This is a genomic window from Clostridium algidicarnis DSM 15099 (assembly GCF_002934235.1).
Classification (GTDB): domain Bacteria; phylum Bacillota; class Clostridia; order Clostridiales; family Clostridiaceae; genus Clostridium_L; species Clostridium_L algidicarnis.
On record NZ_PTIS01000020.1, the window covers coordinates 1 to 47,614 of the forward strand.

At 31.2% G+C, this 47,614-nt stretch carries 41 protein-coding genes, 1 pseudogene and 1 riboswitch; of the genes and pseudogenes, 32 read left to right on the forward strand and 10 right to left on the reverse strand.

Going from position 1 to position 47,614, the window contains the following annotated elements; translation table 11 throughout:
* The first annotated feature begins 228 nt into the window (after positions 1–228).
* The 32 genes and pseudogenes from BD821_RS11530 to BD821_RS11685 all read left to right on the forward strand — a co-directional run bounded on the left by BD821_RS11530 (position 229) and on the right by BD821_RS11685 (position 37,092).
* Positions 229–843 carry an REP-associated tyrosine transposase gene (locus BD821_RS11530; protein ID WP_242971499.1) on the forward strand — a complete coding sequence of 205 codons (615 nt, stop codon included), beginning with the start codon at positions 229–231 and terminating at the stop codon, positions 841–843.
* Between the two features lie 150 nt (positions 844–993).
* Entirely contained in the window at positions 994–2,532 is a 1,539-nt protein-coding gene (locus BD821_RS11535; protein WP_104410605.1) for a YifB family Mg chelatase-like AAA ATPase, read from the forward strand.
* Position 2,533: 1 nt separating this feature from the next.
* Entirely contained in the window at positions 2,534–3,658 is a 1,125-nt protein-coding gene (gene dprA, locus BD821_RS11540) for a DNA-processing protein DprA (RefSeq protein ID WP_242971500.1), read from the forward strand.
* A gap of 167 nt (positions 3,659–3,825) precedes the next feature.
* Entirely contained in the window at positions 3,826–4,872 is a 1,047-nt protein-coding gene (locus BD821_RS11545) for a hypothetical protein (RefSeq protein ID WP_104410606.1), read from the forward strand.
* Positions 4,873–5,317: 445 nt separating this feature from the next.
* Positions 5,318–5,530, forward strand: a complete 213-nt coding sequence (locus tag BD821_RS11550; RefSeq protein WP_104410607.1) for a carbon storage regulator — start codon at positions 5,318–5,320, stop codon at positions 5,528–5,530.
* Between the two features lie 96 nt (positions 5,531–5,626).
* Positions 5,627–7,108 carry a flagellin N-terminal helical domain-containing protein gene (locus BD821_RS13785; RefSeq protein ID WP_104410608.1) on the forward strand — a complete coding sequence of 494 codons (1,482 nt, stop codon included), beginning with the start codon at positions 5,627–5,629 and terminating at the stop codon, positions 7,106–7,108.
* 154 nt (positions 7,109–7,262) lie between these two features.
* Entirely contained in the window at positions 7,263–7,559 is a 297-nt protein-coding gene (locus BD821_RS11560; protein ID WP_104410609.1) for a hypothetical protein, read from the forward strand.
* A 272-nt stretch (positions 7,560–7,831) separates the two neighbouring features.
* The gene (locus BD821_RS11565; protein WP_169994156.1) at positions 7,832–8,341 is read left to right on the forward strand and encodes a helix-turn-helix domain-containing protein; all 510 of its coding nucleotides are present in this window, start codon (positions 7,832–7,834) and stop codon (positions 8,339–8,341) included.
* A gap of 557 nt (positions 8,342–8,898) precedes the next feature.
* On the forward strand, positions 8,899–9,291 hold the full coding sequence (locus tag BD821_RS11570; RefSeq protein ID WP_104410611.1) for a hypothetical protein: 393 nt from the start codon (positions 8,899–8,901) through the stop codon (positions 9,289–9,291).
* Positions 9,292–9,321: 30 nt separating this feature from the next.
* Positions 9,322–10,017, forward strand: a complete 696-nt coding sequence (locus BD821_RS11575) for a nuclease-related domain-containing protein (protein ID WP_242971501.1) — start codon at positions 9,322–9,324, stop codon at positions 10,015–10,017.
* 218 nt (positions 10,018–10,235) lie between these two features.
* The gene (locus tag BD821_RS11580; protein ID WP_104410613.1) at positions 10,236–12,248 is read left to right on the forward strand and encodes a leucine-rich repeat domain-containing protein; all 2,013 of its coding nucleotides are present in this window, start codon (positions 10,236–10,238) and stop codon (positions 12,246–12,248) included.
* Between the two features lie 315 nt (positions 12,249–12,563).
* Positions 12,564–14,318: an NTP transferase domain-containing protein gene (locus tag BD821_RS11585; protein ID WP_104410614.1), complete on the forward strand. Its 1,755-nt coding sequence runs from the start codon at positions 12,564–12,566 to the stop codon at positions 14,316–14,318.
* Between the two features lie 172 nt (positions 14,319–14,490).
* Complete coding sequence (locus tag BD821_RS11590; protein WP_104410615.1) at positions 14,491–15,501, forward strand: DUF4878 domain-containing protein; 1,011 nt, start codon at positions 14,491–14,493, stop codon at positions 15,499–15,501.
* A gap of 150 nt (positions 15,502–15,651) precedes the next feature.
* Positions 15,652–15,849: a (2Fe-2S)-binding protein gene (locus BD821_RS11595; protein WP_169994159.1), complete on the forward strand. Its 198-nt coding sequence runs from the start codon at positions 15,652–15,654 to the stop codon at positions 15,847–15,849.
* Positions 15,850–15,953: 104 nt separating this feature from the next.
* Complete coding sequence (gene galU / locus BD821_RS11600; RefSeq protein ID WP_104410617.1) at positions 15,954–16,829, forward strand: UTP--glucose-1-phosphate uridylyltransferase GalU; 876 nt, start codon at positions 15,954–15,956, stop codon at positions 16,827–16,829.
* A 324-nt stretch (positions 16,830–17,153) separates the two neighbouring features.
* Positions 17,154–19,040 (forward strand): polysaccharide biosynthesis protein, encoded by a 1,887-nt coding sequence (locus BD821_RS11605; protein WP_104410618.1) that lies wholly within the window; start codon positions 17,154–17,156, stop codon positions 19,038–19,040.
* 28 nt (positions 19,041–19,068) lie between these two features.
* Entirely contained in the window at positions 19,069–20,262 is a 1,194-nt protein-coding gene (locus BD821_RS11610) for a DegT/DnrJ/EryC1/StrS family aminotransferase (RefSeq protein ID WP_104410619.1), read from the forward strand.
* Positions 20,263–20,302: 40 nt separating this feature from the next.
* Positions 20,303–20,953 (forward strand): sugar transferase, encoded by a 651-nt coding sequence (locus BD821_RS11615; protein ID WP_278335172.1) that lies wholly within the window; start codon positions 20,303–20,305, stop codon positions 20,951–20,953.
* A 10-nt stretch (positions 20,954–20,963) separates the two neighbouring features.
* Positions 20,964–22,079, forward strand: coding sequence for a PLP-dependent aminotransferase family protein (locus BD821_RS11620; protein WP_104410621.1), 1,116 nt, complete (start codon positions 20,964–20,966; stop codon positions 22,077–22,079).
* Positions 22,045–23,232: an ATP-grasp domain-containing protein gene (locus BD821_RS11625; RefSeq protein ID WP_207655283.1), complete on the forward strand. Its 1,188-nt coding sequence runs from the start codon at positions 22,045–22,047 to the stop codon at positions 23,230–23,232. Before BD821_RS11620 ends, BD821_RS11625 begins: the two co-directional genes overlap by 35 nt.
* Before the next feature lie 19 nt (positions 23,233–23,251).
* Positions 23,252–24,490, forward strand: a complete 1,239-nt coding sequence (locus BD821_RS11630; RefSeq protein WP_104410622.1) for a glycosyltransferase family 4 protein — start codon at positions 23,252–23,254, stop codon at positions 24,488–24,490.
* A 21-nt stretch (positions 24,491–24,511) separates the two neighbouring features.
* Positions 24,512–25,699 carry a DegT/DnrJ/EryC1/StrS family aminotransferase gene (locus BD821_RS11635; RefSeq protein ID WP_104410623.1) on the forward strand — a complete coding sequence of 396 codons (1,188 nt, stop codon included), beginning with the start codon at positions 24,512–24,514 and terminating at the stop codon, positions 25,697–25,699.
* A gap of 11 nt (positions 25,700–25,710) precedes the next feature.
* A complete protein-coding gene (locus BD821_RS11640) occupies positions 25,711–26,616 on the forward strand; it encodes a UDP-3-O-(3-hydroxymyristoyl)glucosamine N-acyltransferase (protein ID WP_104410624.1) in 906 nt (301 codons plus the stop codon).
* Between the two features lie 68 nt (positions 26,617–26,684).
* On the forward strand, positions 26,685–28,007 hold the full coding sequence (locus BD821_RS11645; RefSeq protein ID WP_104410625.1) for a nucleotide sugar dehydrogenase: 1,323 nt from the start codon (positions 26,685–26,687) through the stop codon (positions 28,005–28,007).
* 12 nt (positions 28,008–28,019) lie between these two features.
* Positions 28,020–29,021: pseudogene (locus BD821_RS11650) on the forward strand (Gfo/Idh/MocA family protein); the annotation flags it as partial.
* A gap of 10 nt (positions 29,022–29,031) precedes the next feature.
* On the forward strand, positions 29,032–30,171 hold the full coding sequence (locus tag BD821_RS11655; protein WP_169994162.1) for a glycosyltransferase family 4 protein: 1,140 nt from the start codon (positions 29,032–29,034) through the stop codon (positions 30,169–30,171).
* Positions 30,172–30,263: 92 nt separating this feature from the next.
* Entirely contained in the window at positions 30,264–31,166 is a 903-nt protein-coding gene (locus BD821_RS11660) for a glycosyltransferase (RefSeq protein WP_169994165.1), read from the forward strand.
* Between the two features lie 40 nt (positions 31,167–31,206).
* Positions 31,207–32,421 (forward strand): O-antigen ligase family protein, encoded by a 1,215-nt coding sequence (locus BD821_RS11665; protein ID WP_104410629.1) that lies wholly within the window; start codon positions 31,207–31,209, stop codon positions 32,419–32,421.
* Between the two features lie 161 nt (positions 32,422–32,582).
* The gene (gene murJ, locus BD821_RS11670; RefSeq protein ID WP_104410630.1) at positions 32,583–34,127 is read left to right on the forward strand and encodes a murein biosynthesis integral membrane protein MurJ; all 1,545 of its coding nucleotides are present in this window, start codon (positions 32,583–32,585) and stop codon (positions 34,125–34,127) included.
* A 54-nt stretch (positions 34,128–34,181) separates the two neighbouring features.
* A complete protein-coding gene (galE, locus tag BD821_RS11675) occupies positions 34,182–35,189 on the forward strand; it encodes a UDP-glucose 4-epimerase GalE (protein ID WP_104410631.1) in 1,008 nt (335 codons plus the stop codon).
* Between the two features lie 124 nt (positions 35,190–35,313).
* A complete protein-coding gene (locus BD821_RS11680) occupies positions 35,314–36,216 on the forward strand; it encodes an LCP family protein (RefSeq protein ID WP_104410632.1) in 903 nt (300 codons plus the stop codon).
* A gap of 159 nt (positions 36,217–36,375) precedes the next feature.
* Positions 36,376–37,092 carry an REP-associated tyrosine transposase gene (locus BD821_RS11685; protein ID WP_242971503.1) on the forward strand — a complete coding sequence of 239 codons (717 nt, stop codon included), beginning with the start codon at positions 36,376–36,378 and terminating at the stop codon, positions 37,090–37,092.
* A gap of 162 nt (positions 37,093–37,254) precedes the next feature.
* On the opposite strand, the gene BD821_RS11690 is transcribed toward BD821_RS11685, so the two are convergent.
* From BD821_RS11690 to BD821_RS11730, 10 genes are all read right to left on the reverse strand, one after another.
* Positions 37,255–38,088 carry a PHP domain-containing protein gene (locus BD821_RS11690; RefSeq protein WP_104410633.1) on the reverse strand — a complete coding sequence of 278 codons (834 nt, stop codon included), beginning with the start codon at positions 38,086–38,088 and terminating at the stop codon, positions 37,255–37,257.
* 18 nt (positions 38,089–38,106) lie between these two features.
* Complete coding sequence (locus tag BD821_RS11695) at positions 38,107–39,504, reverse strand: PTS transporter subunit EIIC (RefSeq protein ID WP_104410634.1); 1,398 nt, start codon at positions 39,502–39,504, stop codon at positions 38,107–38,109.
* A 202-nt stretch (positions 39,505–39,706) separates the two neighbouring features.
* Positions 39,707–39,853 (reverse strand): hypothetical protein, encoded by a 147-nt coding sequence (locus BD821_RS13500; protein ID WP_169994168.1) that lies wholly within the window; start codon positions 39,851–39,853, stop codon positions 39,707–39,709.
* Between the two features lie 62 nt (positions 39,854–39,915).
* Positions 39,916–40,536 carry a hydroxyethylthiazole kinase gene (gene thiM / locus BD821_RS11700; RefSeq protein WP_104410635.1) on the reverse strand — a complete coding sequence of 207 codons (621 nt, stop codon included), beginning with the start codon at positions 40,534–40,536 and terminating at the stop codon, positions 39,916–39,918.
* Between the two features lie 243 nt (positions 40,537–40,779).
* Positions 40,780–41,607 (reverse strand): hydroxyethylthiazole kinase, encoded by an 828-nt coding sequence (gene thiM / locus BD821_RS11705; protein WP_104410636.1) that lies wholly within the window; start codon positions 41,605–41,607, stop codon positions 40,780–40,782.
* A gap of 292 nt (positions 41,608–41,899) precedes the next feature.
* Positions 41,900–42,937, reverse strand: a complete 1,038-nt coding sequence (locus BD821_RS11710; protein WP_104410637.1) for an ABC transporter substrate-binding protein — start codon at positions 42,935–42,937, stop codon at positions 41,900–41,902.
* Positions 42,934–43,677 (reverse strand): ABC transporter permease, encoded by a 744-nt coding sequence (locus tag BD821_RS11715; protein WP_104410638.1) that lies wholly within the window; start codon positions 43,675–43,677, stop codon positions 42,934–42,936. The genes BD821_RS11710 and BD821_RS11715 overlap by 4 nt, the downstream gene beginning before the upstream one ends.
* Positions 43,674–44,414 carry an ABC transporter ATP-binding protein gene (locus tag BD821_RS11720; RefSeq protein ID WP_104410639.1) on the reverse strand — a complete coding sequence of 247 codons (741 nt, stop codon included), beginning with the start codon at positions 44,412–44,414 and terminating at the stop codon, positions 43,674–43,676. The genes BD821_RS11715 and BD821_RS11720 overlap by 4 nt, the downstream gene beginning before the upstream one ends.
* 90 nt (positions 44,415–44,504) lie before the next feature.
* Entirely contained in the window at positions 44,505–45,164 is a 660-nt protein-coding gene (gene tenA, locus BD821_RS11725) for a thiaminase II (RefSeq protein WP_104410640.1), read from the reverse strand.
* Between the two features lie 101 nt (positions 45,165–45,265).
* Positions 45,266–45,376, reverse strand: a riboswitch (TPP riboswitch).
* A 148-nt stretch (positions 45,377–45,524) separates the two neighbouring features.
* A complete protein-coding gene (locus BD821_RS11730; protein ID WP_169994174.1) occupies positions 45,525–47,402 on the reverse strand; it encodes a C40 family peptidase in 1,878 nt (625 codons plus the stop codon).
* Positions 47,403–47,614: the final 212 nt, after the last annotated feature.

Below are 47,614 nucleotides of genomic sequence, written 5' to 3' on the forward strand. Positions count from 1 at the left end.
TGGGGAGCCGTATGCGGGAAATCCGCACGTACGGTTCTATGAGGGGCTAGGGAAGTGATTCCCTAGCCTACTTACCGGTAGAATAAAATGGAAAATTGTACTTAAGCAGAAATATTAGAAGTGGCAAAGAATTGGATGTAGAATTTGTTTCTAAACGTAAGTGATATGAGATTAAAAACTTCACTTCTTGTTAATAATTAGTAAGAAAGATTATCAAGAGGAGGAGTTATGACACGGAAAAGAGAATGGTATAAAGGATCAACATATCACATTACAGTTAGAGGGAATAGACGAAATGATATATTTAGAGATAAAGAAGATTTCGAATATTACTTAAATGTAATAGAAGAAGCGTTATTTTATTATATACAGTATAACTATAAGGTTATTTGTTATTGCTTAATGGATAATCATGTTCATTTAATGATTAAAACAGATACAGAATCATTAGGAAAGTTAATGGGAAGAATAAGTGCATCATATACAAGATATTTTAATAAAAAGTATAATTATATAGGTCATTTATTTCAAGATAGGTATTTTGGTGAATTAATTGAAAGTGATAAACAAATGTTAGAAGCAAGCAGATACATACATTTAAATCCTGTAAAGGCAAATATGGTTGAAAAGCCAGGGGAATATGAATGGTCTAGTTATAATATGATCATAGGAAATAAGAAAGAAAAGATTATCGATTCTAGATTTATATTAAATTATTTTAAATATAATGATACAGTGCAGTTATATATAAACTTCGTAGAGAATGATTTGCAAGTTGAGACTCACAAGGAACCCAGGGTAGAAGAAAATGGAAAACAGCGCTTAAGCAGAAATAATAAGTGAGTCCAGAAAATTACAAGGTATAAGCATTTCATTAGAGTAAAATTTAATGAAATGCTTTTTTGATGTTTAGGTAAGAAAGTTTATGTCTATACTTAAAATACAAATATATATTAAAAATAAAGGCTGATGAGGTGTTGGGAGGCAGTATAAATGGCATCAGTAGTTAATAGTTTTGCTATAAGTGGGATAGATGGATATGTTGTAAAAATCGAAACAGATACTATATATGGGCAGCCTTCTGTATCAATCATTGGACTTGGTGATGCATCAATTAAAGAGGCTAAGGAAAGACTAGAGGCTTCTATTATAAATATTAAATATGAATTTCCCAAAATGAAGATCGTTATAAATCTCTCACCGGGAGATATCAAAAAGAGTGGCTCTCATTTTGATTTAGCCATGGCTATAGGACTTTTAATACAGTCAAAGCAATTAACTTTTGAAGATAGTGAAAGCTTTGGATTTATAGGAGAACTCTCTTTGAATGCTGACATAAGGGCATGCTCTGGGATTTTACCTATGGCAATTGAAGCTAAGAATAGGGGAATTACTAATTTAATTGTTCCAAGGGAAAATATAAGGGAAGCATCTTTAGTAAAAGGTATAAACATTTTTGGGTTTGAAAAGCTTACGGAAGTTATTTCTTTTTTAGAGGGTGTAAACCCTTATAGTAATTTAGAAGATTTAAAATGCGATAATGTAATACAAAGGCCATATTTATATGATTTTGAAGATGTTCAAGGTCAAGATGCTATTATAGAATTTATTGTAGCAACTGCTGCAGGTGGTCATAATTTAATTATGTCTGGAGCACCCGGATGTGGTAAGTCAATGATAGCCAAAAGGATACCATCAATACTTACATCTATGACTGAAAAGGAAGCTTTAGAAGTAACAAAAATATATAGCGTATCAGGTGGTTTAAAAAATAGGGGTAGTTTGATAACCGAAAGGCCTTTTAGAGCCCCTCATCACAATGCATCTATAAATTCCCTTGTAGGTGGAGGAAATAATGCCATGCCAGGAGAGATTTCTCTAGCTCATAATGGTATATTATTTTTAGATGAAATTGCAGAATTCAATAAAAAGACTTTAGATGCTTTAAGGCAGCCTATGGAAGATAATAAAGTTACTATTTCTAGAGTTAAATGTACCCACATTTACCCTTCAAGCTTTATGCTTATAGCTGCTATGAATCCATGTCCCTGTGGTTATTACGGAGAACAAAGATGCCATTGTACAGATTATGAAGTTTTGAAATATAGGCAGAAAATATCAGGGCCAATGCTAGATAGAATTGATATACAAAAATATGTTTTACCAGTAGATTTTATAAAACTTTCTGATAGTTCCAAAGGTATTAGTTCAAGTGAGCTTAGGGAAAGGGTTGAGTTTGCTAGAAGTATACAAAGAGAAAGATATAAAGATATGGAAAATATAAGTTCAAACTCTGAAATGACACCTGCTTTAATTAAAGAGTTTTGTATACTAGATGATGAAAGTAAAAAGCTTTTACAAATGGCTTTTGATAGATTTAAGTATAGTGCTAGAACTTTTCATAAGTTTTTAAAAGTTTCAAGAACCTTTGCAGATATGGATGGTGTACAAAATATAAGGAAGCAGCACATTGCAAAAGCCTTAATGTGCAGGGATTTAGATAAAGAGCAAGTGAATATGGTGGTGATATAGCTTGATTACATATGATAGTGATTTAGTATATTGGATATGGTTATCTGAAATTAATGGCGTAGGTCCAGTAACAGCAAAAGTACTGCTAGATGTATTTAAAACCCCATATAACATTTATAAAGCTATAAAATCCGAAATTATAAATATAAAAGGTATAGGAAATACGACTGCAGAGGCTATTTTTAATTCTAAATCTTTATTAAAGTCAGAGGAAATTTTAAAAAGGTGTAAAAAACTTGATATAGGAATATTAACCTATGCAGATGCGTTATATCCAGTTGAGGTAAAGAGTATTAAGAAGACTCCCACTATATTATATTATAAAGGCAATATTATTGAAGATAGTATGGGTGTAGCTATTGTTGGTAGTAGAAGATGTACTGAATATGGTAAAAGGTTAACAGTAGAAGCAGCGGAATTTTTAGCTCAAAATAACATACCAATTATTAGTGGAATGGCAAAAGGTGTAGATGGATATGCGCATACGGCTTGTCTAAGGAAAGGCGGATATACTTTAGCTATCTTAGGCTGTGGCCTAGATATATGTTATCCAAAAGAACATATAGAAATTATGAAAGTGATTATAGAAAAGGGTGCGGTTATTTCAGAATACCCACCAGGAGTAAAGTCAGATGCTAAACATTTTCCTATGAGAAATAGGTTAATAAGTGCTTGGTGTAAAAAACTTTTAGTTGTGGAGGCAGGAGAAAAAAGTGGTTCTCTTATTACAGCAGCATTTGCAAAAGAACAAAATAGACAAGTGCTTGTAGCACCAAATAGTATTTATAGTAGAGAGAGTATAGGTACAAATAAGCTAATAGAAGAAGGGGCCAAGATATATTTAAGTCCTTCCAAATTGTTACCAGATCATATGGAAAACATAAGAGTAAATAATAAGAAAGAAGATATACAATTAACAATAAGCGAAGATTTAACACCTTTAGAAAAAGAGATACTTAACAAAATAAAAGATAACCCCATTACCTTAGGTGAATTATTAATTATTTTAAAAGAGTATAAGTCAGATGTTTTAGAAACCATATCAATAATGGAGCTAAAAGGTCAGATAATAAACGTAGGTGGCATATTGAAAGAATGCCCTCATAAGGAACCCAGGGTAGAATAAAATGGAAAACTGCGCTTAAACAGAAATATTAGCAATCCCAAACAGCAAGAGGGTAGCTTCGTTCCGCTCCAGCACCCCTTAGGCACAGTAAATTATAAACTTAATTTGCATTATTTTAAAATAGATTTAATATAATGTTATATAATACTTATTTAAAGGTGAAAACTATGCCTATATTCTTTTTAATGAGACAACATAGTAATATAAGTCATTCATTAAAGGCTCTAAATAATATAATAAGAGCTGATGGAAATGAATTAATATTATCAACAGGTTATGTAAACTTAGATTTGCTCTCTAATCCCAAAAATGGGTTTAGAGATTCATTTGAATATTGGTTTAATAAGGCAGAAAGCACTAACGAACTTAATTTAACTATAGTTGGAGGAATGATAAAACATAAATCACCAAACAACGTTACACCAAGGGACTCCTATTATGTATGCAATGCAATAAATAATGGTAACTGTGTTAAGTGTAATATAAATTATCCAAATGATCCATGTAAACAATATTGTTTTAAGAAGTTTATCGAATTAATAGAGAGTTGGATACCGGCATCTAAAAGTCAGTACATTAAAGTAGTATTTGCTAGAAGTAAAAATAATCAATATCATGCAAAAGTGGCATTAAAGTATATGAATAGTGAACCAGTTATGGCTTTGTGTGGTAGCAGTAACCTTACTAAAGCCGCACTACAAGAGTCTTATACTTATTATAACTGTGAAGCAGACATGCTTATTTATACAAAGCAAAGTCAATTTTTTAAATTTACAGTAGATAAGAAGAATCTTGACAATGAAGATATAAGGGAAGATGTAAGGGAATTGATAGAAGAGTTGTATTATAACATTAAAGGAATTTCAGGGATATTATTATTGCTGCCAAATGAGAAAGAAAATAAAAATAGGAAATGGGAAGAGTTGTTAAATGGTTTCCTTAATGATAGTGAGGGAGATAGTTTAGTATTAAATTGTGAAAATGAAAGTAAAATCAAAGGCTTTTTGGATCAAGCAATTGAGATAAAGAAAAAGATAAAGATTGTTGAAACCAAATCAAAATATAACATTGAAATAATAAGCTATAAGGCGAGAAAAAAGGTATGCGAAAAAGCTTTGATAAATATTAATAATGTTATGAAAACTCACATTTTATTAAACACACAAATTATGAATAAAGATGGATCATCAGAGTATTCAAGTGGTTGGGAATAAGAGGAACCCAGGGTAGAATAAAATGGAAAACTGCTAGCAAGAGGGAAAGTTCGTCCCCCTCTAACACCTCAAGGACTAGCAAATTACCAGAGATAAGCATTTCGTTAAAGTAAAATTTAATGAAATGCTTTTTTGATGTTTAGGTAAAGAACAAGTGAAATTGAAGAAGTTTTTATTTATGAGAAGAACGAAAAATAGAAAAGCACCTTCATTTGGTATTATTGTATATGTGAGATATTCAAATAATGTAGGAGTAGTATTTGTAATATTTATTTTATAGCTATTAAGTTTTTATAATTAGTGGCGATAATGAAGTATAAGAAAGTAGGTTTTATAGAAAGTTTTTAATTAAAAAAACTACAAAATTTTTTAAATACCTATAAAGTTTATAAAATAAATCTCGAAATATAAAGTGTAAGATAAAAACCTATACAAGGAGGAATGTATGTTAGCTTTAAGTATAAATGTAGGAGATTATGTGGTATTACAAACATCAGATGGTCTTGTAAAAGTTCAAGTAGTTGAAGGTAATGTAAGTGGTAAATACAGGTTAGCTATAGAAGCTCCTCAAAGTATAGGTATAGTCAGAAGAAGTCTATGGGAAGAACAACATGAGGGTGTTACTTTTAAAAAGTATGAGCCTAAATTAAAAAAATGATAGTTTTACAAAATTAAGTTAGTAAAGCTCAAAGAGCTTAGCTATAAATAAGCAGGCAAGGGATGCCTGACTAAAATCGCCAAGGAGGCAAATATTATGATAATTAATCACAACATGGGAGCAATGAACGCAAACAGGATGATGGGTATAAACCAAGCAAATGCTGGTAAATCAATGGAGAAACTTTCTTCAGGTCTTAGAATCAACAGAGCTGGGGACGATGCAGCAGGGCTTGCTATATCAGAAAAGATGAGAGGACAAATCAGAGGACTTGATCAAGCAGCAGCTAATGCTCAAGATGCTATTTCATTGACACAAACCGCAGAAGGTGCTTTAAGTGAAACTCATTCAATTCTTCAAAGGATGAGAGAACTGGCAGTTCAATCTTCTACAGATACAAATACTTCTGATGATAGAAATAAAATACAATCAGAAGTTGATCAATTAGCAAAAGAAATCACAAGAATTTCAAATACTACAGAATTCAATACTCAAAACCTGCTTGCCGGTGGCTTGTCAGATAAGTTCCAAATAGGCTCGAATGCAAGTCAAAATATAAGTTTATCTGTAAATGCTATGGATGCTCAATCTTTGGGCGTTGCTGATAGTACTAAATCTACAGATACATTTGTGAATACTAATACTAAATTAGCTACAGTAGGTAATGCTGGAAGAGGTTTAGATAAAGGTACAGCATATAAAGTGGTTACTACTGTAAATGCGGCAGCTGCTGGAGCAGTATCTACTGATTCAGAGGCAGCAACTAATGGAGGTGCACTAGCTGTAACTACTGATACTGCTTATACTGGTACTAGTAATGCAACTTATCTTGTTAAAGTTGGAAGTGTTGATTCCGCAGCTGATAATAATACAGCGACTTCAATACAATATTCAAAAGATAACGGAACAAGTTGGACAACTGTAACAGCAGATGCAAGTGCTGGAATAACTGTTGATGGAATGAAATTTACAATGGCTAAGGGAGTAGGTAACCAATGGTCAGTTGGAGACCAATATCACTTTACTGCAACAGCTGCAAATGCAACTATACAATTACAGGATACAAGTAGTGCTAATATTGGAACAGCTACAACTGTTCATTATGGTGACAAAAAAGCAACAATTGGTTCTTCTGCAACTGGTAAGACAGTAGATACAACTTTTGATTTTTCAAAAATAATTGCTGGTACAGATACTTTCAATGTTGATGAAGTTACTTCTGATGCTGCAGTAGTCAACGATGGAAAAGTTGTTACTGATGCAACAGCAGCAGCAGGAATTAATTTAAGTAGTCAAGATAAAGCTAATACAGCAATTACCAAAATCGATAATGCGATAAACACTGTTTCACAAGAAAGATCAAAACTTGGTGCTTTCACAAACAGATTAGAGCACACAATAGCTAACTTAGGAACTTCAAGTGAAAACTTAACATCAGCTGAGTCAAGAATCAGAGATGTTAACATGGCTAAAGAAATGTCAACATTCTCAAAGAACAATATTCTTAGCCAAGCTGCTCAAGCTATGCTTGCACAAGCTAATCAACAACCACAACAAGTTCTTCAATTATTAAGATAAGTGACACTCTAAATCTTCGATTTAGTTAGTGGAACTTACTCCACCGACGTAAGGAGGCGGAGTTTCAGATAATTGATAAACTTACAAATGTAATATTAAGGAGTCAGGGCGAAAGCTCTGGCTCCTTTCTTATAATTAAGTAGGAAACATAGATATGAGTGGTGGATTAAATAAAGGAATTAATAATAAAGTAATAAAAATAAATAGTATAATTCAAGAGTATAATTTGGAAAATTTAAGAGTTATAAGATTTTTAGATGAGGATGATGAGAAAATATCAAAGTATGACGAAGTCATTGAAGATATAAGCTCAGTTATAGCACAACTACAAATGGTATCTACACCAGCAGCTCCAAGAACAGAAAAAAAGAAGTGTGAGTATGATGAAATTATTTCTGAATTAAAAGTTTTAAAACTCACATTAAGTTATTTAAGAGAAAAACATAGATAAATTATAATGAATAGAAAAAGCTAAGGTGACAGGTAATTGTAAAAGCAGCTTTCCAAATGGTGACCAAAGAATAATACAGATATACGGAAAGTATTAAGGAGAAGGAATAATAGTAGAGGGATTGATGGTGTAAGTTATCCAAGGTATAAATGGGAGCTTAATTTATAGATTGACAATCAAATCTATTATTTTTTCAATGTGTTGACAAGACGCCAACAATGTAATAAACTAATTATGGTTGGCGAATGGACAACATAAAAAGGAGTGATAATATGATTAGTAAAAATCCCAATGAACTTCATAGGAAAATTCTTAAATTAAGAAAAATTCATAATTATACACAACAATATGTGGCAGATTACCTCGAAGTTGACAAATCAACTTATGCTCATTATGAGGCAGGAAGAAGAACACCTAACGTAATCAAGCTAAGAAAACTTGCAGAGTTGTATGATTTAGAAGATGAACTACTTGGTTCAACTTTTCCTATCGAAGCTAGTACAGAATATCCAAAGGAAATGCTTGATAATTTACAAAAGGTAATTGATGAATGTACAACATACTCTGGTGATTATGAATCAGAAAAGGTAGAATTTGAAAAATTGAGAGAAGCATTGAAACCAATTTTGCAGCTAAGGAATGAAGCATTGGATTTTCCTGATATCAATATTAATATGTTACCAACTAATATTACAGTTAAAAGGGTATATTTAAATATGCGTGCAGAGGCATTAATTAAAAAGTGTTTAGATAAACAAATTGAATTAATGAATTGGAAATGAGTAAAAGGCAAGAGGGTAACTTCGTCTCTCTCTAGCGCCTCTGAGGCCCAGTGAATTACCAGGTACAAGCATTTCATTAAAGTAAATTTTAATGAAGTGCTTTTTTGTTATGCACACATGAGGGCGGTTTTATGATAATAATTACTGAATTAAATAATTAAAGTTTGCAAAACAGGATATAAAAGATGCGGACATATGTACTACGTAAATTAAAATCTATCTACAGTAATATTATTTATAGAAATACTTTAAATCGATGTATGTTAATAGTAAAAGATACCCAAGACTTTTGAATTTACAATGTCGATTTAAAGGGAATCATAGTATACGATTTATAGAGGAACACTGTATTTTTTATCGAATCAGGTAGTTAAGTAAAGGGGGGGGCAGAGGGGATGCATACATTAGAATTACTAAGTTAGAATTAAAAAATGCGCAGATGGAAACTTTATATTTAAAATGGATTTAATAAGACTTCATTAATAAACTTTATAATTTGTTTTATTGTTGACTAATTGGACTATGAACCTACCTTTAGATTGGAGAGGAGAATATATATGTTGAGAGACTTAAGATACTATGCATGTGTAGGCATAATTGATTTTTTCGAATTAACTATGGATAGAACGGAAGTAGCAATAAAGTTGACTGATAATAGTAAACATTCTTTTGATAATGAAGTGAATGTTATTGGAAGTTCCTATTCGGTGGATATAATGAGTAGACTTGAAAAGGTGGAAGAAAGGGTAAGGGAAATTATCTTTGAAAATGAAAAAGAATACCCAAATACTATAAGATATTTCCCTATTCCTAATCTAGATTATTGTGATTTTGATGTTTGTGTTGTTGCAAAGATATCAAATAATGGTTCAACATATATATTTTCACCAAATGAAAGATATTTACAGTATATGTCCGGAGGTCAATGTCATAAAGCTAAGCTTCAATAAAGTATAAAATTAAGTAATATGAGGATAAACTTGGGAATTTTAATATTTTACTTAATACTAGTCCAAGTGCTACTGCTATTACTTACTTTGCTACCTAAATATATTAGATATAGAGGTTCTGGGTATAAGGCTGCTAGTGGCAATGGTTTTTTGAAAACAGCATTTAATAAAGGAAATTTAGGTGAGTTTTTGACATTTTTATATCTTGAGAAGTTAGATGGTCAAAATAAGATTATGACAAATCTTTATTTGCCAAAGAAAGATGGAACCACAACTGAGGTAGATTTAATTATGATTTCAGAAACAGGTATTTATGTTTTTGAATCAAAAAACTATAGCGGTTGGATTTTTGGAGATGAAAAGAGTAAAAACTGGACTCAGACACTTGAAAGCAAACAGAAGAATCAATTTTATAATCCTATATGGCAAAATAAAGGTCATATTACGGCTTTGAAATCCGCAGTGGAAATTGATAATGAGGATATGTATAAGTCATATATTATATTTAGTGACCGCTGCACATTAAAAAAGATTAATGTCACATCCCCCAATATTAAAGTAATGAAGAGAAATGCATTAATTAAAACTATAAAGAAGGATATTGAAAATTCTCCCAAGTACATGACAATAGAAGAGGTTAATAGTTTATATTTTAAACTTCAAAGATACGCCTGCGTTGATGAAAGTATCAAAAAGGCACATATTGAAAATATTAAAGCAAAATAGAGCAAAAGAGTAACTTTATTAATCATTTTTCCACTTAGATTTGCTCGTAAAAAGTATGTTTGTATAGATAATATGAATAGCGGAGTAAATACACATTCAAATTACAAATAACTATAAATATTTATAAAATATGACATATGTGGTATACTAAGGACTGTCAAGAAAATACTGTTGGTCTTGATTAAATATACAATAAACAAAAGTGAAAGGGGAAAATTATGCGCAAAAAAGTCAGAGTTATGGTACTATTCTTATCAGTTTTAATGTTATTTTCCTTAGGAGTACAAAATGAAGCTATGGCATATGTAATAAATAAGGAGGAAATTGTAACTCCTGATAAAGATGATGCACTACCAGATGAAATGCTTAACTGGGTTATAAGATGTGCAAAGAAAAAGACAAAAGATTATAGTTATACTAAATTAACAAAGGAAGACTTGCTACAATTACCAGAGATTTATTATTCTGAGGGGGATCACTATGATCTATATGAGTTCAATGTATTCGTTAAAAGTATTGAAGGTCTTCAATATGCTACTGATACAGAAAGGATTATATTACCTTATAATGAGATTTCAGATTTAAATCCTATATCAAATCTAACTAAGGTAAATAAAATTATATTAAATTGTAATGAAATATCAAATATTACACCATTAGAAAATCTAATAAATGTTACATATATTCATTTAGGTGATAATGAACTTACAACTTTAGAGCCTCTTTCTAAGATGACCAAGCTTACAAGTTTAAACGTTGAATTAAATCATGAAATAAGTGATATAAGTACTATAAAAAACTTTCCTAAATTGAAATACTTAAATTTAGGATATAATAATATATCAGACATTAATGCATTAAAAGAGTTAAAAGATATGGAGGATGCATTAATACTAGGATCAAATAAAATCCAAGATATAAGTCCAATTGCTAGTATGACAAAATTAAAAGAGTTAGACCTTTCTTCTAACAATATTTCAGATATTAGTGTTTTGAAAAACCTTAAAAGTCTTAAAATTTTAAGACTAAGCAATAATAGTGGTATAAAAGATATTGCACCACTTACAAACCTTACTCAATTAGATAAGAATGAATTATGGCTTACAGGCACAGCAATAGAAAATGAAAAGGATAATTTATTTAAGATAATTGATGTCAATAAACTGATTAATAAATTTAAAGCAAATTCTATTACTATTGATGATAAAGATGAAGTAGATAACGCAAGAAAAGCTTTTGATTTACTTCCAGCAGATTTACAAAAATATATTAAAGAATTAAGAATTACTGCAGCAGAAGAAAATATAGATAGACTTGAAAAAGGTGAGTCAATAAAACAATATCCTGAATTAAGTGAATTTGATGACCAAACAATGGTGGTAGGAGACATGAAAACTTTAGAAGTTAAGGTATTAGATAAAAGTGGAAAGCCATTGAGTAATGTGAATTTTAATCTTAAGTCTTTTTTTGATAAAAAGTTAACTTCAGATGAAAAGGGTGTCATTAAATATGCTGTTGTTCCCTGGGAAAGATACCTAGAATATAAGATAGAACTTGCTGATAAAGATACATATACTTCAGATATAGAGGAAATTACATTTAAAATAGATGGTACTCCAAAGATAGTTGAAATAAATGGACAATCTGTTACAGGAAAAGAAAATCTTAAGTTTGTTCTTACAGCTAAAGGGGAAGTAAAACCTGTAGTAGATAAATTAAAACTTCAAAGTGCAATATTAGATGCAGAAAGTAAAGATGCAAATAAGTATACAGAAGAAAGCTATAAACAATTAACTAATGCATTATTAGTAGCTAAAGAGATCTTCCAAAATGAAGATGCAACAAAGGAAGAAGTTGAATTAAATACTAATAATGTAATGAATGCAATAGCTAAATTAGTAGAAAAAAGCACAGAATCAGAAGTAACACCAGGGGTAGAACCTGAAGCAAAACCAGAGGTTAAACCCGAAGTTAATACAGAAGCAAAACCAGAAACTAAACCTGAAGCAAAACCAGAGATTAAACCCGAAGTTAATCCAGAAGCAAAACCAAAAACTAAACCCGAGGTTAAATCGGTTTCAGGAACTGTATCGGGAAACAAAAAAGCAGATAATAAAAAATCTAGCCTATTACCCAAAACAGGTGGATCATCATTAAATATGAATATTATTTTAGGAAGTTTTTTAACTGTCTTAGGTATGATTATGATTTTATTTAAAAAAAGAAATTAGTAAATAGAATTTCAGCACCTCAGAGCCCTAAAAGATTATCAAGTTACAAGCATTTCATTAAAGTAAAATTTAGTGGAATGCTTTTTTTAGAAAATTACCCAAGGCTTCAGAAAATTGGTGAGAAAGTTTATGATAAAGATGGAGTAGCTAAATGATGAAAATAATTAAGGTAAATATTTTCATCAAACTTAATATGTAAAAACTTTTAGGTTCACATAAATAGGTATATAATATATAATGAAAATTAAATTAGTTAAATACGCGAAGTTATGTTAATTAGGTATGAATAAATATATTAATAAGGGGTGTACTCCAATGACAAAAGAACAATTTTCAATTTTATATACACTATTTAAAAATCATATAAAATCTGAGGAAGAACTATCAGGACTTTGTGATTTATCTTTAGAAAATATAGATAAAGATTTAAAGGTTTTAGAGGGTAAGATGTTTGTTCAGGATTATTCACTAACAGATTTAGGAAAAGTGGAACTAGATAAGCATAAGGTGGATAATGCTGTGATAATGGCGGCAGGACTTTCTTCAAGGTTTGCGCCTTTGTCTTATGAGTATCCTAAGGGGTTATTAGAGGTTAAGGAAGAAAGGCTTATTGAAAGACAAATAAAGCAACTAAGAGAAGCTGGAATTGAGGAAATAGTTGTAGTTGTAGGATATATGAAAGAGAAGTTTTTCTATTTAGAGGATAAATATAATGTGAAGATTTTAATAAACAATGATTATTATAAACGTAACAATAATTCTACTTTGTATGTAGCTCAAAAATATTTAAAAAATTCCTACATATGTTCTAGTGATAATTATTTTGCGGAAAATGTTTTTGAGTCTCATGTTTATGATTCTTATTATGCCGCAATGTTTAGTAAAGAATATACAGATGAATATTGTATAAAAAATGATTCAAAGGGAAGAATAACAAATGTTACTGTATCTGGTGAAAATCAATGGTTCATGATTGGGCAGGTTTATTTTTCTAAAGAGTTTTCTAAAAGGTTCATAGAGATTCTTTTAGCTAAATATAATGAACCAGGTCTCGATAAAATGCTTTGGGAAGATATTTATATTAATCATATAGATAAATTAGATATGTACATAAGAAAGTATGAAGAGGGCACAATATTTGAATTTGATACCTTAGAGGATTTAAGAAAGTTTGATTCAAAATATATAAATAACACAGAGTCAAAAATATTAAAAAACATCTGCAAAGTACTTAAGTGTAGTGAAGCTGACATTAAAAATATTGCACCTATTAATAAGGGACTCACAAACACCTCTTTTCTTTTTGAATGTAAGGGTAAGAGATATGTTTATAGACATCCAGGCGCTGGCACAGAGGAGATTATCAATAGAGCAAGTGAAGCAAAGTCACAAAACTTAGCAAAAGAATTAGGCATTGATAACACCTTGATTTACATAAGCGAGGATGAAGGTTGGAAGATCTCTCACTTTATGGATAATGCCATAGATTTTGATTATCATAATATGGAGGATGTAAAGAAGGGATTAGCTTTAGTTAGAAAGATACATGATGCCAATGTTGTATCAAAATGGGATTTTAATATATATGAAGAGGCAGAAAAGCTTATTATGTTAACAGGTGAGAATAATTCTTCAACTTTTGAGGACTTTGAAGAGCTAAGGACTTCCATTACTAAACTATACGACCTTGTTGAAAGCGATGGTATTCAAAAAAGGATATGTCATAATGATTGTTATGCTCCAAACTTCCTTACAGATGGAAAGACCATGTATTTAATTGATTGGGAGTATTCCGGGAACTCTGATCCAGCTAGTGATTTAGGTACCTTCATCTGTTGCTCTGATTACACCAAAGAAGAAGCTATGGAAGTACTAAAGATCTATTTTGGAAGAGATTTAACAGAAATCGAAATGAGGCACTACCTAGCCTACGTTGCAATCTCGGGATATTACTGGTTTGTATGGGCACTTTATAAAGAGAGTGTTGGAGAAATAGTTGGAGAGTACTTATACATATGGTACAAGTATACCAAGACCTATAGCAAGATAGCATTGGAACTTTATAAGTAGAAGGGCTCTATAAAAATTACAAATTTTAAGTATTAACTACCAAATTCAGAAATGAATTTGGTAGTTTTTTTGTAGATGAATATTTTGATTAATATTGAAATATATTGTAAAATGGTGGTAGGGAATAAATAGATAGTGTTAACACTATCAATAAATTTAAGGGAGAATAATTATGAAAAAACTTAAAAAGATAACTTCCATTGCACTGATTTTTATATTAGCCATTGGAGTGTACGGGTGTGGTACTGAATCACCATCTAATACTATGAAAAATTATTTTGAAAATATTAAAACAGGTAAAAATAGTGATTTTAGTAAATTATTAGATGAAACAAAAGAAAATGAAGAAAGAAAAGAGGGAGATATATCAGAAGAAAACAGTCAAAAGTTAGTGGAGGCTATGAAAAAAATATCTTATACCATAAATTCTGAAAAAATAGATGGTGATGCTGCTACCGTAAATGTAAAAGTTAATGGTCCGGATATAGCTGCGGTAATGTTAGATTATATACAACAAGCATTTGCTAATGGATTAACACAAGCTTTTTCCACTAATAAATTAACAGAAGAACAATCAAAGAATATGGATGATGATATATTATCCAAGTGTATTGATAACATTAAATATACTGATAGAACAGAAGATGTTTCATTAATTAAAAAAGATGGTCAATGGGAAGTAGTTAATAATGATCAGTTAATGACGCTATTAATTAATATAAAAAGTTCTTCTTTAAATTCAAATATTGCCACTGATGAGAAACTCAAAGCTGAAGTTAAAGAGATAATATTAAATGAACCATTTAATGTTCAAACTGATAATGGTAATTATATTCTTACTATAGAAGGGGCTAGAGCCACAGAAAAAAGAAATGAATTTTCAGATATAGAAGCTAAAATGGTGGTTATATTAGATTATACCTATTCAAATATTAGCTTTGGTGAAAGTTTAGGACAAGACTTATATATTGATGAATATGCATTTCAAGTATTAGATGATGAGGGGAATGTTCTTGGTTATTATCCGGTATATGACGATAACAGAACACCAAAAGAAGTTCCTGTAGGCGGGAAATGTAAAGCAAGTGTTACATTTGCAGTGCCTATAGAAAGCGTAAACTTAAATGTAACATTTATTAGAGGATCGGAAAAGGTGGGTAAAATAGTAGTTCCAATAAAATGATATGCCATATATTCAAGTAAGTTACAATTAAGATATGTATAAGTCTAGATACTATTATTGTCTTTAGCATAAAGTAGAGGTACAATATATTCATCAAGGAATAAAGTATACATAATTTTGAGGCTTACTTTAACTAATATGGAGGGTACTATGAGCAATACGGAAAATGTGGAAAAGCAAAATGATTCAACTAAGTTGGAATATGTTTGTTATTGCAACAAAGTAACTGAACAAGATATAGATAAGGCAATAATAGAAAAAGGAGCAACTTCCGTTAAAGAGGTAATTAAAATTACAGGGGCTATGGTAAATGGCAATTGTAAGGTTAATAATCCAAAGGGCACATGATGTTATTCTGATATAGTTGAAGTTTTCAACAAATATAAGAAGTAAAACAAATAAGGTAGCAAAAATATAATTATATATATGATATAACAGTTAAAGAGAGGAAGATGATGATGAAAGTACGTAAAGCAATAATACCTGCAGCAGGACTTGGTACTAGATTCTTACCTGCTACAAAGGCTCAACCAAAGGAAATGCTACCTATAGTAGATAAGCCAACACTTCAATACATAATAGAAGAGGCTGTAGACTCAGGTATAGAAGAAATTTTAATTATCACAGGAAGAAATAAAACCTCAATAGAAAATCATTTCGATAAATCCGTAGAACTAGAGCTTGAACTTGAGAAAAAGGGAAAGACTGATTTATTAGAAGAGGTAAGAAGAATTTCTGATATGGTAAATATTCACTACATTAGACAAAAGGAACCTAAGGGTTTAGGTCATGCCATATATTGTGCAAAAAGCTTTATAGGAAATGAACCTTTTGCAGTTCTTCTTGGAGATGACATAGTTTATAATGAAGATAAGCCTTGTTTAAAGCAGATGATCGAGGTTTATGATAAGTATGAAACAAGTATACTAGGAGTTCAAGAAGTAGATAAAAAAGATGTAAATAAATATGGAATAGTAGATGGAAGTATTATAGAAGATAGAGTATATAATGTAAAGGATTTAGTAGAAAAGCCTTCGGTAGATTGTGCGCCATCAAATGTAGCTATACTAGGTAGATACATAATAAATCCATCAATATTTGAAATACTAGAACATACAAAGGCAGGAAAAGGCGGAGAAATCCAGCTTACAGATGCCTTAAAAGAGCTTGCCAAGAAGGAAAATATGTATGGTTATAATTTCATAGGCAGAAGATATGATGTAGGAGACAAACAAGGCTTCTTAGAAGCAACTGTTGAGTACGCGCTTAGAAGGGATGACCTAAAGGAGGATTTCCTTAAATATTTAACTAATATTATTAAAAAATAGATAAAAATATAATATTTTAAGCTATATTAAAATAAAAACATAGTAAAAACATAAGAATGAGTAGTACAGTTCTTTGTTCTACTTATTTTTGTGTTTGATATTATAAGATTTTATTATAAAAATCAGTATAATTATTTAATACCATTATGATGCAATGTAAAGTATAATCTATATATTAAAGATAAGTTGTAAAACTGAATTGTGTGTTAATGGACTTTGACTTTTAAAAATGATATAATTATACAGAAAACAGGTAAAAAAAGTGTTTTAACATGTAATTAAACTTTGAAAACTAATAGATATATACATAGTGGGGGAGAAGTTATGCAAAAATTTAAAAAGGCTACTTTAGTTATAATAGATATATTTTCTATAAATGTAGCTTATATAATAGCCTTTAGTTTAATTTATTATGATGTTCCAAGACTTTATTTTGATTCATTTAAAAAGGATACAATAATAATTTCTTTAATTTATATAGTTATATTTTATATAATGAAGCTATATGAAAGCTTGTGGAACTACGCCAGTGTAGATGAGCTTATGATGGTGGTTGGTGCTAATATTTTAGCAGGAGTTGCATCTGCATTATTCGGATATACATTAGGAAGCTTTATACCAATAAATGTCCATATTATAGCAGTGGTTATGTCTACAGCTCTTACCTTAGGATTCAGGCTTTTCTTTAGGTTATATAGACGAGGAGTTTTATCTGTTTATGTAAGGCATAATAGAAATAGAAATAGGGTAATGGTTATAGGAGCAGGATCTGGCGGGAATATGATAATAAAAGAAATGCTCACAAGAAAAGAAAAGAGTTACAATCCTGTGGCAATAATCGATGATAGTTCATATAAAAAAGGTAAAAGTACATGTGGTGTAAAAGTTATGGGCAATAGAAATGATATAGAAAGAATTGCAAAAGAACAAAGAATAGATACAATACTAATTGCAATACCTTCTCTTAATCAGAAAAACAAGGCGGAAATCATTAATATTTGTAAAAAGACTGGATGCAAGCTTCAAATAATACCAGGACTTTATGAAATACTTAATGGACAGGCTAAATTAAATACCATGAGAGATGTTAGTGTTGAGGATCTACTTGGTAGAGATAAGATAAATCTTGATGATAAAGGAATATCAGAATACATACATAATAAAGTTGTAATGGTTACCGGCGGTGGAGGCTCTATAGGCTCAGAGCTTTGCAGGCAGATAGCCATTTTTAATCCAAAAGAACTTATAATATTCGATATATATGAAAATAATGCCTACGATATACAAAACGAATTGAAATATAACTATCCTAGTCTAAACCTAAAAGTTTTAATAGGGTCTATCAGAGACAAAAAAAGATTAGAAACAATATTTTGTAAATATAAGCCAGAGGTAGTATTTAATGCAGCAGCCCATAAGCATGTACCCTTAATGGAAGAAAGCCCAGGAGAAGCCATAAAGAACAATGTTTTTGGAACATTAAACTTAGCAGAAACTGCAGATAAATATGGTGTAAAAAGATTCGTTATGATATCTACAGATAAAGCTGTAAACCCTACTAATGTAATGGGAGCCTCTAAAAGAATTTGTGAAATGATAATACAAGCTATGGATAAAGTAAGTAAAACAGAATTCGTAGCAGTAAGATTTGGAAATGTTCTAGGCAGCAACGGCTCAGTAATACCGTTATTTAAAAAGCAAATAGCTAAAGGTGGACCAATTACATTAACCCATAAAGAGATAACAAGATTCTTCATGTTAATACCAGAAGCAGCTCAGCTAGTAATTCAGGCAGGAGCCTATGCAAAAGGTGGAGAAATCTTCGTATTAGATATGGGAAGTCCTATTAAAATATACGACTTAGCCACAGCCCTTATAAAACTATCAGGACTTGTACCAAATGAAGATATAGAAATAAAAGTAACAGGCCTAAGACCCGGAGAAAAGCTGTATGAAGAGCTACTAATGTCAGAAGAAGGACTAGAAGAAACTAGGCACGACAAAATCTTCATAGGAAGACCAACCTACACAAACATAGAAGAGCTAAAGAGAAATCTTAACTCATTAAAATTTGTATTAGACAATGACAATATAGAAGAAATAAAAAATAGCATAAAACAAATGGTGCCAACATATAGGGAAGCCACTTCAACTAAACTAGATGTAAATAAAGATAAGATTTCAGAGAAAGAAGTGGTGGCTAGTATTTAAAATGATAAAGTAAAGAGGAGTTTAGATTATGAAAATTTCGTTTTCACCACCAGATATTACACAAGAAGAAATAGATGAGGTAGTAGACACTTTAAGATCAGGATGGATAACAACTGGACCTAAAACAAAATTGTTTGAAGAAAAGATAGCTAATTACACAAATGCATCTAAAGCAGTATGCTTTAACTCAGCCACATCAGCTATGGAACTTACGCTTAGACTTTTAGGTGTGGGTGAGGGTGATGAAGTAATTACATCTGCATACACATATACAGCTTCAGCAAGTGTTATACATCATGTAGGAGCAAAGATAGTCCTTGTTGATACAGCAAAAGATTCATTCCAAATGGATTATGAAAAATTAGAACATGCAATAACAGACAAAACAAAGGCAATTATACCTGTTGATATTGCAGGGGTTATGTGTGATTATGATAAGATATTTGAAATAGTTAATAATAAGCAGAACCTTTTCAGTCCATCAAATGAGATCCAAAAGGCTATAAACCGAGTTATTGTTTTGGCAGATGGGGCTCATTCTTTAGGGGCTACATATAAGGGTAAAAAAAGTGGAGAAGTTGCAGACTTTACCTGTTTTTCCTTCCATGCAGTAAAAAACTTAACTACTGCTGAGGGTGGTGCAGCAACTTGGAGAGATATTCCTAATATTAATAATAATGATATATACACACAATACATGTTGTTATCACTTCATGGGCAAACAAAAGATGCCTTTGCTAAAACAGACCCAGGATCATGGGAATATGATATCATTTATCCTGCTTATAAGTGTAATATGACAGATATTATGGCATCTTTAGGACTTGCACAATTAAAAAGATATGATGCAATCTTAGAAAGAAGAAAACAAATTATAAATATGTATGATAAAGCTCTAGAAAATGGTGGAGCTACTAGCTTGAAACATTTCACTGATAAATCTTCTTCTAGCGGACACTTATATTTAGTTAGATTGAATGATAAAGATGAAGATTATAGAAATATGGTTATTAAAGAAATGGCTGAAAAAGGCATTGCAACTAATGTACATTATAAGCCTCTACCTATGCATACTGCGTATAAAAACCTAGGATTTAATATAAAAGATTATCCTAATGCATTTAATATGTATAGAAATGAGATTACATTACCTCTTCATACCTTGCTTAGTGACGAAGAAGTTGAGTATGTTACAGAATGCTTGAAAGAAATTGTTAAATAATAAGTATGAGATTTAGAAGAGGAAATTATTAATATAAGGAGTGGATATCTTGTATGTAAACATATTTAAACGATTATTTGATATTGTTTTTGCAATAATACTTATGCCAATTTTTTTAATTGTCTATATGATAGTGGTAGTAGCTATTAAAGTGGAAGATAAAGGTCCGGTGTTTTATTTTGGTGAGCGTCTTGGGCGATATGGTAAATCATTTAAAATGTATAAGTTCCGTTCAATGAAAGTCAATGCTCCGGATTGGCGACTAGAGGATGGATCTACATTTAATGGTGAAGAAGATCCTAGACAAACAAAAGTAGGTAAGATTTTAAGAAAGACAAGCATAGATGAGATTCCACAGATTTTAAACATTATCAAAGGAGATATGAGTTTTATAGGTCCAAGACCCGATCCTACAGATTGGCTAGAACGATATTTAGAAGAGGATAAGGTGTTGCTTAATGTATTACCTGGTGTAACAGGGTATAATCAAGCATATTATAGAAATTCTTCAGATGGGCGTAAAAAAACTGATAATGATGTGTATTACGCTAAAAATGTTTCTTTTATTATGGATTTAAAAATCTTTTTTGTAACACTAGTATCAGTACTTTGCAGAAAAAATATATACACACCTAATTTAGATATAGAAAAGTCCAAGGTAAATAAAAAAACATATAACTTGATTAAATAGGAGATGAAATATGCTTAGAGAGATAGGTAGCGAATTTCATATAGAATCAGAAGTAAGTAATAAATTAGATGGAAATTTGAATACAACTCAAAAAAAATATGCTGACTATAGATATACTAGAAGTGGGAGAGAGGCCATAGGATTTATATTAAATGAAATAGTGACTTCTAAAAAAGTTGCGTTACTTCCTACATATATATGTAAGTCAATGCTTCAGCCATTTTTAAACAAAGGATATTCTATTGAATATTTCGGGATAGATGAAAATTTTAATCCAAATTTAAAAGATATAGAAAGAGCATTGTGTAAAGATCCGGATGTTATGCTTGTAATTGATTGGTTTGGTATGAGCAGAAATCAAGATGCAGTATGTTTAGCTAAAGAACATTCTAAACAGTTAGTAATTTTATCCGACTGTACCCATAGCTATTTTAATGATTCAATGACATTTGAACCTGACTTTATTGTAGCTAGCTTAAGAAAATGGTTTGCACTTCCTGATGGTGCCGTTGCAATAAATTGTAAATGCAATTTTGAGAATAAATTAGAATTTAATGATAATGTCTTTTATCATCATAGAAAAGAAGCAATGAGATTAAAATCCAATTATATTAATAATAGAGAAAAGGCTTTAAAAACCCAATATAGAAAGTTACTATCAGAAGCGGAAGCTTCCATTGAGTTAGATGATAGGATATTAGGAATATCACCATTTTCTTTATCAATAATAAATCAAATGGATTTTGATTATATGAAACGAAAGCGCAGAGAAAATTTTAATATACTTTATAATTTGATTGATAAATCCCTCGGTATGCCTATAGTAAACAAAATGATAACAGAAAATGACTGTCCATTTTGTTTTCCTATTATAGTAGAGAATAATAGAGATCAGATACAAGAATGGCTTGCAGAGAATGGTATATACTGCCCGGTATTGTGGCCACTTCCAGACGAGGTTTATTTAAACTATGGTATTTCTGCTTATTTATCTGATAATATGTTATCAATTCCGTGTGATCAAAGATATTCAGCAGATGATATGGAATACATAGCAAAAACAATTAAGGCTTTTTTAGGGAGGAAACAACATGAAACAACAAAAATTAATGATTCTTGGAGTTAGCGAGTTGCAGTTACCTGCCATATTAAAAGCTAAGGAAAAAGGGTTATATGTAATCGGCGTTGATATGAATAAGAATGCTGTTGGAGTTAAATATGTAGATGAGTTTTATGAATTAAGTACTATTGATACAGGAGGTATATTAGATAAAGCAGTAGAATTGGGTATTGATGGAATAATGACACTTGCAACGGATATGCCAATGCGTTCAGTTGCAGCAGTTGGTGAGCGGTTGAATTTAACTACAATAACTCAAAAAACAGCTATAATGGCTACAGATAAGGCTAGGATGAGAGAACAACTTTCAAATTGTAATGTTCCAATACCTTTTTTTTCTTCTGTTTTAACATATGAAGAATTTGAAAAAGCAGTGAATTCTTTTCATGGAGATATTATAATCAAGCCTTCTGATAGTTCAGGTAGTAGAGGGGTTTATTTATTGAGGGACAGAAATGAATTAGAAAAGACGTATGAATATAGTAGAAAATTTTCTAAAACTGGTGAAGTTGTAGTTGAAGAATATATGAGTGGACCTGAAGTTAGTGTAGAGACAATTACTATTAAGGGGGTTACACATATTATAGCTATAACAGATAAAGAAACTAGTGGTCATCCATACTTTGTAGAGATGGGTCATTCAATACAATCATTATTATCTGAAGATATGAAGGAAGATATTAAAAAAGTTACTAAAGCAGCTATAACAGCCCTAGGAATTGATAATAGTTCAGCTCATACAGAGATTATTGTTACAAGTAAAGGTGCAAAAGTTGTTGAATTAGGTGCTAGACTCGGAGGCGATAATATTACAACTTCATTAGTACCACTAGCAACTGGCATAGATATGGTAGAAGCTTGCATTGATCTAGCATTGGGGAATAAGCCTAATATAAATAAAAGGTTTAACAAAGGTGCTGCGATTAGGTACTTTAATTCAAATAGTGGAACTTTATCAAAGGTTGAAGGTATAGAAAAAGTAAGAAATAATGAAGGTATACAAGGTATACTTATATCTAAGTCCATTGGTGATAAGATAAATAAAATAAGAAGTAGTGTAGACAGAATAGGATATGTTATTTCACAAGCTGAATCAACTGAAAAAGCAATAGATATTTGTAAGAAAACTATTAATGAAATTAAGATCATAATTGATTAATAAATTAAGGGGTAAATCAATGAAAAACATATGGATAATAAACCATTATTCAATGCCACCGGAATATGAGACTAGGGTTAGAAATAATATAATGGCTAAATATTTAATACAAAAGGGATATAAAGTAAAAATATTTGCTGCTAGTACTATACATAATACAGATATCAACCTTATTAAGGATAGAAAAAAGTTGTATATAAAAAAGACATATGATGGATTGGATTTTGTTCATATAAAAACATCAAATTATTCTGGTAATGGGATATCAAGAATAATTAATATGTTACAATTTCCATTAAGGCTACTTAAGGTATCAAAAAAAATTGGTGAAAAGCCAGATGTAATAATATGTGATTTAGAAGCAATTTTTGCTTGGTCACCATATTTAGTAGCCAAGAGGTTCAAATCAAAGTTTATATTGGAAGTTCGAGATCTGTGGCCAGAGTCTATAGTTGTTTATAAGAATATCTCAAAGAACAATCCAATTATTCGGATTTTATATAAAGTTGAAAAGTGGATTTATAAAAGGTCTGATAAACTTGTATTTTCTATGGAAGGTGGAAAAGATTATATTGTTAATAAAGGATGGAATAAGGACATGAACATGTCAAAAATACATTATATTAATAATGGTGTAGATCTCCAACAATTTAATTATAATAAGGAAAATTATATTACAAAAGATGTGGACTTGGATAATGAAGATACTTTTAAGGTAGTATATGCTGGTTCCATAAGACAAGCAAATAATGTTAGAAAAATAGTAGATGTGGCAGAGACAATCAAGAAAAAGGGCAATATAAATATAAAATTCTTAATATACGGAGATGGTTCTGATAAAGAAGTCTTAGAAAAATATTGCATGGAAGGTAATATTAATAATATCGTGTTTAAAGGACATTTAGAAAAGAATAAGATACCTTATATATTAAGTAAGTGTGATTTAAATATAATGCATTTTTCTCAAAGTAGTTTAAAAAAATATGGATCTAGTATGAACAAGATGTTTGACTATCTTGCAAGTGGAAAACCTTCTCTCTCTGATTGTGAATTTGGATATGATACTTTTAATGGGTACAAAGGTGGAGTATCAATAGATAATGCTAACTCAGAAGTTTTAGCTGAGAATATAATTAAATTTTATAACATGCCAAAAGAAGAGTATAATAATTATTGTAATAATGCTTTAAAAGCAGCAAAAGATTTTGATTTTAAAGTTTTAACTGATAAGTTAGAGAAGGTAATATTAGAAGATTAAAGTTAAAGGACGGTGTAGATATTGCAAATACCATTAATTAATCTAAAGAAGCAATATGAAACAATAAAGGAAGAGTCTGATAAAGATGTTTTAGAAGTATTAAATTCAGCTAATTACATAATGGGGCAAAATGTAAAAGGATTTGAGAAGGAATTCAGTGACTACTTAGGTGGAACAAATAGTATATCTGTAGGAAATGGTACTGATGCACTAATTATAGCTTTAAAGGCATTAGGTATAGGTGAAGGAGATGAAGTTATAACTACTACCTTCACATTTTTTGCAACAGCGGAAAGTATATCTTCAGTAGGGGCAACTCCAGTATTTGTAGATGTAAGGTTAGATACGTTTAATATGGATGTTACAAAAATAGAAGAAAAGATTACATCAAAAACAAAAGCAATTATGCCAGTTCATATTTTTGGTCAGCCAGCAGATATGGATGAAATAAATGAAATAGCTAAAAGATATAATTTAAAGGTTATAGAGGATGCATGCCAGGCAATTGGATCTGAGTATAAAGGGAAAAAAGTTGGAACTCTAGGAGATATAGCTTGTTTTTCATTCTTTCCTACAAAGAACTTAGGCTGCGCTGGTGATGGTGGAATGATAGTAACTAAGGATAAGAACTTGGAGGTTATATGTAGGGCACTTAGAACCCATGGTAGTGGCGAAAATGGGAATAAGGCCTATAATTTGCTTAATGATATAAAAGAAAACGTAGACGAAGATAAAAGCACGGACAATACAGTATATAATCCTCTTAAATACTACAATTATCTTGTGGGATATAACTCTAGGCTAGATGAGCTTCAAGCAGCTATATTAAGGATAAAACTAAGAAAACTTGATACTTGGAATGCAAAGAGAAGAGAAAATGCAAGCTTTTACAATGAAAGCTTAAAAGATACAGATTTAATAACACCTTATGAAGAGGGAAAATTAAAACATGTATACCATATGTACATACTTCAATCAGAAAAGAGAGAAGAAATAGTATCTCACTTAAAAGATAACGGAATAGCTACAGGAATCTACTATCCGGTACCTATTCATCTTCAAAAAGTTTATAAGAGCTTAGGGTATAAGGTTGGAGATATGCCAAATGGAGAGTATCTATCGGAAAGAACCTTTGCAATACCTATGTTTGCTGAATTAAGTAAAGAAGAAAAAAAATTTATTGTAGACACAATAAAAGAATTCAGATAGGAGAGTAGTTTATGAGGATTTCTGAAATAATTTCTAGAAGTAATGATAATTTTGATATTACAGATACTTTAAAAGAAGAAGAATTTGAATCTTTAGCACTAGCAAGCGCTGATTTGGATTTTTCATTTTGTACATTTATTGATAATGAAAAGTATGTTGATAATATTTCTAAAAGTGCAAGGATGATTGTTACAACAGATAAAATAGCCAAATTGATAAATGATAGAGGGATATGTATTAGTAAAAACCCTAGGATATCTTTCTTTAAACTTCACAATCATTTATCAAAAAAAGATTACTACACTAAGAAATATGATTTTAATAGCCAAATAGGCCATAACTGTAATATAAGCAAATTGGCACATATATCAGAGAAAAATGTGAAGATAGGTGATAACGTCACAATAGAAGAATTCGTAGCTATAAAAGAAAATACAGTAATAGGTGATAATTGTGTAATAAGAGCTGGGGCTATATTGAGTGGCGAAGGATTTGAATTTAAAAGAACTGAAAATAAAGAAATACTTTTTGCTAAACATTGTGGAAAGCTAATTGTAAAAGATAATGTTGAGATTCAATATAATACTTGTGTAGACAAAGCGGTTTATCCGTGGGATGAAACAATAATAGGGGAATATAGCAAGCTAGATAATTTAGTTCATATAGGACATGCAGCCAAGATTGGTGATAGATGCTTACTTGCAGCTAATTCACTTATAGGAGGAAGAACTGTTATAGGAGATGATACATGGGTTGGCGTAAGTTCTACAGTATCTAATGGCTTAATAATAGGAAAAGGTGCAAACTTAAATATAGGTTGCGTAGTAACAAAAGACGTAGAAGATGGAATGAGTGTAACAGGAAATTTTGCTATAGAGCATAAGAAATTTATTGAGTTTATAAAAACAATACGATAAATTTTATATAAATATATGAGTAGTTTTAAAAAGAAATAATAATTATAAAACAATAGGGGGATGAATAAATGAGCGAAATAAAAGAAGGTTTGTTAAAAAAGATCAATAATAAATCTGCTATAGTTGCAGTTGTAGGATTAGGCTATGTAGGTCTACCACTTGCAGTTGAAAAGGCTAAAGCAGGATACAAGACAATTGGCTTTGATATACAAGAATCAAAGGTGAAAATGGTGAATGAAGGGCATAACTATATAGGGGATGTTGTAGATTCAGATTTAGAAGTATTAGTTAAAGATGGATTGTTAGCAGCAACTTCAGATTTTTCCATGGTAAAAGATGCAGACTTTATAGCTATATGTGTACCAACTCCACTTGACCAATATCAACAACCAGATATTAGTTATGTAAGAGATTCTACTATAGCAATATCAAAATATTTTAAAAAGGGAGCTGTGGTAGTTTTAGAAAGTACTACATACCCAGGAACTACTGAAGAGCTTATATTACCAATATTAGAGGAAGGATCAGGCTTAAAATGTGAAGAAGACTTCTTTTTAGCATTTTCTCCAGAAAGAGTAGATCCAGGCAATAAGTTATATAAAACAAAGAATACTCCAAAGGTAGTAGGAGGAATAGGCAAAGATTCTACAGAGGTTGCAGCAGCAATGTACAGAGCGGTTTTAGAGGGTGATGTGTATGAGGTGTCATCACCAAAGGTAGCAGAAATGGAAAAGATACTTGAAAATACATATAGAAATATTAATATTGCACTAGCAAATGAAATGGCAATGATATGTGAAAAAATGGGGATAAATATTTGGGAAGTAATAGATGCTGCCAAAACAAAACCTTATGGATTCCAAGCCTTTTATCCAGGTCCAGGACTAGGCGGACACTGTATACCACTTGATCCATACTATTTAACTTGGAAGGCAAGAGAATACGATTATCATACAAAACTAATAGAAACTTCAGGAATAATAAACGACAGCATGCCTTATTATGTTATTGAAAGAGCATCAAAAATATTAAATAGATACAAAAAGTCTCTTAATGGTTCAAAAGTATTAATACTAGGTGTATCTTATAAGCAAGATATAGATGATTTTAGAGAAAGTCCTGCCTTAAAGGTTATAGAGAATTTTGAAAATGAAGGCTGCATAGTTGATTTTTATGATCCTTTTGTAGCTGAATATAAATTCAAAGGCAAAACTAAAGAAGGACTAAAAGAACTTAGTAAAGAAGTATTAAAAGATGCTGACTTAGTAGTAGTTACAACAGCACATACTAATGTTGATTATAATTTTGTGCAAGATAATGCTATAGTTATATTTGACACTAAAAATGCTATGAAAGCTGCTGAGAAGAGAGAAAATATAGAATTATTATAAAGGGGTGCTATAATGCTTAAATTTGCAATAATAGGTTGCGGAAGAATATCACATAAACACATCGAAGCACTAATTAATAACAATAAAGAAGCCGTTCTAGTATCAGTGTGTGATATTATAGAAGATAAAGCTATTGAAATAAAGAAACAATATGAAGATGTTATAAAAGAATCCAATGTGAAAGTGTATACAGACTATACAAAGATGTTAGAAAATGAAGAGATAGATGTAGTAGAAATATCCACTGAAAGCGGATACCATGCAAAACATGCTATGGATTGTTTAAATAAAGGTAAGAATGTGCTTATAGAAAAGCCTATGGCACTATCAGTGGAAGATGCAGATAATATTATAGCTTTAGCAAAGGAAAAGAATAAAAAGGTATGTATATCACATCAAAATAGATTCAATCCTCCTATTCAAAAGCTAAGAAGAGCCATAGAAGAAGGTAGGTTTGGAAAGATTATAAATGGAACTGCTAGGATACTATGGACAAGAGATAATAATTACTATAAACAAGCACCATGGAGAGGAACAAAGGCTTTAGATGGTGGAACTCTTATGAATCAATGTATACACAACATAGATTTACTTCAATGGATGATGGGATCAGAAGTTGAAAGAATACATGCTGAGAGAGATACATATTTAAGAAACATAGAAATGGAGGACTTCGGGGCTATACTTATGAGATTTAAGAATGGTGCTATAGGTATGGTAGAAGGAAGTGCTTGTGTTTATCCTAAAAACTTAGAGGAAACTTTAAGTATATTTGGAGAAAAAGGAACAGTTGTAATAGGTGGACTAGCTGTTAACGAAATAAAAACATGGCAGTTTGAAGATGAAAGAGATTATGACAAAGAAGATGAAAGCTCAAAAGTAGATAGTGTTTATGGAAAGGGCCATACTCCACTTTATAAAGATTTTATAGACGCTATAAATAATAATAGAGAGCCCTTGGTTAATGGAGAAGAAGGTAAAAAGGCTATGGAGATAATACTTAGCGCTTATGAGGGATAAAGTTATGAGTAATAATATTAATATTCTGCAGATATGTTCATACTATATAGGTTCCAAATTATATATGGAGTTATTTTCAAAACTTGATGAGATGAGTATGGAACAAACAGTATTTGTGCCTATATCAGATGATAAGTTTAAAGGTGCTAACATTAATTATAATATGAGAAATGCAAAGTATATTTATTCTAAAGATTTTACTAATTTAGATAGACTCATATATTATACAAAAGTCGATAAAATCTATAAAGATTGTATTAATAAAATCAATTTAGAAGAGATGAAAGTGATTCATGCTCATTCATTATTTATAAATGGTGGAGTAGCCCTTAGATTAAAAAAAGAAAAGGGAACTGATTATATTGTAGAGATTCAAAATACTGATATAAATAAATTTTTTAAATACATGAAACACTTGAAAAAGATAGGCATAGAAATATTAAAATATGCTTCGAAATTGGTTTTTTATTCACCATCTTACAGAGATTATATAATCAATAGGGTTGCACCAATTAATTTAAAAAGAGAATTACTTGATAAAAGTGTTGTAATACCAAGTGGGATAAATGACTTTTGGTTAAATAACATATATAAAGAGAAACCTAAGCCTAAGGATAACGAAATTAACCTAATATATGTAGGATCAATTGATAAGAATAAAAATATTGACACTACCATAGAAGCATGTAAAATGTTAATTGAAGAAGGCTATAAAATTAGTTATACAGTTATTGGAAGAATAGAAGACGAAAAATATAGGGCAATAATTGACAATAATACATTTATACAATATGTACCCCACAGTCCCAAAGAAGAGTTAATTACCTATATAAGAAATGCAGATATATTTATAATGCCTTCTAAACATGAAACTTTTGGACTTGTATATGCAGAAGCTATGTCCCAAGGGGTGCCAATAATTTATACAAAAGGACAAGGATTTGATGGACAATTTGAGTATGGTGAAGTTGGATATTCGGTTAAATATGATTCTTCAGAAGAAATTGTAAATAGAACAAAGGATATCTTGAATAATTATGAAAATATATCAATAAATTGTACATCTAAAGTTAATAAATTTAGTTGGGATAATATAGCTAATGAGTATATAATCATATATAAACAATTAGCTAAAAAGATGTAGAATAGCTATCATTAGTGATTTTGTTAATAGAAGTTAGACTATCTTTTCACTGTAAACTAGATAACAAGATAACTGAAGATATGGAGGCAAACATGAAACAATCGAAAATTGGGATCGTTATATTAAATTATATGACATATGAACTTACGATAAATTGTTTAAATAACTTAAATTCAATAGTAGCTGAAGATTTTTTTGTAGTAATTGTAGATAATTTATCTCCAAATAACTCATATGAAAAAATGGATAATTATATAAGTGAAAATAGATTTAAGTATGATATATTTTTATTAAAAACAGATAAAAATGGTGGATATTCATATGGAAATAATGTGGGTATTAAGAAAGCAGAAGAATTAAAAGCTGATTATATACTAATTATGAATAATGATATAGTTATAGAAGATTATAATGTTATAAATAAACTAGCTGATTATTTAAATGAGAATAGAAGTGTTGCTATGGTAGGTCCAGGAATTATTCAAAAAAAGAGTATGATAGAATTACCTTTAATATCAAAGAGAGTTACACCTTTTGTAGATATTGTAAAAAATGTCTTGTATCCTTGTAATATTATTTTATATAAAATATTAAGAAAAAGGATACAAAAGCACAAGGAACCTATAAAGGTTTATTCTTTATCTGGATGTTGCTTTATGATAAGAACTACTAGTTTAAAACAGGTTAATTATTTTGATGACAAATTATTTCTATATGGAGAAGAACTTATTTTAGGGGAAAAACTTTATAAAAATAACTTTGGTGTATATTTTATACCAACTTTGAATGTAGTTCATAATCATTCTATTACAATAAAGTCCATTTATGATTCTAAAAAGATTTCAGCAATGAAACAAGAAAGCTATAAGTATTACTTAGACCAATATCGAAAAGATATAGATAATAAAGTATCTTTTCTAATGGTATATTCTTATTTCTTTGTGGAAAAATTATATGACCCATTAATAGTATCAGTTAAAAAAATATTAAGATGATTGAGAATTGAGTCAGTTAAATTTTTAAGGAGTTTAGGAAATGGAAAATAAAAAATATAGTACAGTTATTAAAACATTATATTTAGTGGTGGTAGCTTCATTAAATATGGGAACATTTTTTGGAATTAAGATTGGAGAAAAACAACTAAGTATATCTTATTCAGAAGTATTTTTATTTATTTCATTAATAATCATTATGTTTAAATATAATAATTTATTTAAAATACCACTAGAAAAGTATTTATACTTGAAGCTTTTGGTGATAAGTTGGGTAATCATAGTAAGCTTTTGGTCCGTACAAGTTGGTCAAAATTTAGGAATTGCTAAATCACTTATAGTGGGTGTGTTATCCTTTATCCTTTTTTATAATATTTTTAACTATGATTATTACTTACCTCAAAAAGGATTGAGGGTATTTGGTTTAATACTTTCAGTTATAATGTTAGTAAATATAATAGTAAATATCGTTAATGGACCTCCAATAAGTACATATGCATATTATGCAATAAAAGAATTTGCCAAAACTCCATTAGGAAGAAGCAATAATTTATCCATATATTTAGAATTTTTATTATTATATGAGATAGTTTTAAAAGGCAGGAATTGGTATAAATATTGTATGCTATATCTTATTTCTATTTTTGCAACCCTTTCAAGAACAGGAATAATATTAACTTTTGGAGGGCTATTTTTAACATTCTTAATATCTAGAAATACTAAGGGCGAGAAAGACAATAGTCATAAAAATAAAAGCGATAAGAATAAGAAAATTTATTATTTATTATTTGCCATTGCTTTAATAGTAGCTATAACGTATATGTCAAAAAATATTAATCAGTTTACGAATTTCTCATCAGGTAATACTAGGTTAAATATTTGGAAACAACATATTGAGGTATTTGCAGAATCACCAATAGTAGGACGCGGTTACCAATTAACCGAGGAGTTTCCAGATGCTCATAATATAATAGTAACTATATTGAGTAGTTTTGGACTAGTGGGACTTTTATTATTTACGGTTTTATTGATACATGTAATTGCTAAAGTATTTAAAAACATTAAACATTATAACTCCATTGGTGCTTATAAAGAAAGTAGATTGAATGTAGCTTTTCTTGCGTCATTTACTATAATTTTTGTTCATTCATTTTTTGAACCGTATCTTTTATCGTCTACAACTCAAATTTTTATAAGTATTTTTATTGCAACAATATATACAGAACCATCCAGTTTAAAAGTAAAGATTAATGTTTAATTTTACTGAAAAACTATATTTATATATGTCTATTCGCAAACCTTAGTACTCTTAAGTACAGTATTGTAGTTCATAAATATTTATTATATATAAGTAAAAGAATTAATAAAAACAGATTCAACAGAAAAATATATTAAATATAAAAGTAGACTGGAGGAATTATGGGAAAGAATAAAGTGGTAAAATCTGCTAGTATAGTAATAATAATAACGATTTTAAGTAAGATTGTGGGATTCTTAAGGGATACGCTTATAGCTAAGGCCTTTGGTACTACTTTTCAAACTGATGCTTATAATATGGCAATTACAGTACCTAATGTTATGTTTGGTATATTCGGGCTTGCTATAACTACCACCTTTATACCTATGTTAAATGAAACTTATAGGGAGAAAGGCAGAAAAGAGATGTTTGACTTTGCTAATAATATAATGAATATACTTTTTGGTGTGTCTATTGTATTATGTGCTTTTGGGTGGATTTTTGCCCCTTCTTTGGTGCGATTAATAGCTCCAAAATTTGTTGGAAAGACTTACGATTTAACCGTAGCTCTTACTAGAATTAGTGTTATTAATATATTATTTATGTCTATGAATAGTGGATATGTGGCTATACTTCAGACATTAGAAGACTTTACAGCACCAGCACTAGTTGGGTTTATGCTTAATCTTCCTATAATAGGATATATATTAATGGGTAATGTTTCTATTGAAGGGCTTATGATAGCTACTGTAATAGGAGGGGCTATGCAAGTTTTAATTCAACTTCCATGGCTACTTAAACATAAATATAGGTATAAATTTTTTATTAATTTTAAGGATAAAAGAATAAAGAAGATGTTAACTCTCATACTTCCAATAGTTATAGGGGCTAGTGTGAATCAAATTAATGCTTTAGTAGATAAAACTATAGGCTCTGGGCTTCCAGAGGGTAGCATATCAGCGCTGAATTTTGCAGGTAAGGTAAATAATCTTGTTTATTCTGTGTTTGGAGCTGCTATAGTAACGGTTATGTATCCTACATTTGCAAGTGAAGCTAATGAAGGTAATATGAAAAAGTTTAAGATGTACATAAGTAAGTCTATAAATAATATAAATTTAATAATGATACCAGCAACAGTTGGGATTATAGTCTTAAGTACTCCTGTGGTTAAGTTCGTATTTGAAAGAGGGGAATTTAATCAAAGTTCAGTGACCATGACTACGACGGCTCTTACATTTTATTCTTTAGGGGTTATATTTTACGGCATGAGGGATATATTAAACAGAGCATTTTATTCCCTTCAAGATACTAGAACGCCTATGATTAATGGTGTTATAGGTGTGGTTATTAATATAGTGCTAAATTTAATTTTAGTACAGTTTATGGGTATAGGTGGACTAGCCCTTTCTACTTCTATATCAGCCTTTGTTTGTGCTATGCTTTTAATGTATAGCTTAAGAAAGAAACTAGGTAACTTTAATGGGAAGATAATACTTTCAAGTTCTATTAAGATAATTATTTCTTCCATTGTTATGGGGCTAGTGGCTAAATTTTCTTATGGATTCTTCATCTCAAGAATTGGAGAGATATCTTCACTATTTGCTACTATACTAATTAGTGCTACAATATATGTTATAATGATTACTCTTTTACGAGTTAAAGAATTCTTTGATGCGCTAAAGTTAATTAAAAGAAAACTAGATGGAAGACGGAAAAATGCAATTTAAAATGTTGGATTTTGCGTAAAAGTTATTTTTAAATAAAAGTAGGGTGGTGTTTATATGTCTATACTAATTACTGGAGGGGCAGGATATATTGGAAGTCACACTTCTGTGGAGCTATTAAATGCAGGGTATGACATTGTAATAGTAGATAATTTTTCTAATAGTAAGCCTGAGGTTTTAAATCGTATAAAGGAATTAACAGGAAAAGGGTTTAAATTTTATGAGGTGGATGTTTTAGATAAGGATGCCCTAAGTCAGGTATTTTCTGAAAATCATATTGAGGCTGTTATACATTTTGCAGGGCTTAAGTCTGTAGGTGAATCTGTAGCAATGCCTATAAATTATTATTATAACAATATTACAGGAAACTTGATTCTTGCTGAAGTTATGGCAAAACACAATGTAAAGAAAATAGTATTTAGTTCATCTGCAACGGTTTATGGAATGAATAATATTTCACCTTTAACAGAGGATTTACCGCTTAGCACAACTAATCCTTATGGAAGTACTAAGCTTATGGGTGAGCAAATATTTCAAGATATATATGTGTCTGACAATGAATGGAGTATTGCCCTTCTTAGATATTTCAATCCTATAGGTGCACATGAAAGTGGTAGAATTGGAGAGGATCCAAAAGGGATACCTAATAATATAATGCCATATATTACTCAAGTAGCTGTAGGTAAGAGGGAAAAGTTAAACGTCTTTGGTGATGACTATGATACTCATGATGGCACAGGGGTAAGGGATTATATCCATGTAGTTGACCTTGCAAAAGGGCATTTAAAGGCAGTAGAGAAGATTATGGGGACTAAGGGTGTAAAGATATATAATCTTGGTACAGGCATAGGATATAGTGTTTTAGACCTGGTTAAAAACTTTGAAGAAGCAACAGGGGTTAAAGTACCTTATGTTATAACAAAGAGAAGACCAGGGGATATAGCTGCATGCTTCTCAGATCCTACAAAAGCTCTTAAAGAGCTAAACTGGAAAACAGAAAAGACACTTAAAGATATGTGCAAAGACTCTTGGAAATGGCAATCAAATAACCCAAAAGGTTATTAAATCCAGATCAATATATGGAAGAAAGTGTATCCACCTCTGAGGTCCTCCCTTTTAATGGGAGCACCTCAGAGGTGGATACATTAATTGTAAAATGCATAAAATTTAAGGATGAGGTGTAAAGGTTATGGGGAAGTCTAAAGGAAAATCTCAAAAGGGTAAGATAATATTAGGTATATTTGCTATACTTTTTATTGTTATTTTCGTTCTTTATAAAAGCACTAACAAGATGAAGTATAAGGATATTAAATTGCCAGACAGTGAGCTTGGAATAAATGAAGAAATGATTACTAAAGAAAAAGACAAAAATATAACTAATATACTTTTGCTTGGGGTAGATGATGAAGAAAATGCATCTGATTCAATGATGGTTATTTCTATGAATAAGGATAAGGGAAATTTGAAGTTAACATCTATTATGAGGGATAGCTACATATTTTTTGGTGATGATAAGGTAAATAAGATAAATTATGCTTATCATTATGGTGGTCCAGAACTTTCTGTAAAGACCGTAAATGAGAATTATGATTTAGATATAAGAGATTATGTAAAGGTTGACTTTGATGGACTTGATAATATTATCGATGGTTTAGGTGGAATTGAAATGGATATAACATCTGAAGAAGTACCTCTTATAAAAGGTCTTAAAAAACATGGTAAGCAAACCCTCACAGGATCTCAAGCTGTGGATTATTCTAGGATCAGAAAAGTAGGCACTAATGATTATGGTAGAACAGATAGGCAAAGAAAAGTTATGCAAGAGATACTTGGAAAACTAAGCTCTATGTCAGTAACTCAGTATCCTAAATTAATATCTAGTTTTAGTGAATATGTTGAAACTAGCATTAGCACCACAGAACTTTTAGGCATGGCTTCAAAGGCGTCAGGTTTTAAGAATAGTAGTATGGAAGAACTTAGAATTCCTATAGATGGAACGCATAAGGATGAATACATCGACGATATATTTTATCTTAAGTGGGAAAGGGAAGAAAACGTTAAAGCAATTCATAACTTTATTTATGGTGAGTAGATAAATGTAGGAAGTTACTGGAAGCACCTCTGAGGCCCACCCATTATATGGGCGCACCTCAGAGGTGCTTCCTTTATTTGTCTTGAAACTGCATTATTTTTCTTTAATCTGTCAATAATTATGGATAAGAACAGTTAAGAAAAATGAAGAGGTGATGAAATGCCAGAACCAAAAAGAGTGTGGGTTCCTGATAGTAGTTATCATATAACTACTAGAGGAAACCGTAAAAGCGATATTTTTAAAGATTCAGCTGATTATAGTATGTATTTATTATTAATAAAGGATTGTTTAAATTATTATGAGGAGTTTTCTTATGAGATTATCTGCTATTGCTTAATGACAAATCATGTTCATTTAATTGTAAAGACAAATGAAAAGGAAGCATCTACCTTTATGAGAAGGCTCAATTCCATGTATGCTAAGTATTTTAACAAAAAATATGATTATAGAGGACATTTATATCAAGATAGATATTTTTCTAATTTAATACAAACCAAGGTTAAGTTATTAGAAATAAGCAGATATATTCACTTAAATCCTGTTAGAGCTAACATGGTTAGGCTTCCAGAAGATTATAATTACTCCTCTTATTCTATGTACATAGGAACTAAGGAGGAAAGGTTAATAAATAGTGATGATGTGTTAAGTAATAATATTTTATTGAATGATAGCAAGTTTTTTGATGAAGGTAAAGATGATGAAGTGATTCAAGATGTTGAAGATGTTGAAGATATTGAGGCCACTAAAGGTGTCGGAAGTCATAGAAGTATTGGAAATGATAGAGGTGGTGGAAGTATTGGGAGTATTGGAAGTGGCAGAAACGTTAAGTACAGAATGGAATATAAAGCTTTTGTAGAAAAGGCTTTAAGGAGGTAGTAAATTCTTTTAAGAAGGTTATGGAATTAATTGTAAGCACCTCTGGGGTGCATCCATAAAAAGGATGCACCCCAGAGGTGCAACCATAATATGGAATAGCCTTTGGGGTACAAATTTAAAATCCGTTTATTATTATTTGATTCTGTTTAATCGAGATTGATTTTATTTGATTGTCATTAAGTTGTGGTATACAAAGTCTGGAACATTCATTCCTGACAGTGGTGTTCCTTTTTTGTTGTATAGTCCGTGGTAGTCTGAACCACCAGTTATTATGAGGTTTTTTCTTGCCGCCACCTCTTCAAGTTCATCCTTGATTTCTTGGGTTATTGAAGGATGATAAATCTCTATACCATCTATAAGATTACTATTTATGAGTTCGTAGTATAAATCTTCATTTTTATTTTTTATTTTGATTGGATGAGCTAAAACTGCTATACCTTTGTTTCTTTTTATAAGATTTATGGTGCTTTCAAAATCATTATATTTAAATTCATCTGGCACATAGCAGATTCCATCTGGTCCAAAATACTTTTTTAGGCTAGTCATTATATCTTTAGCGTCTAAGTAGCCAAAGTTAGACAAAGTTTTCAAAAGTTTTGCTCTATATAAGGGGCCACCTTGACTTTGTCTGAAATATTCATCTTCTGGTATATCTATTCCGTTTGCCCTAAGTATTTTTATTTGCTTTTTTGATCTTTCATCAAAATAGTTTAAAAGATTTGATGAGTAATTATAAAGCTCTTTAGAATCTTTATCTATGTGATATCCTAATACATGGAGTTTTACTCCTTTTTCAACAGCTGTAAATTCAGCGGCTGGTATACACGGAATATTATATTTTTCACTTAGCTGTTTTTCTAAATTTAGCCCAAGGGTAGTGTCATGGTCTGTAATTGCAATAGCATTTAAATTAAGCTCCTTGCCTTTTATAAAAATATCTTCCATTGTTGAACTACCGTCTGAAAATGTAGAATGTAAGTGAAAATCAAAATTCATAAATATCACTTCCTAATATTAAATTTTCATTATCTCACTTAAAGGATTGTCCATTGAAGATTCTACGCCGTCTGGCATGTCATCCCATTTTGTGAAATAAGTTAATAAAAATCCTCCAGCGTATGCTAGAAGTGTTCCTATAATATAGTGTATCACACTGCCAGCTGGAATTAAAAGCATAAGAGGAAGTCCTGAAAGTCCTATACCTGTAGATGCAACGTTCATCATAGCAACGTAAGCTCCACCAACGGCAGAACCAAGACAAGCTGTTATAAAGGGTTTACCTAAAGGAAGAGTAACACCAAACATTAATGGTTCTCCAACTCCAAGAAGTCCTACAGGTAGGGCACTTGCTATAACAGTCTTAAGTTTCTTATTTTTAGTTTTTAGATATATTGCAACACAAGCACCAATTTGTCCAGCTCCTGCCATGGCAAGTATAGGTCTTAATAAATCAAGGCCTGAATCCTTTAACAAGCTTACTTCAACTGGGGTAAGTGCTCTATGAAGTCCTGTCATTACAAGGGGTAGGAAGGTAGCTGATAAAATAGCACCTGTTACGAATTTACCACGTTCAATTAATGTATTTACTATCCAAGTTAAGTTGTTAGATAAAAATTCTCCAAGTGGATGGAATATGTATAGACTTCCAACACCTATAATTAATAATACAAGTGTAGGTGTAACCATTAAATCTATAGCTGAAGGCATAACTTTTCTTAGCCTCTTCTCAAGTTTAGCACCTAAAGTACATGCTATCAAAACAGCTATAACACCACCAGCTTCTGGAACTAGGGCTTTGTTATTTATAATTATTTTACTAAGACCTGGGGCACTTAAAATACCTGCTATAGCTCCACCTAAGGTTGGGCTTCCACCAAATTCTTTAGCAGTATTCATACCTATCATAATATTCATATAAGTAAATACTGACTTACCTATAAGGTATAAGATATTAAAACTATTACCACCTATTAAACCAAGGTTTTGTAATACTTTTGCTACTCCATAAATAACACCGCAACCAACAAATCCAGGAATTAAAGGTATAAATATATTAGAAATCTTCCTTAAAAATAGTTTGAATGGTGTAGAGTTCTTTATTTTTAATTCTTCTTTTCTTAAGCTAGCTTCATCAACCTGTCCCACATCCATATTAGTTAAGGCTGAAAACTCAGTTACTACTTTGTTAACGTTGCCAGGACCTAATATGATTTGTAACTGACCAGCTTGCTCTACAAGTCCAAGAACACCTTCTATATTTTTAATAGCTTCTTTATTAACCAGTGAGTTATCGTTTACAGTTAGTCTTAATCTAGTCATACAATAAGCTATAGATGCGATGTTCTCTTTCCCGCCACAATATTGTAAGATGTTCGTCGAAATAATTTTAGCGTCAAATTTTACTTTGGCCATGAAAATCCCCCCTTATGTAATTAAGTTTTAATAAAATTCCGATGGAGTGAAAATATATTTAACCCCACGAATATTATAAAACCTAAGGTACAAGTTGTCAACGAATTATAATAACAATTAATTGGAAGCACCTCTGGGGTGCATCCAAAAAAAAGGATGCACCCCAGAGGTGCTTCCTTTTTTTGGTTCTATAATGAGGCTTTTATAGATTTTTTATAGTTAGTCTTGCATACTCTTCTAGCTCTTGGGGGGTAATGTTTGATAGAGCATCGTGTAAGTATAGTTTAAAGCTTCTATTTCCATCTTCCACTTTTAATCTTTTTTCAGCTATTTCTCCTGAGATGCCCATTAATAGTATTCCAAGGACGGTACTTAAAAGATAGTCATCACTATGGCCACTAAAGGTTGTGATTAGTGCGCCGGTGCTAGAGAGCCTGTACCTACTACTTTTTGGAGACGTGGTGTACCGTTTTTAATTTTTACTAGGGTTTTGCCGTCGGTTATTATATCTTCTTTACCTGTCATGGCTACTATCATATTTCTTTCTTTTGCAAGTTTTATGCAGCATTCTTCACCATCTGATTCATCTTCAAAGGAGTCTATACCTTTAGCCTTGGCTTCATAGCCTAGAATAGTTTTGATTTCACCTAAATTCCCTTTTAATATGGAAATGTGGACCTCGTCTAATACTCTTTTGATAGCTTCACCTCTAAAGGGGCTTGCTGATATTGCGGCAGGATCTAGCATAATAGGAACATTAAACTTATTAGCGGACTTGCCTATGTTCACCATAATATCTAGGTACTGACGGGTTATTGTTCCAAAGTTAAACATTACAGCATTTACTCCAGCGTGAGGGATTAGGTTATGAGACTCTACAATATCATCTGTAAGCACAGGGGAACCACCGGCATAAACGCAGCAGTCTACAAGGTCTAACACTGTAACATAGTTTGTCATAAATGTAATTAGGGGTTTATCCTCTGTATATTTTTTATTTAATAAGCTTTTTAAACTCTCTATGAGTTCCAAAATATCACCTCAATTATAGCTGAGGTAATTTTATTTGCATTATTACCTCAGCTGATTATTTAAATATATCTATTTATTTGTTCTAGAATAATTTATCCAATCACTACTATCTCTAATACTCTCATCCCACTTTGGGAAGGCCAATATCACTAAATCATAGATTCAAGATGTCTGATTTTCTTTCAAAGTAGTAGTAAAGATCTAATCTAAAGCAAAGGACTTGCTTTATAATTTACTTTAGAGCTATTTAATAATTTTCATGTTAGCCTTGGCTTTTATTTTATCTTCATTGTCCACTATAGTAGATAATACATCTATTAAATTAACTTTAAACTTATAGTGTCCTTCATCTTCCTTTGTAATTTCACTTGCAAGCTCACCAGCTACTCCCATAAGCATTATAGCTGTAGAAGCTGCTAATACGTAATCATTAGTAGCACCACAATAGGTAGCAACCATAGCACCTAGAATACAGCCAGTTCCTATAACCTTTGGAAGCCTGTCCGTACCATTTTCAATAACAACTATTCTTTCACCGTCCGTTATTATATCCTTTGGACCAGTCATTGCAACTACTAAGTTTCTTTTTCTTGCAAGTTTAATGCAGAATTCTTCTGCACCCTCAGGGTTTTCATTAGAATCAACACCTTTTGAGTTTGTCTTAAGACCAAGGCAAGCTTTAATTTCCCCAAGGTTTCCCTTTATTACAGAAACATTAAGTTCATCAAGCATTCTTTGGATAATCATAGTTCTAAAAGGTGTAATACTAGTTGCTACAGGGTCTATTACTATAGGAATTCCTCTTTCAGTAGCCCTTTTACCAGCTTCCATCATAGAGTGATACTGCTTTTCTGTTATAGTTCCTATGTTAAATATTAATGCATCTACATTACCGTATTCCACAACATCCGCAGCATCTATAGAATCATCTGTCATCACAGGGCTACCTCCAATGTAAGAGGTTACACTAGTAGAATCATTTGCAGTAACATAGTTTACCGCAAAATCCACAAGAGGGTTTTTCTCCTTTGTAAGTCTAATTAGGTCTATTGATTTATCTATATAGTTCATATGAAAATCTCCTTTATTTAATGTATTGAAATTAAATACTTATAGCATAGAGGTATAACCATATCCATATAAAGTTATAAATACATAAGTATATAAATAAATTTCAAAGCATAATATCAAAAGTGATGAAGATAATATTTCTTACATCACTATTGATAATGATAATAAATATCAATGACTTTGTCAATAAGGAGATGATACACTGGAATACTATCCATATTATGGGTGCACCTCTGGGGTGCATCCAAAAAAAGGGTGCACCTCTGGGGTGCACCCTTTTTTTGGTAGCTATTTATTCATCTAAGTTAACGTAAAAATCTTCTGCGTTTACTTCTTTTGTGAGCAGGCCTTTTTCTTGTAGCCATTTTATATTGTCTTCCCAAACTTTTTTATCTTGATGTAGGAAAGGTGAGGTGCTTGTCTCCATTATTGGGAGGAGTATATCCATACTTTCTTTTTCCACGGATTTGATAAGTGGAAAGTTATCTGCTTCTTGATGGTCTAGTAGTATTTGTAGTGATTTGTCTGGATTTTCTTTCATGAATTTGAAGCCTTTTTTAGATGCTTTCATGAATTTTTTTAGGGTTTCTGGCTTTTCTTTTAATGTGTCATCGCTGGTTACGAATATTTCTTCGTAGTAGTTTGGTACTCCATAATCTGCAGGACTAAGGTAATTTATTTCATGTCCTTCATGTCTTAAAACAGGCACTTCATGATTTATAAGGCCGCCTGTTGTTGCATCTACATTTTTAGTTATCATAGAGGATAATAATTCAAAACCTACATCAATTATTTTTACTGAGTCAGGATCTCCCCCGTCTTCTTTTACCATAGCCTTAACGTACTCTGTGTTTAGTGGATTCCCGGAAAAACCCACTGTTTTGCCTGAAAGGTCTTTTGGCGAATTTATCCCTTTTTCTTTTAGTGAAATAATAACATTTAACGGAGTTTTAACTATGGATCCTATGGATTTTACCTTTACATTTTCATTAGATCTAGCAATTACTACATCTGGTTGATAATAAATTCCTATTGTGGCCTTTCCAGCTGCAGGTAGGGCTAGGGAATCTGTAGGATTTGATGGGAATTTAACGTTTACTTTTAAGCCTTCTTCTTCATAGTAGCCATTTTCTATAGCGGCGTAGATAAAGGCGTGGATAGCGTTTGGATACCAATCAAGAACTAAATCAACTTCCTCTAAGTTTTTATCAGCAGCTTTGGCAGGGTTTTTCTTAGATGAATCATCCACCTTATTTGAATCTTTTACAGAACATGCAGTGAAAAATATACTGCATAAAAGTAATAGAGATATGTATCTTAGTTTTTTCATATTTCATTCCTCCAGTTTATAATTTTATTTTCTAGTATGTTAATTATTGCTACAAGAATCACTGCAGCTAGAGATAGAACTAATATAGGGGCGAAAACTCCTGCTCCATCTAGCTGTGTCATCATTCTTTTGCTGAAATATCCAAGGCCAGACTGTGCACCTAGCCATTCACTTATAGCAGCTCCTATAACACTTATTGGGACAGCTATTTTTAGTGAAGAAAAAAAGTAGGGAAGGGCATAGGGAATTTTTAATTTTATAAATATATCTTTTTTGCTAGCACCATAGGTTATTAAAAGTTCTTCCATATCTGTTCTTGTAGAACGCAGGCCGTCGTAAACATTAACGGTTATAGGAAAAAAGGTAATTAGTGTTGTTACTATAACTTTACTCCAAATGCTATATCCAAACCAAAGCACAAAAATAGGGGCAAGGGCAGTAACAGGAATAGTTTGAGTTACTACCATTATTGGATATATGGCCCTTTCAATTTTTTCATTTAGACTCATGGCTATGGCTAGGGATACACCAAGTATTATGGATATAAAAAGTCCTATCAAAGTTACAGATAATGTAGCTGGAAGATGGACTAAAAAAAGAACTTTTCTTAATTTAAAGGTTTTTTCTATTATTTTAGTAGGGGAGGGGAGTATGTACATTGCATTTATATATCTTGCAATCCCTTCCCAAATAAGTAGTAGGATAAAGCTTAGTAGTATGGATGATTTATATTTTTTCATAATAAAATCCTCTGTTTTAATTCATTAATTAAGTCTTCTTTTATGGATAATATTTCAGGGTCATTTAGCATGTGCCTGTTTCTAGGGTAAGGTAGTGGCACTTCTATTTCCTTTAATTTAGATATAGGTTTTTCAGACACAACAAAAACTTTATTCGACAAGAACAGTGCTTCTTCTACATCATGGGTTATGAATAATATGGTTTTGTGAAATGTTGTCCACTGATCTAAAAGCCATTCTTGTAAGGAAATTTTAGTTATAGCATCTAGGGCGCTAAAGGGCTCATCCAAAATCAAGATTTCTGATCCTGTAAGAAGTGTTCTTATAAATGACACCCTTTGCCTCATGCCACCAGATAAATCTCTTGGATATTTATCTTTGTAATTTTCAAGACCAAAGGTATTTAAATATTCTTCAGCCATACTCTTATCTTGCTTGTTTATTTCTAAAGGCAAAGCAGCATTTTCTAATATAGTCCTCCAAGGAAGCAAGGAGTCCTTTTGAGGCATGTACCCAATGTAACCATCCATAGTATTAATATTTTCTCCATTAATAAAAACACTGCCCTTTAGAGGTTTTTCTAATTTAGAGATTAATCTAAAGATAGTGCTTTTTCCACAGCCACTAGCACCAACGATGCTAACAAAATCACCCCTATTTATCTTAAAACTTAAACCTTCAATAATAAGATCAGATTGGTTTTCGTACTTAAAGCTTATGTTACAAAAATCAAGCATATAAAACTACATCTCCTTACATTTATTACCTCCACCTCTGGGGTGCAGCCAATTTTTACCTGCACCCCAGAGGTGCATCCATTTATTGGGTTAGGATTCTTTGTTGTATGACATGTCCCAAAACATATATTCATACTTACTTGTGGTTATGAATATTTCAGTTAACTTATTTAGGTCTTTAGCGTTCATATCTTTTGAAAGGATGTCCACTAAATCTATAATCCACTGAGTAGCTTCTTCGTATTCTTTTGAAATATAGCCTCTTACCCATTCACCGTAAAATTCATTTTCTGTAGCGCCAGGAATTTTACTTAAGTGTTTACCTATTTCAAGATAACTCCACATACAAGATAAAAGAGAGGTGGAAAGCTCGGCTAAACTTCCTACGTGTGAAACTGATAGCATGTAATGAGTGTAGGAAAGATTAGGTAAGGACTGCTTTGTGTTTTTAATTTCTTCTTTTGTTATGCCAAGTCTTTTCATATAAGACCTGTGTATGCTCATCTCTCCATTTAATATATTATCTACCATGCTAGAGAATCCTTGCATTACCTCTTCAGTATCTGCCTTAACTACACCTAAAGCGTAAATCTTTGCATAATCTAAAAGGTAAAGATAATCTTGAATCATATAAAATTTGAATTTATCTAAATCTAAGGTTCCATCACCTATACCTTTTATAAATGGGTGGCTATAATAGGATGTCCAAATTTCCTCAACGTTTTCATAAAGCCTTTCTGTAAATTTCATTTTATCTCCTCCTAAGTGCATATTTTAGAAACAAAAAGTGCCAACCTCTAAGAGATTGGCACTGATATTTCTAAATATTGCTAAGTGACAGCAAATATTTTAAATAAATACAAAGCCTCTCCCTACGCTGGCATTAACCAGATCAGGTTAGAAAGGTCTAAGAATCAAGTTCTTAATCTCAGCCAGCAACACCGGCCCCCTTGGACTATTATAAATTATATTCTATTTTACAATGTAATAATACTATAGAGATAGTATATAGTCAAATTTTAATCAAGATACATTACCATTTAATGGTTGCACCTCTGGGGTGCATCCACTTTTTGGATGCACCCCAGAGGTGCAACCATGTCCTTACAATTAGATTACTCTTCTTATTCTACCAATTTTGTACCAAGGTACATCCACAATTCTAATAAAGCTTCTTGTGTTTGGTGACTCTATCCATTTTCCGTCGCCTATGTACATGCCTACATGATTAAGGTCGCTAAAAAATAGCAGATCTCCTGGCTTTACGTTGGCTTTGGATACTTCTACTCCATTAGTTACTTGGTCCCAAGTGGTTCTACCTATACTTACACCTGCTTGTCTAAATCCCCATTGCATAAGTCCAGAACAGTCAAATGCTCTATAACCAGCATCTATGTATTTACCTGGTATATCGTATTTGCCTCTCCTAGCATCATCTGGAAATCTTAGTATTAGTGAATTTAGTGAAGCTGTTGTTAAAAATTCACCAGAGCCTCCCCACACATAAGGACTTCCAATTTGAGCTTTCATTGCGTTAAGGGCAATGTTATAGACATTTGCATGGCCAGCAGGATCTTTTACTTCAGTACCATTTACTTTTTTCACATAATCTTTATTTACATAACCAGTTTTACCGGCATATGTGACTTTGTACCATTCTCCTGCAGTACCTATAATATTACAAGTTTCTCCTGGTAATATATAAGCTAGAACTTGACTATCATCTGAGGTGCTTGGCTTACTTCTTAGTCTTAAATTAGTACTAATATTATAAATCATACCCATACCTAGGTTTTCTAACTTTTCACCAGGAATTGCTGGTGCTGTGGGATTTGTGGGTTTTGTAGGAGTAGCATCTGGAACATCACTTCCTAAAACCTTAGCATAGTCCTTATGAATATAACCAACCTTATTATCACATTCAATAAAGTACCAGTCGCCGGATTTGCTATTTATATTAAACTTTTGTCCACCTATTAAGTAAGAAACTACAGCTGAACTAGTGTTAGGTTCTTGTCTCATTCTTAAATTACTACTTACATTAATAACCTCACCCTTAGAAGAAATTGTTTCACTAGGCTTTTCAACTGGCTTAGGTTCTACTGGCTTTGTAGGAGCATCAGCATTAAGTTCCTTTACATAATCCTTATGAACATACCCAGTTTTGCCATTAAACTCAATAAGATACCAATCGGAAGTCTTACCTTTAATATCAAATTTTTCTCCGCCATTCAAATATCCAACAACAGAAGCTGAAGTACTAGCAGAAGATCTCATTCTTAAATTACTACTTACATTAATAACTTCACCCTTAGAAGAAGCTGTTTCACTAGGCTTTTCCACTGGTTTTTCAGAAGGCTTAGGTTCTACTGGCTTTGTAGGAGCATCAGCATTAAGTTCCTTTACATAATCCTTATGAACATACCCAGTTTTGCCATTAAACTCAATAAGATACCAATCGGAAGTCTTACCTTTAATATCAAATTTTTCTCCGCCATTCAAATATCCAACAACAGAAGCTGAAGTACTAGTAGAAGATCTCATTCTTAAATTACTACTTACATTAATAACTTCACCCTTAGAAGAAGCTGTTTCACTAGGCTTTTCCACTGGTTTTTCAGAAGGCTTAGGTTCTACCGGCTTTGTAGGAGCATCAGCATTAAGTTCCTTTACATAATCTTTATGAATAAAGCCAACCTTTCCATTAAACTCTATGCTATACCAATCTCCAGTTTTACCTTTTATGTTAAATTGTTGTCCACCTATTAAATATCCTACTATGGAATAATTAGTTCCGGCAGACTCTCTAATATTTAAATTACTACTTACATTAATAACCTCACCTTTAGAGGCAATAGATGCAACAGAGATTTTAGCAGTTGGTGCACTAGATGGCTTTTCAACAGCATAAACAGGCTTGTCTGCAAAATTAATACCGCCAATAATGCTAGCTGAAATGATAAATATTGATATTTTCTTTTTATTCACCTTTAAATTAACCCCCATTTCTTTAAATACTTAGATATGTATAAATAATTACAAAAACTTTAATATGATTTAATTATACATCATAATATTACACAATTTTAATATAGATTAATTATAGTTTGAGTCAAGTAAAAGTGGGCAACTATTTTGTTTAATTTATTATCCATTATTTTACATGAGATATTTATAATTTACCATGCCCATTTTTATTC

Coding starts and splice junctions, on each gene's coding strand:
- BD821_RS11530 (WP_242971499.1), top strand. CDS start 229: ATGACACGGAAAAGAGAATGGTATAAAGGATCAACATATCACATTACA.
- BD821_RS11535 (WP_104410605.1), top strand. CDS start 994: ATGGCATCAGTAGTTAATAGTTTTGCTATAAGTGGGATAGATGGATAT.
- BD821_RS11545 (WP_104410606.1), top strand. CDS start 3,826: ATGCCTATATTCTTTTTAATGAGACAACATAGTAATATAAGTCATTCA.
- BD821_RS11550 (WP_104410607.1), top strand. CDS start 5,318: ATGTTAGCTTTAAGTATAAATGTAGGAGATTATGTGGTATTACAAACA.
- BD821_RS13785 (WP_104410608.1), top strand. CDS start 5,627: ATGATAATTAATCACAACATGGGAGCAATGAACGCAAACAGGATGATG.
- BD821_RS11560 (WP_104410609.1), top strand. CDS start 7,263: ATGAGTGGTGGATTAAATAAAGGAATTAATAATAAAGTAATAAAAATA.
- BD821_RS11565 (WP_169994156.1), top strand. CDS start 7,832: ATGATTAGTAAAAATCCCAATGAACTTCATAGGAAAATTCTTAAATTA.
- BD821_RS11570 (WP_104410611.1), top strand. CDS start 8,899: ATGTTGAGAGACTTAAGATACTATGCATGTGTAGGCATAATTGATTTT.
- BD821_RS11580 (WP_104410613.1), top strand. CDS start 10,236: ATGCGCAAAAAAGTCAGAGTTATGGTACTATTCTTATCAGTTTTAATG.
- BD821_RS11585 (WP_104410614.1), top strand. CDS start 12,564: ATGACAAAAGAACAATTTTCAATTTTATATACACTATTTAAAAATCAT.
- BD821_RS11590 (WP_104410615.1), top strand. CDS start 14,491: ATGAAAAAACTTAAAAAGATAACTTCCATTGCACTGATTTTTATATTA.
- BD821_RS11595 (WP_169994159.1), top strand. CDS start 15,652: ATGAGCAATACGGAAAATGTGGAAAAGCAAAATGATTCAACTAAGTTG.
- galU (WP_104410617.1), top strand. CDS start 15,954: ATGATGATGAAAGTACGTAAAGCAATAATACCTGCAGCAGGACTTGGT.
- BD821_RS11605 (WP_104410618.1), top strand. CDS start 17,154: ATGCAAAAATTTAAAAAGGCTACTTTAGTTATAATAGATATATTTTCT.
- BD821_RS11610 (WP_104410619.1), top strand. CDS start 19,069: ATGAAAATTTCGTTTTCACCACCAGATATTACACAAGAAGAAATAGAT.
- BD821_RS11620 (WP_104410621.1), top strand. CDS start 20,964: ATGCTTAGAGAGATAGGTAGCGAATTTCATATAGAATCAGAAGTAAGT.
- BD821_RS11625 (WP_207655283.1), top strand. CDS start 22,045: ATGAAACAACAAAAATTAATGATTCTTGGAGTTAGCGAGTTGCAGTTA.
- BD821_RS11630 (WP_104410622.1), top strand. CDS start 23,252: ATGAAAAACATATGGATAATAAACCATTATTCAATGCCACCGGAATAT.
- BD821_RS11640 (WP_104410624.1), top strand. CDS start 25,711: ATGAGGATTTCTGAAATAATTTCTAGAAGTAATGATAATTTTGATATT.
- BD821_RS11645 (WP_104410625.1), top strand. CDS start 26,685: ATGAGCGAAATAAAAGAAGGTTTGTTAAAAAAGATCAATAATAAATCT.
- BD821_RS11655 (WP_169994162.1), top strand. CDS start 29,032: ATGAGTAATAATATTAATATTCTGCAGATATGTTCATACTATATAGGT.
- BD821_RS11660 (WP_169994165.1), top strand. CDS start 30,264: ATGAAACAATCGAAAATTGGGATCGTTATATTAAATTATATGACATAT.
- BD821_RS11665 (WP_104410629.1), top strand. CDS start 31,207: ATGGAAAATAAAAAATATAGTACAGTTATTAAAACATTATATTTAGTG.
- murJ (WP_104410630.1), top strand. CDS start 32,583: ATGGGAAAGAATAAAGTGGTAAAATCTGCTAGTATAGTAATAATAATA.
- galE (WP_104410631.1), top strand. CDS start 34,182: ATGTCTATACTAATTACTGGAGGGGCAGGATATATTGGAAGTCACACT.
- BD821_RS11680 (WP_104410632.1), top strand. CDS start 35,314: ATGGGGAAGTCTAAAGGAAAATCTCAAAAGGGTAAGATAATATTAGGT.
- BD821_RS11685 (WP_242971503.1), top strand. CDS start 36,376: ATGCCAGAACCAAAAAGAGTGTGGGTTCCTGATAGTAGTTATCATATA.
- BD821_RS11690 (WP_104410633.1), bottom strand. CDS start 38,088: ATGAATTTTGATTTTCACTTACATTCTACATTTTCAGACGGTAGTTCA.
- BD821_RS11695 (WP_104410634.1), bottom strand. CDS start 39,504: ATGGCCAAAGTAAAATTTGACGCTAAAATTATTTCGACGAACATCTTA.
- BD821_RS13500 (WP_169994168.1), bottom strand. CDS start 39,853: ATGGGCATCTCAGGAGAAATAGCTGAAAAAAGATTAAAAGTGGAAGAT.
- thiM (WP_104410636.1), bottom strand. CDS start 41,607: ATGAACTATATAGATAAATCAATAGACCTAATTAGACTTACAAAGGAG.
- BD821_RS11710 (WP_104410637.1), bottom strand. CDS start 42,937: ATGAAAAAACTAAGATACATATCTCTATTACTTTTATGCAGTATATTT.
- BD821_RS11715 (WP_104410638.1), bottom strand. CDS start 43,677: ATGAAAAAATATAAATCATCCATACTACTAAGCTTTATCCTACTACTT.
- BD821_RS11720 (WP_104410639.1), bottom strand. CDS start 44,414: ATGCTTGATTTTTGTAACATAAGCTTTAAGTACGAAAACCAATCTGAT.
- tenA (WP_104410640.1), bottom strand. CDS start 45,164: ATGAAATTTACAGAAAGGCTTTATGAAAACGTTGAGGAAATTTGGACA.